This window comes from Goekera deserti, from assembly GCF_010685995.1.
In the GTDB taxonomy this organism is placed as follows: Bacteria; Actinomycetota; Actinomycetes; order Mycobacteriales; family Geodermatophilaceae; genus Goekera; species Goekera deserti.
Genome location: NZ_JAAGWK010000038.1, coordinates 1 through 57,671, shown reverse-complemented (window position 1 = coordinate 57,671; position 57,671 = coordinate 1). Strand labels below are relative to the sequence as shown.

Genomic DNA, 57,671 nt, shown 5'->3' with positions numbered 1-57,671 from the left:
CCGGCCGGGCTCAGCACCGGGATCTGCAGCACCGGGACGGGCAGGCCCAAGCGGTGCACGAGGACGCGGCTGCGACTCTCCCCGACGCTCTCGCTCCGGTCGTCGGCGAAGGCGAGCACCCGGGCGGCACGGCGCGAGCCCGGGACCGGGCCCATGCGCTCCAGGCAGGCCACCAGTTCCGCCGTGGTGGTCGCACCCCGGGCGAGCGCCGCGTCCGCAGTGACGACGGCCGACTCGAACGGCACGGACCGGGCCAGGTCCACCACCGTGCGGGTGACCGTGGTGACGGCGATGCCGGCCAGCGCGACGACCTCGGCCTGCGGGAGGCGAGCCACGTGCAGGTGCACCCGAGCGCTGCCACTGCCCGCGGCCTGGGGGCGCCGGACGAGGTGCACGCGCTCCAGCGGGATCGCGTACACGGGCAACCCGTGCAGCACCGCGGCCGACACATGGCCCACCGCACCCGGCAGGCGCAGTCCCGCCACCGTCGCCAGGACCGCAGACCGATGGCGCAGTTCCGCCGTCGCCGGCTCGGTGGCGAGGTACGCCCCGCGCTGCAGTCGGACGAGCGCGCCCCGGCGCACCGCCGCAGCCAGCTCGAGGTCGGAGAACCCGTACTCCAGGGCTCGGGCGCGGGTCAGCAGGCCGTCGGGCAGCGGGTCGATCGTCATCGCCGCAGTCCAACCGACGTCAGGGCCCGCCTGCGTCCCGGCCCTCGAGCTGTGGACGACGAGGCCCGCTGTGGACGCCGGCGAGCACTCCGCCCGCCGGCGTGTTCTCCCGCGGCGACGAGCACCGCGGCGACGAGCATCCCCGGCGGAGGCCGGCACGGTCCGGCACGCGGCTCTTGCGGTGTCGTCATCGCTCTTACGGTGCTGCACTGCCGCAGGAGCGGGGACAACTCCGCAAGAGCGAGAGCCGCACGAGCACGCGCGACGGGGCGCGGGCGCCTCGGCGCCCGGGCTCAGCTGCCGCGGTAAGTGCTGTAGCCGTAGGGGGCGAGCAGCAGCGGCACGTGGTGGTGGGCGTCGGGCTCGGCGACGGTGAAGGTCAGGACCACCTCCGGGTAGAAGGTGTCCCGGCCGGCCGCGGCGGTCCAGGGGCCGGTGCCGAACACCAGCCGGTGCGTGCCGGCGCCGGTCGGACCCTCGGCCAGCCGGCAGCGGCCGTCGGCGTCGGTGCTGCCCTCGGCGAGCAGCCGGTCACCGGCGTACAGCGCCACCACCATCCCGGTGGCCGGCCGGCCGGTCACCGAGTCGAGCACGTGCGTCGACACGCTCACGAGTCCCCCGTCCCCGTCCGCGGCGGCGCCGCGGAACCGCGCGCCGCACCTCCGCCCGCGCTCACGGCGTCACCAGCCCGCGCACCCGCAGGGCGGTGATCTGGGCCAGCTGCTCGACCACCTCGGCGCGTTCCGCCTCGGGGGAGTTGCTCAGCCGGCGCTCCAGCTCCGCGAGCATCTCGGCGGGTGTCCGGCCGGCGGCCCGGATGAGGAAGACGGTGTCGAAGCGCTGCTCGTAGGCCTGGTTGCCGGCCACGATGGCGGCACGCACCTGTGCGTCGGCGTCGCCCATCGCCGCCTGCTCGGCCCGGGAGGAGACGGCCTCTGCCGAGTCGCCCTCCACCCGTGCCCCGATCCGGGGGTGCCCGGCCAGAGCCTCGGACACCTCCGCCCAGGACAGTGACCGGCTCACCCGCCCGGCCTGCTCGACCAGCGCGTCCACCGAGGGGTAGGGCCGGCCGGCCACCAGTTCGGCGGCGAACCGGGGCGCCGCGTTACACGCCCGCAGCGCCTGCTCGGCCCGCTCGGCCGGCTCGGTGTTGAGGCGGTCGAGCGGGGAGTCGGTCTCGGGCCGGGGCACGGCTGAGAGGATGCCAGCCCGCCGTCCGTCCGGGCGAGCAGCCGCCCGCCGGCACAGGAGACCGAGGTGCGCCGATGAGCCACGACCAGGTGGTCGACGAGGAGCTGCTCGCCGAGCTGGACCGGCGGCTGGCCCCGGTGGACGCCGCCCGGCTGGCCGCGTGGCCGGGGGAGTCCCCGGCCCGTCAGCCGGTGCACACCTGCTACGTCCCGGCCGACGCCGTCGTCCCCGGGCTGGCCGGGGTGTGGGGCGCCACCGCGCTGGCCGCGCTGGACGAGCACGGCCTGCCCGACCTCGGCCTCGACCCGGAGCTCGTCGAGCAGCTGCTGCCCCGGGTGCGCGCCAAGCTCGGCTCCGAGCCGGTCGAGGACCTGCGGGTCGACGCCGAGGACGGCTACCGAGGCTCCCCCGACCAGGAGGACGACGACGTCCGGCGCGCCGCCCAGGTCATGGCCGACGACGTGCGCGCGGGGCGTGCGCCGGGTGGGTTGGGCATCCGGGCGAAGTCCCTGGAGGAGCCGACCCGGCGCCGGGGCGTGCGGTCGCTCGACCTGTTCCTCGGCGGCCTGGCCGGCAGCGGCCGCGAGCGGCTGACGGTGACGCTGCCCAAGGTCACCGCCGTCGAGCAGGTGTCGGCGTTCCTGCCCGTGCTGGACGCGCTGGAACGGCACGGCACCCCGCTGGACCTGGAGCTGCAGGTCGAGACGCCGCAGGCGGTGCTCGGCGCCGACGGCACCACCACGCTGGCCCGGATGCTGCACGCCGCCGGCGGGCGCTGCACCGGCCTGCACTACGGCACCTACGACTACAGCGCCTCGGTCGGCATCGCCGCGGCGCACCAGGCCTCCGACCACCCGGCCGCCGACCACGCCAAGCAGGCCATGCAGGTCGCCGTCGCGGGCACCGGGGCGCGGGCGGTCGACGGGTCCACCAACGTGCTCCCGCTGGGCGACCGCGACCAGGTGCACGCCGGCTGGGTGCTGCACGCCGGGCTGGTGCGCCGGGCCCTGGAGCGCGGCTTCTACCAGGGCTGGGACCTGCACCCGGCGCAGCTGGTCACCCGCTACGTGGCCACCTACGCGTTCTTCCGCGACGCACTGCCCGCCGCCGGGGCCCGGCTGGCGGCCTACGTCTCCCGGGTCGACGGCGGCGTGCTGGACGAGCCGGCGACGGCGCGGGCGCTGGCCACCGTGGTGCTGCGCGGCCTGGACTGCGGCGCCCTGGACGTGGCCGAGGTGGAGTCGGCGGCCGGGCTGGACCGGCCCACCCTCGACCGGCTGGCCGGGCGCAGCCGCCCGGCCCGGTGAGCACCCCGCGCCGGGCGCCCGGACACCGGGCGTCGTCCCCTGCGGTGAGCGCCCTGCGCCACGCGTCCGGACGCCGGGCGCCGTCCGGAGCCGGACCGGGCCGACGGGCGCGCCCGGTGTGGCGACACGCACACCAGCCGGGCACCGTCGTCCGGTCGGTCCGGGAGTGTGCAGCTCAGCGCCGCGCCCCCGCGGCAGGCGAGGGACACGGGGACGCAGGTGCGCGCGGACCCGGCGTGGTGGCCCACAATCCGTCCAGCGGCCGGTGCCCGACCGGCCCCGGCGCGTGTGGGGGGCGAGTGTCCGACAGGGACCGGGTCGACCGTCGGCAGGGCCACTCTCGGCAGGGCCACTGTCGGCAGGTTCGTCGTCGCCCGGGGGCAGGCGCGTGACGGGGCAGCCGGCCGGGCACGGTGCCGCCGCCGGGGGTCGCGCCCTGACCGAGCACGACCTCGCCGTCCCCGACTCCGTCGAGGAGCTGCTGGCCGTGGCGGTGCCCTACCTGCGGGAGGGCCTGGCGGCCGGTGACCTGACCCAGGTCTACGTCCCGGCGTCGCTGGCCGTGGACCTGCGGGCCGCGGCACCGGGCATCGAGGTGGTGTCGCTGGACGACTTCCGGGCGATGCGGAAGCCGGACGCGATCATCATGCGGCGCCGGCTGCTGGAGGAGGCGGGTGGACTGCCGTCCGGGCGGCTGCGGGTGCTGTTCACCGTGTGCGAGCCCTACCCGCGGGCCTGGCAGGAGCGGGAGCGCTCCGAGGCGGTGCACAACGCGGTGTATGCCGACGCCCCCACCTCGACGCTGTGCGTGTACGAGCGGGCCACCACCCCGCCGGAGGCCCTGGAGGCGGCGCTGCACACCCACCCGCACCTGCGCACCGCGCACGGTCGGGTGCCGAACCGGCACTACCGGGAGCCGCGCGCGCACCTCGCCTCGCTGCCCTTCCCCGACGAGCCGCTGGAGCGCACCGAGCCGGTGCTCGCGTTCGACGACGCCCCCTCGCTGGGTCAGCTGCGCCGCGCCCTCGCCCGGGCGCTGCGTGGACGCGGCGGCACCCAGGACGCCGAGGAGGACTTCCACCTGGCCTGCAGCGAGATCGCCGCGAACGCCTTCCGGCACGGTGGCCGCCCCGTGTCGGCCCGGCTGTGGGCGGGGCCCGACCGGCTGGTCTGCTCGATCACCGACGGCGGCCGTGCGCAGATCGACCCGCTGGCCGGGTACGAGCCCGCACACGGCGAGGACCTCTCGAACGGCGGCATGGGCCTGTGGCTGGCCCGCAAGCTGTGCGACCACGTCGACCTCGACCGCGCCGTCACCGGGCTGACCGTGCGGCTGGCGACCGCCGTCCGCCCGGCCACCTGACGGGCCGGGCTCAGCGCTGCAGGTCGCGCACGACGCGGGCCGGGTTGCCCACGGCCAGGACGCCGGGGGGCAGGTCCCGGGTGACCACCGCACCCGCCCCGACGACGGTGTCCGCGCCGATGGTCACCCCGGGCAGCACGATCACCCCGCCGCCGAGCCACACGTTGTCGCCCAGGGTGATCGGCGCCGAGCCCTCCCAGCCCTCCCGCCGCGGCCCGGCCTCCAGCGGGTGGGTGGCGGTGAGCAGCTGGACGTTCGGGCCGATCTGCACGTGGTCGCCGAGGGTGATCCGGCCGACGTCGAGGAAGACCCCGCCCCAGTTGACGAAGCAGTACGCGCCGATGCTGATCTGGTAGCCGTAGTCGCAGCGGAACTCCGACCGGACGGTGGTGCCGCCGCCGACCGAGCCCAGCAGCTCGATCAGCAGGTCCCGGCGCACCGCCCGGTCGAGTTCGGCGTTGTAGCGCGCGGTCAGCTCCGCGGCCCGCGCGCTGTCCGCGGCGAGGTCCGGGTCGTCCGCCCGGTAGGACTCGCCGGCCAGCATCCTGTCCTTCATCTCGCCCATGTCCGCACCCAACCAGGTCGTGGTCCCCGACACGCCCCGGGCCCGGCTTGACCCGCACCTGCCCCGGTGTTGAGGTGCTCGGGTGATCGTGGTGACGGCAGCTGCCGGCAAGACCGGCACGGCCGTCGTCCGCGCGCTGCGGGCCCGCGGGGAGGACGTCCGGGCGGTCGTCGCGGGACGCCGTCCCCGCCCGGAACTGACCGCGCTCGGCGCCGAGGTCGTGCACACCGACCTGTCGGTGCCGGCCGGTTGGGAGACGGTGCTCGACGGCGCCGACGCCTTCCACCTGATCTGGCCCAACTTCGACGCCGAGGAGCAGGACGGCGCGCCGGCGCTGTTCGCCCAGGCCCGGCGGGCCGGGGTGCCGCGCGTGGTCTACCACTCGGTCCTGCGACCGCAGCTGCGCGCCATGCCGCACCACGCCGCGAAGGACGCCGTGGAGGAGGCGCTGGACGGCTCGGGTGTGCGCTGGCGGGTGCTGCAGCCGTGCGCCTACGCCGACAACCTGGACGACCAGCTGCCCGAGGTCGAGCGCACCGGCGAGCTGCGCAGCCACTGGGGCCTGCTCACCGGCCAGTCCCTGGTCGATCTGCGCGACGTCGCCGACGCCGCGGTCGCCCTGCTCACCGAGGACGGCCTGGACGGCGGCACGTTCGAGGCGGTCGGCCCCCAGGCACTGACCGCCGAGCAGATCGCCGACGAGATGGGCCGGCAGCTGGGGCGCGAGGTCACCGCGGTCGACGTCGTCCCGCAGGGGCCGGTGCCGCAGGGCTACGTGTCCCGGTGCGCCCGCACCATGTACGACCACTACCGGTACCACGGCTTCACCGGCAGCCCCCGGGTGCTCACCGACCTGCTCGGTCGCCCGCCGCGCACCTACGCCGAGCACCTGGCCGACGTGCTGGGTGCCCGCGCGGTCCAGGTGCTGCCCGACGAGCCGGACGACCCCGTCGAGCGCACCCTGACCCGGCTGCGGGACGCCCGCGCGGCCGGCCGGGGCTGACAGCGCGGCCCGACCGCGACCAGCACGCCCTGAGGTGACCACCGCCACATCGAGGCGGGGATATCTGCATCAACCCGGTGGACGAGGACAGGTTAAGGTCTGCCCATGCCCCCGCTGCCCCTCCTCGTGGCCTGCCGCCACCTGGACCAGGGTCGGCTGAGCAGCAGCCTCTGTACGACGGCCTGACCGTCGCCCCCACCACCACCCGGGAGCGCGGCACACCTGCGCGCGCCCCGCCGCCGGTCGTCGTCGTGCCCTGCCCTGACCAGAAGGCACCATGACCTCCCTCTCGCTGCCCGGCCCCCGGCTGTCCCGCCGTCGGGCCCTCGCCGTGCTCGCCACCGTGCCGCTCACCCTCGGCCTCGCGGCCTGCGGCTCTGACGACGCCGCCGACGCTGCCGCCTCCGGTGGCGTCGCCGACGAGGTGCGCCTCGGCTACTTCGCCAACGTCACGCACGCAGCCGCCCTGATCGGCGTCCAGCAGGACCTGTTCACCGCCGAGCTGGGCGACACCACCCTCACCACCCAGGTGTTCAACGCCGGCCCGGACGAGGTCGAGGCGCTGTTCGCCGGCGGCCTGGACGCCGCCTACATCGGGCCCAGCCCCACGATCAACGCCTACGGCCAGAGCGACGGCGACGCGATCCGGATCATCTCCGGCGCCGCCTCCGGTGGCGCCTCCCTCGTCGTCCAGCCGGGCATCACCTCCCCGGCCGACCTGGAGGGCACGACGCTGGCCAGCCCCCAGCTGGGCAACACCCAGGACGTCGCCCTGCGCACCTGGCTCACCGACCAGGGCCTGGAGAACAGCGTGGACGGCGGCGGCGACGTCACCATCACGCCGACGAAGAACAGCGACATCGTCAACCTGTTCCGCTCCGGTGACCTCGACGGCGCCTGGGTGCCCGAGCCCTTCGCCTCCCAGCTGGTGCTCGACGCCGGCGGGAAGGTCCTGGTCGACGAGCGCGACCTGTGGCCCGAGGGCCTGTTCGTGACGACGCACCTCATCGTGCGCACCGAGTTCCTGCAGCAGTACCCGGAGACGGTCGCGGCGCTGCTGCGCGGCAACGTCGCCGCCGTCGAGCTGGCCGGGAGCGACCCGGTTGCCGCCAAGGCCGCGGTCAACGCGGGGCTGGAGGCCGCCGGTGGCTCGCCGCTGGACGCGCCGGTGCTCGACCGGGCCTGGGAGCAGCTGTCGGTCACCTACGACCCGGTCGCCAGCGCCCTGGAGCTGTCCGCGGAGCACGCGGTCACCGCCGGCACCGCCGAGGAGCAGGTCGACCTCGACGGCATCTACGACCTCGGCCCGCTGAACACCGTCCTCACCGAGCAGGGGCTGCCCACGGTCACTGCCGGCGGCCTCGGCAAGGAGTGACATGACCCAGGTCCGCGAGCAGGCACCGACCCGCAACACCGTCGCCCCGCCGCCGGCGCCGGCGGCCGTCCGGGTCGACGGCGTCACCCAGGTCTTCGAGCGCGGCCGCCCGCCGGTGCTGGAGGGCGTCGACCTGACGGTGGCGGCGGGGGAGTTCGTCTGCCTGCTCGGCGCCTCCGGGTGCGGCAAGTCCACGCTGCTCAACCTGGTGGCCGGGCTGGCCACGCCCACCGCGGGCCGGGTCGAGGTGAGCGCCGAGCGCCCGGCGCTGATGTTCCAGGAGCCGGCCCTGCTGCCCTGGCTGACGGCCCGCGGCAACGTCGAGCTGGCCCTCAAGGCGCGGGGGGTGGCGCGCGGCGCGCGGCGCACCGAGGCCGAGCGGCTGCTGGAGCTGGTCAACCTGGGCAGCCACGGTGCCAAGCGGGTGCACGAGCTCTCCGGTGGCATGCGGCAGCGCGTGGCGCTGGCCCGGGCGCTGGCGCAGGACAGCTCGGTGCTGCTCATGGACGAGCCGTTCGCCGCCCTCGACGCGATCACCCGCGACGTGCTGCACGAGGAGCTGACCCGGGTCTGGACCGAGCAGCAGCTGTCGGTCGTCTTCGTCACGCACAACGTGCGCGAGGCGGTGCGGCTGGGTCAGCGCGTGGTGCTGATGAGCTCGCGACCGGGCCGGATCGTGCGCGAGTGGCAGGTCGACATCCCGCACCCGCGCGCCATCGAGTCGCCGGCCGTCGGCGCGCTCGCCAGCGAGATCACCGCCGAGCTGCACCGGGAGATCAGCCGTCATGGCCGCTGACCAGCTCGCCCCCGAGCGGGACACCCGCGCCGTCGAGGCAGGTCTCGACGCCCTGGACGGCGGTGGCGAGCTGCTGCCACCGCGCCCGGGCCCGTGGCAGGTGTTCGTCCGCTCGGTGCTGCCGCCGGTCGTCTTCATGGCCGCGCTGGTGGGCGTCTGGCAGCTGGCCTACGTCGCCGAGCTCAAGCCGTCCTACGCGCTGCCCGGCCCGGCCGACGTCTGGCAGACGTTCTGGGGCACGGTGCAGGACGGACGCGCCGTCGAGGCGGTGTGGGTCAGCGTCAGCCGCGGCGGCATCGGGTTCGCGATGTCGCTGGTCATCGGCACCCTGCTCGGCCTGGCCATGTGGGGCAGCCGGTGGCTGCGGGCCGCCGTCGGGCCGATCGTCAGCGGGCTGCAGAGCCTGCCGTCGGTGGCCTGGGTGCCCGCCGCCATCATCTGGTTCCAGCTCACCGACGCCGCCATCTACACCGTCGTGCTGCTCGGCGCCGTGCCGTCGATCGCCAACGGCCTGCTCACCGGGTTCAAGCAGGTGCCGCCGCTGTTCGACCGGGTCGGCCGTGTGCTGGGCCTGTCCACCCTCGGCCGGGTCCGGTACGTGCTGCTGCCGGCCGCGCTGCCCGGCTACGTCGGTGGCCTCCGGCAGGGCTGGGCGTTCGCCTGGCGCTCGCTGATGGCCGCCGAGCTGATCACCTACTCGCCGTCGCTCGGCCTGGGGCTGGGTCAGCTGCTCAGCATCGGCCGCGACCTCTCCTCGATGTCGCTGGTGATCACCTCGATCGCCCTGATCCTGCTGGTCGGCGTGGCCATCGAGCTGCTGCTCTTCGCCCCGCTCGAGCGCCGCGTGCTGCGCACCCGGGGCCTCACCACCGACCGCTGACCCCGCTCCACGGCACTTTCTGTACAGAAAGTGCCGGGAGATGGTGGGTCAGACGAAGACGGGCTGGCCGGTGGCCTCGAGGACCGACAGCCACAGGTCGCCCTTGGAGTCGACCTGGTTGCGGCTGGCGGTGACCAGCGGGATCGGCAGGTGCACGAAGCGGCCGTGCCAGCGGCCGGCCACGATCGAGGTGCGCCCGGCCATGGCCGCGTGCACCGCGGCCTGGGCCAGCCGGGTGCAGTACACGCTGTCGTGCGCGTTGGCCGGCACGCTGCGGATGGCGTAGCCCGGGTCCACGTACCGCAGCGAGAACTCCCGCCCGCTGGCCGCCAGGTGCGCGGTCACCCGGTCGCGCAACAGGGCACCGATGTCGTGCAGCTTGGCGTTGCCCGAGGCGTCGGCAGCGGTGGACGCCGCGAACAGGTCCTGCCCGGCGCCCTCGGCCACCACCACCACGGCGTGGCCCTGGGTGTCCAGCACCCGCTCGATGTGCGCCAGCACCCCGCGCTCGCCCTCCAGCGGCATCGCCACCTCCGGGATGAGCACCAGGTCGGCGTCGTCGCTGGCCAGGGTGGCGTAGCAGGCGATGAACCCGGAGTGCCGGCCCATCAGCTTGATCAGCCCGACGCCGTTACGGGTCGAGCGGGCCTCGGTGTGCGCCGACCGGATCGACTCCGCCGCCCGGCCGAACGCGGTCTGGAAACCGAAGCTGCGGTCGATCCACGGGATGTCGTTGTCGATCGTCTTCGGCACGCCGACCACCGCCAGCGGCAGACCGCGGGCCTCCGCCTCGTCGGCGATCGCCTGGGCGCCGCGCAGCGAGCCGTCCCCGCCGATCACGAACAGCACGTCGATCCGCCGCAGCCGCAGGGTCTCGACCATCACGGCCGGGTCCTGGCTGCCACGGGAGGTGCCGAGCACGGTGCCGCCCTGGCTGTTGATCCACTGCACCGAGGTCGGGGTGAGCACCTCGGGCTCCTCGCCGTCGGCGGTCAGCCCGTGGTAGCCGTTGCGGAACCCCAGCACGTACCGGACGCCGTAGTGCTCGTACAGCTCCACCACCAGGCCGCGGATCACGTTGTTCAGGCCCGGGCACAGGCCCCCGCAGGTCACGATGCCCACCCGGGTGCGCGCCGGGTCGAAGAACAGCGTGCGGCGCGGGCCGCCCGGCTCGAAGGACGGCAGCTGCTCCACCGGGACGCCGCGGCGCACCGCCCTGCTCAGGCTGGAGTCGACGAGCACCCGGTCGTCCTCGGTGACGTAGTGCAGGCTCTCCCCGCGCTCCAGCAGGCCGCCGTCCAGGGGTGAGGGGAACGACCGCTCGCCGAGCGTGCGCACCACCAGGTCGTCCTGGGTGAGGGTCGGCAGTCCACCCGTGTCCATGCCCAGAATCATGCGGGATCGGTGTTCCCGTCCTGTGACGCCCCCGCCGGTCGACGCCCCCGGAGGCCCCGGCCGTGGTGGCCGCGACCTCGTGCAGCCGGAGTGCTGTGGGCGGCGTGGTCGCACCGGGCCGCCCGCTGCCGCGGCCCGGCCCGGCCCGGCCGGCGCTCCGGAACAGCCGGTCCGGGCGGGCCGTTGACGCTCCACGTGGAACACCGCCGGCTCACCCTCGCCGTGCTGGGCGACTCGATCGCGTTCGGCACCGGCGCCACCCACCCCGGCGACGCGCTGGGCCCGCGCCTGGTCCGGGTGCTGGCCGACGCCGGCATCGACTGCGAGCTCGCGGTGCACGCCGTGCCCGGGGCCGTCTCGGCCGACCTGGACGCCCAGGTGCGGCGCGCCGGGTCGCCGGACCTCGCCCTGGTCGTGATCGGCGCCAACGACCTCTCCCGCCTGGTGCCGCCGTCGTCCGCGGCGGCCCAGCTCGGCACCGCGGTCCGCCGGCTGCGCGAGCGCGGCGCCGACGTGCTGGTCGTCCCCGCGCCGGACATGTCGTCGATCCCCTGGGTGCCCCAGCAGTTCCGTGCCCTGGTGCGGGTGGCCAGCGACGAGCTGCACCGGCGCCAGACGGCGGCCGTGCAGGCGGCCGGCGGCGTCGTGGCACCGATCGCCGGCGAGCTGGCCAGCCGGTTCTCCGCCCAACCCACCCTGTTCGGGACGGACCGGTTCCACCCGTCGTCCTCGGGCTACGCGCTCATCGCCGAGGCGCTCACCCCGATCGTGCTGTCCATCGCCCGCACCCGCGCCGCCGCCTGACCCGCCCAGCCCCGCCCCGCCCCGCCTCCCCCGAGCCCACCCGGCGGGGATCATGGACCTGCGTGAGCGACACGCCGGCGCGCCGCTCACGCAGCTCCATGATCACCGAGGAGAGGGCGGGTGAGGGGCGGGCTCAGAGGTGGTCGAACTGGTTGTGGGTGGCGCCGCCGGAGAGCTGGGCGTAGCCGGGGCCGCGGTCGAAGAACGGCTCGTCGCCGGTGCGGGCCGATCTCATCTGCTCGCGCAGCGCGTCCGTGGCGCCCAGGTCGGCGTCGCCGTCGTCGTTGATCACGACGCCGTAGTCCCGCCGGGCGCCGGCCACGCTGACCTTGCGCCAGGCGACGTCCTGGAGCACCTCCTCCACCGGGCGCTCCAGCGGGTCGCCCCAGCCCCCGCCGCCGGTGGTGCGCACCCGCACCACGGTGCCGGCGCGCAGCGGCTCGGCGTCGGCCAGGGCGTCGACCTCGTGCTCTCCCGCGCCACCGGGGTCCACCGTGATCTGGAACGGCCGCCCGGCTCGGCCGCCGTTCACGCCCCAGCAGGCCAGGATCGAGCGGTCGGCGATGGACATGAAGTGCGCGTCGCGCAGCACCCGGATGTGCTTCTCGTAGCCGCAGCCCCCGCGGTACCGGCCCGGCCCACCGGAGTCCAGCGCCAGCCCCAGCCGCTCGATCCGCAGCGGGAAGCGGCCCTCGGTGAACTCGGTGGGCAGGTTCCGCGAGTCCGGGACGACGTGGATGGTGTCCTCCCCATCGGCGTAGTACCGCCCGCCCGAGCCGCCGCCCAGCACCTCGCGCATCAGGTAGGGCTCGCCGTCGGAGTCGGTGCCGTAGACGCCGGTGTAGCGGATCGTCTCCTGGTCGGCCGGCATGCGCCCGCCGGTGGCCTTGGCCAGCACCCCGGCCAGCACGCCCAGCAGCCGCAGGATCACGAACGTGCGGGCGTTGGTGGGGGCGGGGAACACCGGGGTGAGCAGCGTGCCCTTCTCCGGGAACACCATCCGGATCAGGGGGACGACGCCCTCGTTGACGTCCAGCTCGGCCATCCGCTCCGGCGTCTCGGCCAGGTTGCGCAGCACCGGGGCCAGCCACTTCTTCAGGAAGTTGCCGTCGGAGTAGTCGCCGCAGTGGTTGATCGGGCCCTTGGCCTGCGGGCCGGTGCCGGTGAAGTCGATGGTCAGCGGCACGTCGGCGGCCGAGTCCATGGTCAGCGTGATCCGCTGCCGGTGCAGCATCGGCGGGTCGACGCCGTCGTGCTCGGCGTAGTCCTCCCACACGTAGCTGCCGTCCGGGATCTGCGACAGGATCTCCCGCCGGTACACCTCGGTGGAGTTGGCCAGGATCGCGTCGAAGCACGCCTCCACGGCCGCCACCCCGTACCGCTCGAACAGCTCACCGAGCCGCCGCGCGCCGGCCAGGCATGCCGAGCACTCGGCGTCCAGGTCCGCGGCCAGCGAGTCGGGCATCCGCGAGTTGCGGGTCATGATCGTCAGCGCGGCCTGGTTGGGCACGCCGCGGTCCCACAGCTTGATCGGCGGGACCATCAGCCCCTCCTGGAACATCGACGTCGCCCCGCTGGGCATCGAGCCGGGGACGGCGCCGCCGATGTCGTCGTGGTGGCCGAACGCCTGGACGAAGGCGACCACCTGGCCGTCCGCGAACACCGGGACCGTCACGCACAGGTCGGGCAGGTGCCCGATGCCGCCCTCGGACAGGTAGACGTCGTTGTGGAAGAACACGTCGCCGACGTTCATGGTGTCGATCGGGTGGTCGCGCACCACGGGCTGCACCAGCGCGGAGTACGAGCGGCCGGTGAGCTTGCGCAGGTGCCGGTCGTGGATGCCGGCCCGGAAGTCGTGCGCGTCCCGGATCATCGGCGAGCGCGAGGTGCGCCCGATCGACGTCTCCACCTCCTTCTCGATCGCCGCCAGCGTGCCCGCCACGATCTCCACCAGCACCGGGTCCGCGTTCATGCCGGCACCCCCGCCCGCACCAGGACCGGTACGGGCAGCACCAGAACCGACACGAACAGCCCGCCAAGATGGCCATCTTGGCGGGTGCGGGTGCGGGTGGGGATGCGTGTGCGGGAGGGGGTCATGCGGACTCCTCGGGCCGGGTCTCGGTGCGGGTGAGCAGCAGGTTGCCGAAGCCGTCGACGGCGGCGGCGAAGCCGGGGTGCACCGGCACCGTGGAGCCGAACTCCTCGATCACGGCCGGACCGGTGACCACGTCGCCGGGGGCCAGGTGCGGGCGCCAGTACACCGGCGTGTCCGCCCAGGCGTCGAAGAACACCGGCCGGCTGCCGGTGCGGGCCCGCGACACGTCGCCGTCGCCGGGCTCGAGCTGCACCAGGTCCGGACGGCGGATCGGGCCGATGCCGCTGACCCGCAGGTTCACCCATTCCACGGCCTGGCGCGGGTCGGTGGCGAAGTCGTAGCCGTAGAGCTGGCGGTGGGCGGCGTGGAAGGCGGTGGCGACGTCCTCGACCGCCGCCCGGTCCAGGTCGCCGGCCGCCACCGGGACGCGTACCTCGAATGCCTGGCCCACGTAGCGGAGGTCGGCGGTGCGCTGCATGCGCTGCTCGCCCGGTGCGAACCCCTCGCCGTCCAGGGCGCGGCGGGCCTGCCCCTCCAGGTCGCCGACGACCGTCGTGAGCAGCGCGAGGTCCAGGTCGGCGTGCCGGGCGACGACGGTCTGCACGTAGTCGTTGCGCACGTCCACGGTGAGCAGCCCGAAGGCGCTGACGTTGCCCGGGTTCGGCGGCACGAGGGTGCGGGGCAGGCCCAGGACGTCCATCAGCCGGCAGGCCAGCAGCGATCCGGAGCCCCCGAAGGTGGTCAGGGTGAAGTCGCGGACGTCCAGCCCCCGGGCCACCGTCACCTGGCGCAGCGCGTTGGCCTGGTTCCAGGCGGAGATCTCCAGGATGCCGGTGGCCGCCCGCTCCAGTGACAGGCCGAGCTGCGCGCCGAGCGCCTCCAGCCCGGCGGTGGCCAGCGGGACCGACAGCGGGATCTCCCCGCCGAGCAGGTGCGGCGGGATCCGGCCCAGGACGACGTGCGCGTCGGTGACCGTGGGTTCGGTGCCGCCGGTGCCGTAGCAGATCGGGCCGGGGTCGGCGCCGGCCGAGCGCGGGCCGACCTTCAGCGTGCCCTCGGGCGACAGCCAGGCGACCGAACCGCCGCCCGCGCCCACGGTGACGACGTCGATCATCGGGATCTTCGAGGGGTAGGAGCCCACGGTGCCCTCGGTGGTGAGCGAGGGCTCGCCGTCGACGACCACGGTGACGTCGGTCGACGTCCCGCCGCCGTCGCAGGTCAGGATCCGGTCGAAGCCCGCGGCCGAGGCGATCAGCGCCGCTCCCAGTGCGCCGGCGGCCGGGCCGGACAGCATCGTGGTGATCGGCTGGTGCACGACCTCCTCGGCCGACAGCACCCCGCCGTTGCTCTTCATCACGTAGAACGGCACGCCGGGGGCCAGGGAGTCCAGCCGGCGGCGGATGCTGGTGACGTACGCGCCGACCTTCGGCTTCACCGCGGCGTCCACCAGGGTGGTGACCGACCGCTCGTACTCCCGGTACTCGCGCAGCACCTGACTCGAGATGCTCACCACGGCGTCCGGGTGCTCGGCGCGCAGCACCTCGAGCATCGCCTGCTCGTGGCCGTCGTCGGCGTAGGAGTGCAGCAGGCAGACGCCGATGGTGGTGACCCCGGCGTCCCGGAAGAAGTGCGCGGCGGCCACCGCGTCCTCGTGGGAGAACGGCCGGACCTCGGCACCCCGGTGGTCCAGCCGGCCACCGACCGCGCGCACCAGGTCCGCGGGCACGATCCGCGGCGGCTTGACCCAGAAGTAGCTGTTGCCGTAGCCGTCCGGCACCGACTGGCGGGCGATCTCCAGCACCGACTCGTAGCCCTCGGTGGTGATGAAGCCGATCCGGTCCAGCTCGCCCTGCAGCAGCTGGTTGGTGGCCACCGTCGTCCCGTGGCTCACCGCGGTGACGGCAGAGCCGGGCAGGTCCAGCAGCGCGAGCACCTTCGTCACACCGGCCAGGAAGCCGTCGGCCGGGTCGGCCGGGGTGGACGGCGTCTTGGTGGTCGTCGTCGCACCCGTCTCCTCGTCCACCGCGACGACGTCGGTGAAGGTGCCGCCGGTGTCGATGCCGATGCGGACCCGTCGGGGCGGTGCCGGTGCACTCATGACCACAACGTAGGGCGGCCACCGGCCGGCGGGTGACCCGGTCCGCGTCTCCGTGTCGACAGCCGGGATGCGGTCGCTCGACGAATCGCAGCCGGCACACGTCCACGTCCCGCAACCCGCGCACCAGTGGTCCCAGAGTCGTCCCGCCGGCCCTGGTCACGGGGCTCCGGGACTGGAGGTGGACGCGATGGGCACAGGACCCCGGAGCCGCGCGCTGCGGATCGTCGGCCTGCTGCTCGCCGCTGCCCTCACGGTCCTGACGGCCGGGGCGCTCACGCTGTGGGCGGAACCGGCCCGGGCCGTGCAGAGCCCCACCTCGTGCGCCGCCACCACGCTGGTCAACGGCGACTTCGAGCAGCCGGTCATGACCGTCCGGAACGGCGAGCAGCAGTACGCCAACGGCAACGTGCCGGGGTGGCGGACGACCGCCGTGTTCCAGCGCTACCTGGAGCTGCACAACTACGACTACAACCGCTACTCCGGCGAGCAGTACCTCAAGCTCAACGCCGCCCAGGGCACCACCGCCTACCAGGACATCGCCACGACGCCGGGGCAGCTGCTGCGCTGGGAGCTGGCGCACCGCGGCCGGTTCGGCACGGACACGATGGCCGTGGACATCGGTGCCCCGACCGGCACCCTGGCGCGGCAGGCGACGTTGACCGACTCGACGACCTGGACCAGGTACTCCGGGCTCTACACGGTCCCGCCCGGGCAGACGACGACCCGGCTGGGCCTGACCGGGCTGTCCACGGCGACCGCCCAGGCCCTCGGCAACCTGGTGGACGCCGTCTCCTTCGGGTCCGTGCCCTGCGTGGTGGCCACCGCGCAGGTGACGCCGAGCGGTGCGGTGAACGTGGGCGACCTGCTGACCTACACGGTCACCGCGACCAACGCGGGCGGCAGCGCAGGCACCGACACGGTCGTCGCCGACGTCCTGCCGGCGGGGGTGACCTACGTGCCCGGCTCGATCAGGTCGGTGAACGGGACGACGACCACGGTCGCCTCCGACCCGGCCGGCGACGACACCGGCGAGTACGACGCGGCGAACCGGGTGGTACGGGTCCGGCTGGGCTCCGGGGCCGGGTCGACCGCCGGTGGGTCGCTCCCGCCGGGCGGCGTCCGCAGCGTCCGGTACCAGGTCCGGGTCGACCGGGCGAGCGCGGCCGGCACGATCACCGACGACGCGGTGGTCACCTACACCGACCCGCTCACCTCCAGCGGCCGGACGTCGACGACGAACACCGTGTCCACCCCGGTGGCCGACGCGGCGGACCTCACCGCCTCCCTGACCCAGCAGACGGCGACGCTGGTGGCCGGCGCGCCGGTGACCTACCGCGCGGGCGTGCGGTCGTCCGGGCCGGGTGCCTCCCCGGGCACCACGCTGACCGTCGCGCTGCCGTCCGGGCTCACCGCGATCACCGCCACGCCGTCCAGCGGCTCGTGCGCGGCTGTCCCGCCCGGCTCCACCACGGTCACCTGCACCGTGGGCACCGTCGCGTCGGGCGCCTCCGCGTCCGTCGACGTCACCGGGACGGTGCCGGCCGGCGCCACCCCCGGTGTGCAGTACACGGCCACCGCGGTGGCCGGCGGAGCCCTCTACGACCCGGCGTCGGCCGACAACGCTGCCTCCGTCACCTCCACGGTGACCGCGTCGGCGGACCTCAGGCTCGGCCTGACCTACGCACCGATGCCCCCGACCGCGGGATCGGACGTCACCTACACCGCCACGATCAGCAACCTCGGGCCGTCCGTGGCCCGGTCGATCGTGCTGTCCGACCCGGTGCCCGCCGGGTCGACGAACCCGCGGGCGACGGTGCCGGGCGGCACCTGCACCGTGACCGCCGCGGACACCGTCGAGTGCCAGGTGCCCGACCTCGCCGTCGGCGCGTCGACCACGGTCACCGTGACGATGACGCTCAGCCCGGGCGGCGGTGGCGAGGTCGGCAACGCCATGGCCGTCGTCGCGGCGACGCCGGACCCCCAGCCGGCCGACAACACCGCCGCGGTGACCTCCGGCGGGAACGCTCGGGCCGACCTCGTCGCGACCCTGGTCGTTGCCCCGAGCACGGCACGCCCCGGTGGCTCCATGCCCTACACGCTCACCGTCCGCAACGACGGCCCGTCGACGGCCCGCAACGTGTCGTTCAGCACCAGCCTGCCGCCGGGGCTGACGCTCGTCCTGCCGGCCAGCCCCCTCTGCACGCCCACCGGGTGCACCATCCCCAGCCTGGACCCCTACGACGCGGGCACCACACCCCCCACCGGCGTCGTCCAGTTCACCGGAACGGTGCAGGTCGACCCGGACGCGGAGGAGGGACCGGGCCAGGCCAGCGTCACGGTCATCTCCACGACCGAGGACCCGGACCCGGCCGACAACACCGGGGTCGCGGCCGTCGAGGTGGTGCTGGAGGCCGACCTCGCCGTCAGCCAGTCGTTCGAGGACCCGGCGACCGGGCGCACCGACCGGGTCGTCGCCGGCGGGCCGGTCCGGTCGACGGCGGTGGTCGGCAACGCCGGGCCGACCCGGGCCGAGGGCGTCGTGCTGCGCCAGGCCATCCCGGCCGGGCAGCCGCTGCCGGTGGTCACGCCCTCCTCGGGCTCGTGCACGTTCGAGGGCCAGGTCGCCGCCGGCGTCTCGGTCGACGGCGGCTCCTACGTGTGCACGCTGGCCACGCTGGCTGCCGGCGCGACCTGGCCGGTGCGGTTCGACACGCAGCTGCCGGCGTCGTTCGCGGGGAGCACGTTCAGCCGCACCCGCACGGTCGGTGCCGCGTCCCCCGACCCGGACGCCACCGACGACACGGTGACCGGCAGCATCCCGGTGGTCCGCGTCGCCGACCTCGCGCTGACCCAGACCACGAGCACCCCCACCCCGGTGCAGACCGACCCGATCGCCTTCCGGGTGACGCTCACCAACACCGGACCCTCCGACGCCGTGGACGTGCTGGTGCGGCAGACCTGGCCGGCGGGCCTGACCGTCACCGCCGGCACCCCGGGCGCCGGCAGCTACGACGCCGCCACGGGGGAGTGGCGGCTGCCCACCTTGGCTGCCGGCGCCTCGACCGTGCTGGACCTGACCGGCACCGCCGTGGACAGCGGACTGTCGAGCGTCACCGCCACCGTGCTCGGGGCCGGCAGCACGGACCCCGACCCGGCCGACGACGCCGCCTCGGCATCGGTGACCGTCGCCCCCGCGTCCCGGTCCATGACGATCACCTCGAACGCGACCGTCACCCCGGCGGCGAACCAGCAGGCCGCACGGCTGGGCGACACCATCGCCTACAGCTACGTGGTCACCAACGTCGGCAACGTGGCCACGATCGGCATCTCGGTCACCGACACCACCTTCGGCCTGCCGGTCAGCTGCCCGCAGACCCGGCTGGAGGCGGGCGTCGCGATGACCTGCACGACGACCGGCTCGCACAGCGTGACGCAGGGCGAGGTGGACGCCGGTGGCGACGTCGTGGCGACGGCGCTGGTGACCGGCCTGGATGCCGGCGCGGGCGCCCCGCAGACGTTCGGTCCGGCGTCCGTGGCCGTGCCGGTGGCGCCGGTGGCGTCAGGCATCGTGGCGACCCAGAGCGCGCTCTGGACCGACGCCGACGCCGACGGCGCCCTGGACGTCGGGGAGGCCATCACCTGGTCGGTGACCGTCACCGACACCGGTGGGACGACGCTGCCCGACCTGGTCGTCACCGCCCCGGGAGCGCCGGCCTTCGTGTGCGGCCGCACCCGGCTGGACCCCGCGCCCGCGCCCGTCGCGGACCGCTCCACCACGTGCGTGTCCTCCGGGTACACCGTCACCGCCGCCGACGTGGCCGCCGGTCAGCGCACGTCGGTGGCCACGGCGTCGGCGGCCGACGTGCGGTCGGCCGGCCGGGTCACCAGCCTGCCGGCGACCGCCGGCGCCCCGGCCGTGGCCCGGCCCGCGCTGGCGCTGACCGTCTCCGGCGTCGTCGACCCGCCGGCGCACCAGGCCGCGGCCGAGCTGGGCGACGGCATCACCTGGCAGTACGTGGTGCGCAACTCCGGGAACGTCCGGGTCACCGGCGTCGCCGTCGACGCCCCCGGGACGACGTGCACCGACACCAGCCTGGACGCCGGGCAGAGCACGACCTGCACCGGCCCGGCCGGGCAGCTGGTCACCCAGGCCGACGTGCTCGCCGGGACGGTCGGCCACACCACCACGGCCACCGGCATCGACGTGGTCGGCGGCGGCCGGATCCGCTCCCCGATGACCACCGCCACCCTGGCCACCGCAGCGGTCCGCCCCGCGCTGGCCGTGACCCCGGTCGCCACCGTCACCCCGGCGGCCCGGCAGAACGCCGCCGAGGTGCGCGACCTGATCGAGTACCGGTACTCGGTGCGCAACTACGGCAACGTCACCGTCGACGGCGTCGGGGTGACCGGCACCCGGGGTGGGACGGCGACCTGCGCGGTCAGCACCCTCGCCCCGGGCGCGTCCACCGACTGCACCACCGGGCGCTCGCACCGGGTGACCCAGGCCCAGGTCGACGCCGGCGTCCCGATCTCCGACGTCGCCGTGGCCACCGGCCTGCCCGCGGGTTCGACGGTCCCGGTCTCGTCGCCGCCGGCAGCCGCCCCGGTGCCCGTCGCGGCGTCGTCGCCGGCGCTGCAGCTGCTGCCGTCGGTCGACCGGGACGACCCGGACAGCACCCGGGCACTCGTCGTCGGCGAGCGGATCCGGTACAGCGTGGGCGTGGTCAACTCCGGCAACGTCACGCTGACCGGTCTGGTCACCGCGCACCCGGGCGACCCCACCGAGCCCGACCTCAGCTGCGCCCAGACCGAGCTCGCCCCGGACACCGCGACCGTCTGCCGGGTCACCTACACGGTCACCCAGGACGACGTGGACGCCGGGTCCCGCGCGTTCCAGCCCACCGTGTCCGTCGTCGAGCCCCGCGGCGGCACCACCGTCGACTGGGTGGCGGCGCGCGCGACGGCGCCGTCCGCCGCCGCCCCCCGGCTGGGCATCGTCGCCGAGCCGCGGGTGTCCACCCCGGCCCGCCGGGACGCCGTGCTGCCCGGGGACACGGTGACCTGGTCGTACCGGGTGACCAACGTGGGCAACACGCGGATCACCGCGGTCCAGGTGACGGACCCGTCCGCCCGGGTGCTGCCCTGCGCCCAGCCGGCCCTCGAGCCGGGGCAGTCCACCACGTGCACCGGCCTGCTGGCGTACACGGTGACCGAGGACGACCTGCTCGGCGCCGGGGTCACCGACCTGGGCACCGTCACCGGTACGCCGGTCGCCGGCACCCTGCCCGCCCTGGCGCCGTCCGCCCGGGGGCTCGTCGCCGTCGCGCCCGTGGTGCGGGCGCTGACCCTCGCCGCCACGGCGACCTCCTCCACGGGCAGCGCACCCGCCGGGATCGGGGCGACCGTCTCCCACGCCTACACGCTGCGCAACGCCGGCAACCTCACGATGAGCGCGCTCGCGGTGACCGACCCGGTGGCCGGCCCGGTGGACTGCCTGGCGACCAGCCTGGCCCCCGGTGCCTCGACGACGTGCACCGGCCGGACCGGACACGTGGTCGACCAGGACGACATGGACGCCGGACCCGTGCTGCTCGGCAGGGCACTGGTCAGCGGCGTGCCGTACGGGTCGACCGACGCCCAGGACTTCGGGCCGGCCACGTCGGGCGTCCCGCTCGCGGCTGCGCTGTCCGGGTTGACCCTGGTGGTCACGCCGACGTGGGCCGACACCGGCGTGCCCGGCGCACTCGACGTCGGCGAGCAGGTCACGGCCGGCGCGGTGGTCACCAACACCGGGCAGCTGACGGTGCGCGACCTGCGGGTCGCCTTCCCGAACCGGACGATGAGCTGCGACCGCACCGTCCTCCGGCCGGGGGAGCAGGCGACCTGTGCCGACCCGCCGTTCCTGGTCACGGCCGCCAGCGTGGCCCTGGGCCAGATCGGCTCCACGATCACCGCCGGCGGCGCGACTGCCCGCGACGGTGCACCGGTGAACGCGCCCAGCGGGCGCTTCCTGGTGCCCCCGTCGGTCAGCACCGGGTTGCAGCTGACCCTCACCGGCGTGGTGACCCCCGCCGCGCGGCAGGCGGCCGCGGCTCCGGGGGACATCGTCACGTGGCAGTACGTCGTCCGGAACTCCGGCACCGTGCGGGTCGTCGGCCTCGGGCTCGACGTGCCCGGCGGTGGCGCGGTCACCTGCCCGGTCACCCAGCTGGACGCCGGTGCGCAGACCACCTGCACGAGTGCGGTGCCGCAGACGGTGACCGAGGACGACGTGCTGGCCGGCTCGATCACCCACCGCGCCGCGGCCGTGGGCACCGGCGTGCTCGCCGCGGCGGCCGCCCGCTCGGCCGACGCCACCGGGACCGTCGGCGTGGTGCTGCCGCGCTCGTCGCTGACGGTGATCGCCACCTCGACCGTGAACCCGCCGTCCCACCAGGCCGGCGCAGAGGTGCACGACTCGATCGACATCACGTACGTCGTCCGCAACGACGGCAACGTCACGCTGCGCGACGTCCGGGTCGAGGACGCGCTGGCCGGTCCGGCCCCCTGCGTCCTGAGCACGCTGCCGCCGGGGCAGTCCACGACCTGCGCCGGCGGCACCAGCCACCGGGTCACCCAGGCCGAGGTGGACGCCGGCGGGCCGATCTCCCAGCCGGCGACCGCCGTCGGCACGGCACCGCGGGAGACCACCCCGACGGTGTCGGCCGTGGTGTCGGACCCGCAGCCGGTCGTCGCCGCCGCGCCCGCGCTGGTCGCCACCACGATCGCCCGCTGGGACGACACCGGAGCACCCGGTGTCGTGGAGCCGGGCGAGCGCGTCACCTGGGTCGTGGAGGTGGTCAACACGGGGAACGTGACGCTGCGGGGCATCACGGTCGTCTCGCCGGTCGGCGGTGCCCTGGTGTGCCAGGCGGCCGTGCTCGCCCCCGGCGTCGCCACGCTGTGCACGTCGACCCAGCACACGATCACGGCTGCCGAGGCGGGCACGGTGCTCACCCTGCCGGCCGCGGTCAGCGGGATCGAGCCCCGCACCACCAGCACGGTCGTCGGGGTGGTGACCGCGGTGTCCGCGCTGGTGCCGCCGGCGCCGGTGCTCGGCCTGACCCCGGCCGGCCGGGTCCTGCCCGGTGGCGGCAGCGACGGCGCGCGACCGGGCGACAGCATCGAGTGGCGGTTCCGGGTCACCAACCTGGGCAACGTCCCGGTCAGCGGCCTGGTGGTCAGCGACCCGGTGAACAGCCCGTTCAGCTGCGCCCGGAGCGTGCTGCAGCCCGGCGGGTCCACCCTGTGCACCAGCGCCCAGCTCCGGCTGGTCGACCAGGACGACCTGCTCGCCGGGTCGGTGGTCAGCCCCGCCGCCTCGGTCACGGGGACGCCGGACGCCGGTGCGCCCACGGTCACGGCCGGACCGGTGTCCGCCGTGATCGGCGCGATCGCGGCCCGGCGGACCGTCGCGTTCACCGCCACCCCGGTGCTGCAGCGTGCCGGTGCGCCGGTGGCCGGGCCCGCGCAGGTCGGCGACCAGCTGGCCTGGACCTACCGGGTGACCAACGACGGCACCACGACCATCACCGACGTGCAGGTCGCCGACCTGCTCGCCGGCAGCGTGATCTGCCCGGCGGGGGACCTCGACCCGGGCGATGCCGTGACGTGCACGGCGGCGGCCCCCCGCACGGTCTCGCAGGCGGACCTGGACGCCGGGTCCTCGATCATCGGCCGGGCGACCGTGTCGGGCCTGCCCCGCGGCTCTCTCGCGTCGCTGCTCGCCGGGTCGGTCGGCACCGTGGTCGCCCTGCAGCCGGCCGCGCCGCTGCTGTCGGTCACCCAGACCGACGCCTGGGCCGACGCCGGGCGTGTGGGCGTGCTGGACGTCGGCGAGCAGATCGACTGGACGGTCACGGTGACCAACGCCGGTCTGCTGACGCTGCGCGACCTGGTCATCGCCGACCCGGTCAGCGGCCGGATGACCTGCCAGGCCACGGTGCTGGCACCGCTGGCCCGCACGACGTGCACCGGTCCGGCCCACGTGGTCACCGCCGCGGACGTGTCGGCCGGGCGCGTGGCGCACACGGTGGTCGCCTCGGCGGCCGAGCCCCGCACGGGTGCCCGGGTCAGCAGCGTGCCGCACACGGCCAGCGTGCCCCGCCCGGCCCAGCAGGTCGGCGCGCTGTCGGTGACGGTGGCGGGCGCGGTCGCCGACACCGGGCGCGACCGCGGCGCCGATCTCGGCGACACGGTGCGCTGGACCTCCGTCGTCACCAACGTGGGCACCGCCACCCTGGTCGCCGTCGACGTGGACCAGGCCGGGGGCGCCACCTGCCTGCTTGCCGTCCTGCTGCCCGGCCAGTCGACGCCGTGCACCGCCGACCGGACGCAGGAGGTGCTGGAGACCGACGTCCTCGCCGGCCGGGCCGGCACCGCAGTCACCGCGACCGGCCTCGGCCTCGGCACGCTGCAGCCGGTGCGCAGCGCCCCGGTGACCGCCACGGTGGGCACGGTGCCGCCCCGACCGGAGATCACCCTGACGGTGACGTTCGCGCGTGTCCCGACCGGCGACCGACCGCTGCCCACACCGGTCGCCCGCCCGGTGTTCGTCCCGGTGGGCGACCGCGGTGCGCTCCTCGCCGCGAGCGGCCCGGCGGGCACGCCGCCGGCGGGTTCCGTGCTCGCCGTGGTGGTGGGCGACCTGGTCCAGGTCCGGTACACCGCCCGCAACACCGGCAACGTCACGTTGAGCGGCATCGCGGTCCTCGACCCGGCCTTCGGCGAGGTGACCTGCGAGCGCGGCGTCCTGGCACCGCGAGAGGCGATGGGGTGCGCGGCCGACCGGCTGCACACGATCACCGCCGCCGACCTGGACCGCGGGAGCCTGGGCAACCGGGCCGTCGTCCGGGCGGACGCCCCACCCGGCGTGGGCACGGCCTCGGTCACCGGCGTCGCCTCGATCCAGGTGGACCTGGTGCCCCCGGTCGTCGCCGGTCCGGGCGACCCGACCGGGACGACCGGCCGGCCTCCGGGCACCCCGCCGCCGACCCCGCCGCCGACCGGGTCGACGACCGGGTCGACGACCGGGTCCACGGACGGGTCCACCGGCGGGTCCACGGCCGGCAGGACGCCGACGGGTGACCGGGCCGGGTCGGGCCCACCGACGGTGGACGGCGGTGGCCCGGGCACGACCGACGGGCTGCCCCCGGTCCCCGGCGACCCGCGCGCACCGACCGGGTCGACCTCGCCGGGGGGTGCGTCCCCGGGTGCCTCGGCGGGTGCCGCGGGCACCGACGCGGAGCCGGCGCGGCCTGCCGGGTCCCCGGGCGGGTGGTGGGCGGCCGGGCCGGTCGCCACCGGTGCACGGGCGCTCGGACTGCTCGTCGCCGGTGTGCTGACCGCCGGCGGCGTGACGCTGCTGGCGGTGCGCCGGCGCCGTCGGGACCAGGTCACCGACGAGGTCCCCGGTCGCTGAGCGAGGTGACCGGGAGCCGGTGACGCGCCCGTCCGGTCGCCGTGTCGACACCGCTGAGGAGGTCGCTCCGCTTTCTCCCGGACACGCGCGACACGTAGGGAGACGATCAGCAGATCGTGGTTGATTGAGTGCAGCGAGTGGCCGAAGTGGCCCATGTGACGGGGGAGGTGACGTGGTGGTGTCGAGTCGACGGCGCACTGCGGGACGGGCCGGGCAGGCGCTCAGACGGATCGCTGCGGCCACCGGCGTGGCGGCGGTGGTCGGGGCGCTGCTGGTGACCGGGCCCGTCCCGCAGGCCGCGGCCGTGCAGAGCCCGGCCGCCTGCAACTCCACCGTCGCCCTGCGCACGGGCGGGTTCGAGCTGCCGGTGCTGAAGGACAACAGCTACTCCTTCGTGCCCGAGGCGCAGGTGCCGGGCTGGTCGACCACGGCCAGCGACAAGCGGATCGAGATCTGGCGCGCGCCCTTCCAGGGCGTGCCCGCCGCGTCCGGCAGCCAGTTCGCCGAGCTCAACGCCACCCAGACCTCGACCCTGTTCCAGGACGTCGCCACCACCCCGGGTCAGTCGCTGCGCTGGGAGCTGCAGCACCGCGGCCGGGCGGGCACCGACGTCATGGCCGTGCACATCGCCGCCCCGACCGCGGCGCTCGCCCCGACCAACCAGCAGGGCCCGCTGATCAGCGACGGCAAGAACGCCTGGGGCACCTACTCCGGGCTGTACACCGTGCCCAGCGGGCAGACCACGACCCGGTTCTCCTTCAAGGCGGTCTCCACCGCCACCGGCGACCCCACCGTCGGCAACTTCCTCGACTCCATCTCCTTCGGCACCGGTGCGTGCCTGATGTCGACGACGACCGTCACGACCCGCTCCGGCGCCGCCGGCGCCAACGTGGGCGAGATCCTCACGTACTCGGTGGCCACGGCCAACGGCGGCGGGAACCCGGCCAAGAACACGGTCGTGGTCGACACCCTGCCGGCCGGTGTGGAGTTCGTGCCCGGCTCGATCCGGGCGATCACCGCCTCGGCCACCCAGGCGCGCACGGACGCGGCCGGCGACGACCAGGGCGAGTACGACGCGGCCACCCGCACGGTCCGGGTCCGGGTGGGCCTGAACGCGACCGCGACGTCCGGGGGCGTCGTCCGGCCGGAGGACGCCCGCAGCATCTCCTACCAGGTCCGGGTCACCGAGGCGCTGTCCGCCACGACGGTGCGCAACGACGCCCGCGTCGAGTACACCGACGACCTGGCGGGCGGGGCCGCGACGTCGGTGTCCACCGAGGTCGCGACACCGATCGCGGCAGCGGCCGACCTCGCCGTGACCGTGGCCCGCACGACGGCGCCGCCGGTCGCCGGCCGCCCGGTCGAGTACACCGCGACCATCCGGAACAGGGGCCCCTCCCCGGAGCCGGCCGCCCGGCTGGTGATCGACCTGCCCCGGTGGGCGGACGGCACGACACCCGGCCTGACCGGGGTCACGGCCGCCACGACCGGTGGGGGCAGCTGCACGGTCGCCACGCTGACGGTGACCTGCGACCACGGCGCCCTCGCACCCGGCGACCAGGCCACCGTGACGGTCGGCGGCGAGGTGCGCCCGGACACCCTCCCGGCCACCCCGTACCGCTTCCTCGCGGCGGCGTCCGGCACGGCCTACGACCACGTCCCGGACGACAACGCGATGTCCGTGGCCGACGCCGTCACCACCTCCGCCGACCTCGCCGTGGACCTCCTCGCGGACCGGACCGCCGGCACCGCGGGTGGTCCGGTCACCTACACCGCCACGGTCACCAACGCCGGGCCCTCCACGGCCCGCGAGGTGGTCCTCACCGACCCGCTGGGCGACGGGGTCACGGTCACGAGTGCCACCGTGACCAGCGGCAGCGGGAGCTGCACCACCGACGCGTCGACCACCACGGTCCGCTGCGCCCTCGGTGACCTGGCGCGCGGCGCCTCGGCGACCGTCGAGGTCCGGGTCACGCTGAGCTCGTCCGGCTCGGGCGCGATCGGCAACAGCGTCAGCGTCACCTCGGCGACCCCCGACCCGGTGGGCGCCGACAACCAGGACGAGGTCACCGGCACCGGCGAGGTGCTCGCGGACCTCGCGGTCGACCTGGTCATCCCCGTCACCGAGGCCTACCCCGGCGACACCGTCCCCTTCACCGTGCACATCGACAACCTGGGCACCTCCGACGCGGTCAACGTGTCCCTGCAGACCGTGCTGCCCCCGGGCTTCCGGGTCACCGCGCTGACCGGCATCACGTGCACCGCGCAGGCCGGCTGCCGCATCGCCCGCATCCCCGGTGGCGGCCGGGCGACGATCACCGGGCAGGCCCTGGTCCTCGCCGACGCCCCGGCGGGCACCACCATGGTCCGGGCCCGGGTCGTCTCCCCGACGCCGGACGGCACCGCCGGCAACGACGTCGACGAGTTCGCCTTCACCGTCCGGCTGGAGGCGGACCTGTCCGTCACCCAGACCATCGTCAACCCCGACGACGTCGGCGGTCCCGTCGTCGCCGGCGGCAAGGTGCACGCGGTGTTCACCGTGTCGAACCCCGGGCGCACCCGCGCCGAGGGCGTCGTCGTCCGGCAGACCATCCCGGCCGGGCAGCTGATGCCGGTGCTGACGCCGCAGGCCGGGCGGTGCGACGTCGAGGGCGACACCGTCGCCACGGCGCTCGGCCCGCAGTCGGTCGACGGCGCGGTCGTGGTCTGCTCGCTGGACGTGCTGGCCCGGGGCGCCACGTGGTCGGTCGAGTTCGACAGCGTGCTGCGCACCTCGTTCAAGGACGACACCTGGTCGCGCACCCGGCTGCTCACCTCGAGCACCGCCGACCCGGTCACGGGGAACAACATCGACACCGCGAGCATCCCGGCGGTGCGGCGCTCCGACGTCCAGGTGACGAAGACGACGTCCACGCCGATGGTGGTGCAGACCGACCCGGTGCGCTTCCAGGTCCAGGTGACCAACGCCGGCCCGTCGGACTCCCGGGACGTGCTGGTGCGGGAGACGCCCCGGCCCGGTGTGCTGATCGACTCGGCCACCCCGAGCGAGGGCGTCTACGCACCGGCCAACGGTGCCTGGCGGATCCCCTACCTCGCCGTCGGCCGCACCGTCACCCTCGACGTCGTCGGCACGGCCCAGTCCAGCACGGACGTCGTCAACGACGCGGTCTTCCTCAGCGCCGAGGACACCGGCCTGGACCCGGCCAACGACACCGGCAGCAGCACGGTCGACGTCACGCCGGCAGACCGGTCGCTGGCCATCACGGCGACCGCCACCGTCACCCCGGCCGCCCACCAGGACGCCGTCCGGGTCACCGACGCCATCGCGTTCACCTACCTGGTCATCAACACCGGCAACGTGGCCATGAGCGACGTCGCCGTGCGCGGCACGCTCGCCACCGGTGGGGTGACCTGCCCGTCCACCACCCTCGCGGCCGGCGCCAGCATGACCTGCGCGGGCAACGGCTCCTACCGCGTCACCCAGAGCGACGTCGACGACGGTCAGGCCGTCGAGGGCGCCGCATTCGCGTCCGGCGTCCCGCAGGGCTCGACCGCGCCGCTGGAGTTCGGCCCGGCCTCCGACCCGGTGCCGATCGACCCGCTCGCCGCCGGCCGGCTGGCCACCGTGCAGCTCGCCGACTGGGACGACGCCGACGGCGACGACGCCCTGGACGCCGGGGAGACGATCGTCTGGACGGTCGTGGTCACCAACACCGGTGAGCTGACCCTGCGCGACCTCACCGTGGACCTGCCGGAGGCCGCCGGCATCACCTGCGCGGCCACCGAGCTGGCGCCCGGCGCGCAGACCACCTGCACCGCGGCCACGTACACCGTCACCGCCGCCGACGTGCTCGCCGGCCAGCGGACCGCGGGCTCCACCGCGGCCGCCCGGGACCCGCGCGGGGGCCCGGTGGTGCGCAGCGCGGCTGCCTCCTCCATGTCCCCGGGGTCGCCGGTGCCGGCGCTCGGCGTCGTCGTCGACGGGCGGGTGGACCCCGCCTCCCGGCAGGACGCCGCCCTGCCCGGGGACACCCTGCACTGGGAGTACACCGTCACCAACCTCGGCAACGTCCGGGTGACCGGCATCAGCGTCGACGACCCCGAGGGCGGTGCCGTGACCTGCGACGACCTCGCGATCGACCCCGGCGCGGTGACCCGCTGCGTCGGCGCGGCGAGGCACCCGGTGACCGAGGACGACCTGCTCACCGGCGCGGTGACCAACGAGGCGGCCGCGACCGGCACCTCCGTCGTCGGTGGCGCGCTGGTGCGCTCGGCCCCCGGCCGGGACGCGGTCGGCATGGCGGCCCTGGTGCGGGCGCTCACCCTCACCACCACGGCGACCGTCACCCCGGCGGCGAACCAGGGCGGGGTGCGGGTGGGTGACTCCGTCCGGCACGCCTACGAGGTGACCAACACCGGCAACGTGACGATGCGGGACGTCGGGGTCGCCGACGTCCTGGTCGCCGGGCAGCCGGCCGAGCACGCCACCTGCTCCCGGGCGGTGCTCGCACCGGGGGACACGGCCAGCTGCACGGCCGGTGCGACCCGGCGGGTGACCCAGGCCGACGTGGACGCCGGCCAGCCGGTGACCCACTCCGCCACGGTGTCCGGCATCCCGGCGGGTTCCACGACCCCGGGCACCTTCGGTCCCGTCGCCGCCCCGGTCCCGCTCGCGGCCGCCAGCGGTGCGCTGCTGGCCAAGAAGGTGGCCAACTGGACCGACACCGGTGTCCCCGGTGCCCTCGACGCGGGGGAGACGATCGTCTGGAGCGTGGTGGTGACCAACACCGGCGAGCTGACGGTGGACGACCTGCTGGTCGACGACGTGACGGCCCCCGCGATGACCTGCCTCCAGCGGACCCTGCTGCCCACCGAGGCCACCACCTGCACGGCCGGCGGGTACACGGTCACCGGCGGGGACGTCGGCGGCACGAAGACCAACACCGCCACCGTGCGGGGCACGGACCGGCGCGGGGCAGTGGTCACCAGCAACGCCTCGACGACCGAGACGCCGTCGGTCTCCTCGCCCGAGCTCGCCGTCACCGTCGCCGGGGTGGTCGACCCCGTCGCCCGGCAGAGCGCCGCGGCGCCGGGTGACACCGTGCAGTGGACGTACCGGGTGACCAACGTGGGCAACGTCCGGGTCACCGGCGTGGGCGTGGACGACCCCGACGCCGGGGTGGTCACCTGCTCGGCCCCCGACCTCGACCCCGGGGCGTCGGCGACGTGCACGGGTGGCACGCCGCGCACCGTCTCCGAGGCCGACCTGTTCGCCGGCTCGGTGACCAACGCGGCGCTCGCCACCGGCACCGGACCGGGAGCCGTCCCGCTGTCCTCGCCCTCGGCGTCCGCGCGGGTCGGGGTGGCCGCGGTGGTCCGCGAGCTCACCATCGCCACGACCGCGACGGCCACCCGCGCCGGCGCCCCGGTGACCGGCGGCGTCCGGGTGGGCGACCACGTCGCCTACACGCACCTGGTGACCAACGCCGGCAACGTGGCGATGGGCGACCTGGAGGTGGACGACGTGCGCGGTGGCGCGGTGAGCTGCCCGTCCGGTCCGCTGGCCGTCGGCAGCACGGTCACCTGCAGCGTCGCGGCGGCCTACGTCGTCACCCAGCTCGACTTCGACCTGGGCGTCCCGGTCACGGACTCGGCGACCGTGTCCGGGACCACCGCCGCCGGCCCGGAGCGCACGTCCTTCGGCCCGTCGAGCGCGCCGGTGCCGGTGGCCGCCGGGACGACCGGCCTGACCGCGGTGAAGACCGCGGCCCGGACCGGCACGCCCGCCGGGGCGGCGCTGGCCGCGGGCCAGACGATCCGGTGGTCGGTGCTGGTCACCAACACCGGGGACCTGACGCTCTCCGACGTGTACGTCAGCGACCCGCTGGCGCTGTCGATGACCTGCGACACCACCACCGTGCTCCCGGGCGGGACGGCGCGGTGCGCGGCACCGGACTACCTGGTGACCGCCGACGACCGCGCCCGCGGGGTCAAGCAGAACACCGCGGTCGCCTCGGCGGTCGGCCCGCGCGACGCCGTGCGCGTGTCCGCCGCGCCGTCCTCGACGACCACGCCGTCCGCGCCGTCCGGCGCGCTCGCGCTGGAGGTCACCGGCACCGTCGTCGCCACCGGCCTGCCGGACGGCGCGGACGTCGGCGACGCGATCCGGTGGACCTACGCCGTGGTCAACACCGGCAACGTCCCGGTCTCCCGGATCGGGGTGGACGACCCGGACGCCGGGACGGTCACCTGCCGCGCGACCCTGCTGGAGCCGGGGGCGGCGACGTCGTGCACCGGTGCCGCCAGCACGTACGTCACCGAGGGCGACGTGCTCACCGGCCGGGTGGTCAACGCGGCGGCCGCGGGCGGCACCGCCGTCGCCGGCGGCGCGCCGGTGGCCGTGGCGACCGACAGCGCGACGGTCGTGACCGCCGCCGCGCGGCCGCGGATCACGGTGCGGACCCGGTTCGAGCTGGCGACGTCCGCCGCGGCGGTCCTCCCGCCCGCGCCGGTGCCGGCCGCCCCGGGTGCACCGCAGCTGGCTGCCGGCCAGGCATTGAGCAGCGTGCAGGTCGGCGACCGGGTGCGGGTCCTCTACCGCGTGGTCAACGACGGGAACGTGACCCTGACCGGCGTGCGGATCGACGACCTCTACGGCCCGGTGACCTGCGCCGGCACGGTGCTGGCACCCGGTGCGGCGACCGAGTGCCAGGCCGACCAGGTGCACGTCGTGACACCCGAGGACCTCGCGGCCGGCGGGCTGGTCAACGCCGCCACCGCCTACGGCGCGCCCCCGTCGGTGCTCGCCCGCCCGGTGGTCTCGTCCGCGGACTCGGCGACCCTGACGGTCGCCCGGCGCACGTCCGTGGACGACCCGGGTGGGTCCGGCGACCCGACGTCACCGACGCCCGTCGGTGGTCCGCCGCCCCCCGGTGGCCCGGGTGCCGGACCGGGCGCCGGTGGCCCGGCATCGCGTCCCGGGTCGGTGACCGCGTCGGGCGGCAGCGGGCTGACGGAGGGCCTGGCCCGGACCGGCGCCGAGCTGCTCGGCGGCACCGCGGTGGCGGCGCTGCTGCTGGTGGGCGGGGCGCTGCTGTGGCGGGCGGGCCGGCGACGGGGGGTCCGGACCGACTGACCGGGAGCCGGCGGGCTCAGCCGGTGCGCGGCGCGCCGTCGTGCTGCGCGGGGGAGCCGTGCCCGCCGGCACCGGGGACGCGGCTGCTGGAGCCGGTGTGCCGTGCCGGTCGGCCGGCGGCCGCGTCGAGCACGTCCAGGCGCGCGTGCAGCTCGTGCAGCAGCCGGGTCTGCTCGTCGGAGTCGTCGAGCAGCTCCACCTGCTCCTCGTGCGTGAAGTCGTCGTGGGTGCGGATGACCACCGCGGCGATCCGGCCCACGATGACGCCGATGGCCACGATGCCGGCGAACATGGTCAGCACCGCCACCACCCGGCCGCCGCCGGTGACCGGGGAGAAGTCGCCGTAGCCGGTGGTCGTCGTGGTGGTGAACGCCCACCAGACCGCGTCCCCGAACGACCAGCCCTCGAACAGTGCGATCGCCCAGGCGGCGGCCAGCACGGTGGCCAGGTAGGCGGCGACCGCGGCGGGGGTGCGGTTGGCGGCGTGCACCAGCCCCCCGTGCACGCGGCGGAGGGCGCGGGTGGGCAGGGTGTCGGGCGTCCGCTCGTGGGCGCGCCGGTCGGCGGGCATGACGCTCCTCGGGGTCGACGGCGGGGGGCCCATCCTGTCCGACCGGCGCCCGGCGGCGCACCGGGGTGCACCCGTCCGGGTACCCGGACGCGACGACGTGACCCACGTCGCACGGCGGTCCGTGACGGAATGTGTGCCCCGGGGGCCGGGTTCCGCCGACGACAGCGCTGCCGCGCGGGCTCCGGCCCTGCGGCGCCCCGCACCCCGGAAGGCATCATGGACCTCTTCGCACCGCTGACCCTCGGGGACATCGAGCTCGCCAACCGCGTCGTCATGGCGCCGCTGACCCGCACCCGCTCCGGGCAGGCCGGCGTGCCCGGCGACCTCGTCGTCGAGCACTACGCCCAGCGCGCCGGCATGGGCATGATCATCACCGAGGGCACCTACCCGACCGCCGAGGGCCGCTCCTACGACGGGCAGCCCGGCATCGTCACCGACGAGCAGGCCGCCGGATGGGCCCGCGTCGCCGACGCGGTGCACGAGCGCGGCGGCCGGGTCGTCATGCAGGTCATGCACGGTGGCCGCGTCTCGCACACCGCTGTCAACGGCGCGGCCCGGATCGTGGCCCCCAGCGCGATCGCCGTCTCCGGCGAGGTGCGCACCGCCGCCCGCGGCAAGCTGCCCTACGAGGTGCCGCACGCCCTCACCACCCAGGAGGCCCGCGCCGTCCTCGCCGACGTCGTGGCCGCCTCACGGCGCGCCGTGGCGGCCGGGATGGACGGCGTCGAGCTGCACTCGGCCAACGGCTACCTGCTGCACGAGTTCCTCTCCCCGGCGTCCAACCGCCGGGACGACGAGTACGGCGGCAGCCCGCAGGCCCGGGCCCGGTTCGTCGTCGAGGTCGCGACCGCGGTCGCCGAGGCGGTCGGGGCCGGACGTGTGGGCATCCGGATCTCCCCGGCGCACGGCATCCAGGACGTCGTGGAGGACGACCCGGCCGACGTGCTGGCCACCTACGGCGCGCTCGTCGACGGTCTGGCGCCGCTGGGGCTCGCCTACCTCAGCGTGCTGCACCGCGAGCCGGCCGGTGAGCTGGTGCAGGAGCTGCGGCGCCGGTTCGGCGGGCCGCTGGTCGCCAACAGCGGCTTCGCCGTCCCGATGACCCGGGAGTCCGCGCTGGAGCTGGTCGGCACCGGTGCGGCCGACGCCGTCGCGGTCGGCCGGCTGGCCATCGCCAACCCGGACCTGGTCGCGCGCTGGCAGGGTGGGCACGCGGAGAACGAGCCGGACCCGGCCACGTTCTACGGCTCGGGCGCCGCCGGCTACACCGACTACCCGACGCTGGCGCTCAGCCCGAGCTGACCCACGGGCTCAGCCGCAGCGGCACGACCGGGGACGTCGACGGCGCCCGCCACCTGCACACCCGACCGGACAGAACTGACACGAACCGCCCGCCAAGATGGCCATCATGGCCCGGGGTACGTCGCAGGTACCAGGGCGGCGGTCGGCCGGGGGCCCGTCGGGGAGGTGCCGGTCGGCGCGGTGGCCGCGGCCGGGTCGGCCAGCAGGGCGTGCGCCCGTGCCAGCGGCACCGGCCGGGACCACAGGTACCCCTGGCCGTAGTCGCAGCCGGCGGCGGTGAGCCAGGCCGCCTGACCGGCGTGCTCGACGCCCTCGGCCACGGTGGACAGGCGCAGCGACCGGCTCATCGCGATGATCGCCTCGGCCAGCGAGGCCCCCTGCTCGTCGCCGACGACGTGGTCGACGAAGGACTTGTCGACCTTGAGCACGTCCACCGGCAGGTCACGCAGGTAGGACAGCGAGCTGTAGCCGGTGCCGAAGTCGTCGATGGCGATGCGCACCCCGGTGTCCCGAAGCGCCGCCAGCACCGGGGCCACGACCGCCGCGTCGGCCAGCATCGCGGTCTCGGTGATCTCCAGGACCAGCGACCGGGTGTCGAACCCGGCCGCGGCCACGGCTCCGGCGACCAGGTCGGCGAAGTCAGGCCGGGTCAGCTGCTGCACCGACACGTTGACCGCCATCGACACCGGGCGCTCGCCCGGACGCTGCAGCGCCGCACCCGCCCGGCAGGCCTCCTGGAGCACCCAGGTGCCCAGCGGCACGATCAGCTCGTACTGCTCGGCCAGCGGGATGAACTCCACCGGCGGCACCATGCCGCGCACCGGGTGGTGCCAGCGCACCAGCGCCTCGAAGCTGGCGATCCGCGACGCGGCCAGGTCGACGGTCGGCTGGAAGTACAGCTCCAGCTGTCCGACGTCGAGGGCGCGCTGCAGGTCGGCCCGCAGCTGCAGCCGCTCCAGGGCCACCGAGTGCAGGGCCGGCTCGTAGGTGGCGGTGCCGTGCTTGCCGCCGTCCTTGGCCACGTGCACCGCGACGTCGGCGTTGCGCACCAGGTCCTGGGCGGTGATCCCGGTGTCCGGGGCGTGCGCGATGCCGATGCTCAGCGCCAGGTCGATCGTGCGGTCGCCGACGTGCACCGGGCCGGTGAGCCGGGCGTGCACGCGCGCGGCGATGGCCTGCGCCTCCGGCTCGGCGATGTCCTCGAGCAGCAGCGCGAACTCGTCACCGCCCAGCCGGGCCACGGTGTCGCCCTCCCGGGCCACCGCCACCAGCCGCCGGCCCACCTCGGCCAGCAGCAGGTCGCCGGTGTCCTGGCCGAACCGGTCGTTGACGAAGGCGAAGTCGTCCAGGTCGCAGAACAGCACGGTGAGCCCGTTGGTGTGCGAACCGCGCCGCCGCAGGCTGTGGGCGAGGCGGTCGAGGAACAGCCGGCGGTTGGACAGCCCGGTCAGCGGGTCGTGCAGAGCCTGGTGGGTGAGCTGCTCCTCGAGGGCGACGCGCGCGCTGACGTCGCGTGCGGTGATCACCAGCCCCTGGACGCCGGGGTCGGCCAGCAGGTTGGACAGCACGCCCTCGACGTGGCGCACGCGACCGTCCGGCTGGGGGAACTCCAGCTGCAGGGCGGTCTCGCCCTCCCGCGGACTGGCGAGCTGGGCGATGATCGCGGACCGGTGCGCGGGGAGCACGTGGTCGAGCAGCACGCTGTCCTGCAGCACCGCGGCCGGCACGCCGAAGACGGCCTCGGCCGAGTCGCTGGCGTACTGCACGATGCCCTCGGCGGTCAGCACGACGATGGCGTCGGAGCTGGTGCGCACCAGGCTCGCCAGCCGGCCCTCGCTGGCGGCGCGGGCCTGCTGCTCGGTGACCTCGGCCTGCAGGGCCCGGTGCCGGGCCACGAGCCGGCGGAACCACAGCATCCAGCCCACCGACGCGACGACGAGCATCGCGGCGTAGACGGCGGCGGCCTGCACGTCCAGCGACCGGCTGTGCTCGGCGAGCCGCTCGCCCAGGGCGTCGGCCGCCGCCCGCGCCTCCGCGGGCGTCCCGGCGGCCGCGGCGCGCAGGCGGTCGACGTCGTCGCCGTCCAGGCCGGCGTCGGACAGGTCGTCGGCCGCGCGGGTGACCAGGTCGGTCACGGGCGGGCCGCCGGCGGTGCCGGTCAGGTCGCCGGCGAGCCGGGCGACGACGACGCGCTGCGTCTCCACCGGCGCGGCCCGGTGGTAGACCCCGTAGAGCAGCAGGAACTCGACGCCGATGACCAGCAGCGTGCCGAGCACGGTGAGCGCTGCCCGGCCGGCTGCTGTCCTGACGGGGGCATCAGCCCCCGTGCTGCTCGATGCCATGTGCCGTCCCTGTGCTCGTCCTCGTGGTGCCGTGGTCGCGGCGGTCCCCCTCTCATCGACAGGTGGGCGCCGGTCCTGCAGTCCTCGGGTCAGGACTCCTCCCTCGGAGGGGAGTTCCGGGCACGACCTGGGTCTCCCTGTCGGCCGCCCGGCGCCCCCGGGTGGCGTGAGGGGGGATGCTCGGGGTCGTGCCCGCCTCGACCGCCGACCTCCAGCTGCCCGACGACGTCCGGTCCGGTGGTGGGCGCCGCTGGCCGGCCCCGCTCGCCGGGGTGGTGGCCAGCGCGGCCGGGCTGGGTGCGGCCGAGCTGGTGGGCGGCCTGGTGGACCGGGCGCCGTCGCTGGTGACCGCGGTCGGGGACACGGTGGTCGACCACGTCCCCCTGTGGCTGGAGCGCGCGGCGATCTCCCTGTTCGGCACGCACGACAAGCAGGTGCTGCTGGCCGGCGTCCTGCTGGTCGCCCTGGCGCTGGGCGCGGGGCTCGGGGTGCTCGCCCAGCGCCGGCCGGCGCTCGGCGCCGCCGGGTTCGCCGTCGCCGGTGCGCTGGCTGCCTGGGCGGCGCTGGGCGACCCGCGCCGGTCGGCGCCGTGGACGCTGGCGGTCGCGGTGCTCGCCGTGGTCGTCGGGGTGGCCGTCCTGCGGGCGCTGCTGGGCCGGGCCGCGCTGCTGGCCGTGCCGGCGTCGACCGCGGGACAGGAGCTGGCCCGGCGCAGCTTCCTGGTGGCTGCCGGTGGTACCGCGGCGCTGGCCGTGCTTGCCGGCGTGGGTGGCTGGCTGCTGTCCGGCCGGGACCGGGTCGAGCAGCTGCGCGAGGCGATCCGGCTGCCGCGGCCCGCGCAGCCGGCCGCCGCGCCCGGTACCGGACTGGACGTGCCGGGCCTGTCCCCGCTGTACACGCCCAACGACTCCTTCTACCGGATCGACACCGCGCTGCGGGTGCCAGGAGTCGACACCGCCGACTGGAGCCTGCGGGTGACCGGCATGGTCGACCGGCCGTTCTCGCTGAGCTACGCCGACCTCATGGCGATGCCGCAGGTCGAGGCGGACGTGACCCTGTCCTGCGTGTCCAACGAGGTCGGGGGCGACCTGGTGGGCACCGCCCGCTGGCAGGGCGTGCGGCTGCGCACCCTGCTGGACCGGGCCGGCGTGCAGGCCGGGGCGGAGCAGGTGCTCGGACGCTCGGTGGACGGCTTCACCGCCGGGTTCCCCGTCCAGGTGGCCCTGGACGTCGAGAACGCGCTGGTGGCGGTGGGCATGAACGGGCAGCCGCTGCCGATCGACCACGGCTTCCCGGCCCGGCTGGTCGTACCCGGGCTCTACGGCTACGTGTCGGCCACCAAGTGGCTCACCGAGATCGAGCTGACCACCTGGGGCGTGCAGGGCTACTGGGTCCCGCGCGGCTGGTCGCGGGAGGGCCCGGTCAAGACGCAGAGCCGTATCGACGTGCCGCGGGCCGGCAGCTCGGTGCCCGCCGGTCGGCAGGCCGTGGCCGGCGTGGCCTGGGCGCCCACCCGCGGCGTGCAGCGGGTGCAGGTGCAGGTCGACGACGGGCCGTGGACCGACGCCCGGCTCGCGCCGTCGATCGGCGACGACTGCTGGCGGCAGTGGTCGCTGGCCTGGGACGCGACACCCGGGGAGCACCGGATCACCGTGCGGGCCACCGACGGCACCGGTGAGGTGCAGACCGACCGGCGCACCCAGGTGGCCCCGGACGGCGCCTCCGGGTACCCGGTCGTCGAGGTGACCGTCGACGGCTGAGGCGTGGCAGCGCTCGTCCGGGTACAGCGTTGTAAAGAACTCGCTGTGAAGGCTTGATCTACTGGCTGTGCTGGTGTTGTGTGACTCCTGTCACCCACGTGGCATGGCGTCGTCCGGCTCTGCAGACGGCTGGCGCACCGCCCCGATCCTCCCTCTCCCGTGAGCCGTCCTCACCCGCGGTGCCGGACGCCCCTGTGGCGCCCGGCCCCCGGTCGGTGCCGGCTGTCCCGACCACGCCCTGGAGCAGCCCGTGACCCGTCGCAGACTCATCCGCATCTGGTCAGCCGTCGCCCTCAGCCTGGGTCTCGTGCTGACCGGCGCCTCCCCGGCCCACGCCCTGACCGGCGACTTCCGCGCCCACGACCCCACGATCGTCCAGTCCGGCAGCTGCTGGTACGCCTTCTCCACCGGCGACGAGTACGGCTACCGCAACGGCAACGTGCAGATCCGGCGTTCCTGCGGCGGCCTCACGGGCAGCTGGTCGCTGATCGGCTCGGTGTTCCCCACCGTCCCGGGCTGGATCACCAGCTACCTGGGGGCCACCCCGCCGAACCTCTGGGCGCCGGACGTCAACCTGGTCAACGGGGTGTGGCACCTCTACTACTCCGGCTCGAAGTTCGGCACGAACAGCTCGGTCATCGGCCTGGCCACCGCCACGAACATCGAGGGTCCCTGGACCGACCGCGGTGAGGTGCTGCGCTCCGGCTCGGGGAACAACTACAACGCCATCGACCCGGAGATCGCCTACACGATCTCCAACGGCGCCCGCACCGCGGAGTGGATGGTGTTCGGGTCCTTCTGGGACGGCATCAAGATGCGCCGGGTGGACACCGCCACCGGCAAGCTGTCCGGCGCGGACACCCGCACGTACTCCCTGGCCTCCCGGGGCGGCGGCGCGATCGAGGCGGGGTCGATCGCCTGGCGCAACGGGTTCTACTACCTCTTCGTGTCCTTCGACCGCTGCTGCGCCGGCTCGGACAGCACCTACCGCACCATGGTCGGCCGGTCGACCAGCATCACCGGCCCCTACGTGGACCGCAACGGCGTGGCCATGATGAGCGGCGGCGGTACCCAGCTGCTGTCGAGCTCGGGCAACGTCCGCGGGCCGGGCGGGGGTGACGTGACCCTCGACGGCACCACGTACCGGCTGGCGCACCACTACTACGACACGAACCTGGGTGGCGACTGGCGCATGCAGATCCGCGACCTCAGCTGGAGCAGCGACGGGTGGCCCACGGCCGGCGCCTCGCGCTGAGCCACCTGCCGCAGCGGCGCCGGGCCACCGTGGTCCGGCGCCGCTGCCGGGTGCCACGACCGCCGGTGCTCAGCCGGGGAGCGGGGTGCCGTCGGCGGCCACCCGGGTGACCGAGTCGATGACGCCGCTGTCCCAGAACTCCCACCGGTTGGGCGGCATCATCGCCGCCGCGTACACCGTGCCCGCGGTCAGGTCCACGGCCAGCGTCACGTGGATGGCGGCCGGCTTGACGATCCAGTGCACGAGCACCAGTCCTGGCCGGAGCTCCCGCGCGCGGTAGTCGAGCACCGGGGCGGGCAGCCCACCGGGTGCGGCGTCCAGCTCGGCGAAGGTGACGTGGCCGTCGTGGTCGAAGCTCAGCCGGTACCGCGTGCCCCGGGTGTACCGGTACTCCAGGACGGCGCCGGCGAGCGCGGTGGACGACGGGCCGTCCACGTGGTCCTCCTGCGGCGGCAGGCTCGCCGTCGGGTGCGGTGCTGCGTCGGGGCTGGTCATGCCGTCCTCCCGGGGTGGTGTCCGGTCACCGTGCCAGGCCCTGGGTGCGCCCGGAACAGGTCGATCGCTGATCCGGTGATCACCGCCGTGGATCCCGGTGTCGCGCGCGCCGGATGCCCGCGCGCCTACCGGCGGCCGAGCACCCAGCCGACCCAGACCGCCAGCAGGGTGAGCAGGCTGCCGCCGGCGGCAGCGAGCAGGGTCGGCGCCACGCCGGGGGACGACGGGCCCCGGGCCGGTCCGGACGCCGGGACCAGGCTGCCGGCCACCGCGGTGTCGTGCCCGGCTGCCACCGTCGGTGGGACGTCGGCGGCCGCTGCCGGCGCGGTGCCGGTCAGCTCGGCGTCGATGGCGCCGAAGAACTGGCCGGCCAGCCGCTTGGCGACACCGGCGATCATCCGCTGGCCGACGCCGGCCACCGCACCGGCGACGACGGCGTCCGCGCCGTAGGTCAGCCGGGTGCCACCGTCGACGGCCTCCAGCGAGATCGGCACCGTGGCCCGCACCGAACCCGGGCCACCGGCGCCGGAGGCGTGCATGACGTAGGAACGGGGGTGCTGCTTGTCGGCCAGCGAGACCTGCCCGGCGTACGTCCCGCGGACGGCCCCGACGCCGACGGAGACGACCATCGCGTAGCTGTCCTCGCCGGTGCGTTCCAGCGACTGGCAGCCGGGGATGGTCCGCGCCAGCACGGCCGGGTCGGTGATCACCGCCCACACCTGCTCCGGGGTGCCCTGCAGCATCGCGGTCCCGTCCAGTCTCACGCCATGGCTCCGGTCCGTCGGGGGGCGACGCGCCCGGCGGCGTCGTCGCGCACCAGGTCGTACAGCTCGGTGGGGGAGATGGGCATCGCCGCGATCCGCCGTCCGGTGGCGTCCTCGATGGCCGAGGCGATCGCCGCGGTCCCGGGGATGACGCCGGCCTCACCGGCGCCCTTGAGCCCCAGGGGGTTCAGCGGGCTGGGCGTCTGCTGGTGGTCGATGTCGATGTCGGGCACCTCGGAGGCGTAGGGCATGAGGAAGTCCATGAAGGAGGCGTTCTGCAGCTGCCCGTCGGCGTCGTAGGCCATCCGCTCGTACAGCGCCCCGCCCACGCCCTGGGCGACGCCGCCGTGCACCTGGCCCTCGACGATCATCGGGTTCACGATGGTGCCGCAGTCGTGCACCACCGCGTACTGCACCACGTCGATCTCCCAGGTCAGCGTGTCGATCTCCACCACCGCGGCGTGCGCACCGCTGGCGAACGTCGACCGCACGGGGGAGTAGTAGTCGACGTGCTCCAGGCCCGGGGCGTCGCCGGCCGCCACCGGTGGCTTCGAGTCGTCGCCTGGCCCGGCGAACTGGGTGGCCTGCTTCGCCGCCTCGTCGAAGGCGTAGCGCAGCGGGTTGGAGAGCACCGCGACCGTGCGCAGCGGGATGCTGATCCCGGGTGTGCCCTTGACCTGCACCAGGCCCTCGTCGATCTCCAGGTCGCTCGGGTCGACCTCCAGCGCCTCGCCGGCGATCCGCAGCGCCTTCTCCTTCACCCCGCGCGCGGCCAGCGCGATGGCGTTGCCGCTCATCACCGCGGCCCGGGAGGCGAACGTGCCCACGGCATAGCCGAAGCGCCGGGTGTCGCCGGTGGTCACCTCGACGTCCTCGATCGGGACGCCGAGCTCGTGCGCCACAATCTGCGCGAACGCCGTCTCGTGGCCCTGGCCCTGGCTGGTCAGGCCGGTGGACACGAGCACCTTTCCGCTGCCCAGCACCTGCACGTGCCCGCCCTCGTAGGGCCCGGGGCCGGTGCCCTCGACGTACATCGCCATGCCGATGCCGAGCAGCTTGCCCCGGGCGGTGGCCTCCGCCCGGCGTTCCTCGACGCCCGACCAGCCGACCAGCGCGGTGAGCTTGTCCAGCAGGCCCGGGTAGTCGCCGGAGTCGTAGATGACCGGCCGGCCGTCCTGGAACGTCAGGTGGTGGTCGTAGGGGAACTGGTCGGGCTGGATGAGGTTGCGGGCGCGCACCTCGGCCCGGTCCAGGCCGCGTTCCTGCGCGATCCGGTCCATCGTGCGTTCCATCGCGTAGCAGCCCTGCGGCCGCCCGGCCCCGCGGTACGGGGTCACGATGACGGTGTTGGTGTAGACGCTGTCCACCCGCACCCGGTAGGTCGGCACGACGTACGGGCCGACCAGCTGGGTCGCCGTCACGATCGGCACGATGATCCCGTAGGGCGTGTACGCGCCGTTGTCGTGCCAGATCCGGACGTCGAGCGCGGTCAGCCGCCCGTCGTCGTCGTAGCCGACCCGGATCTCCTGGCGCTGCTGCCGCTCGTGCGCCGAGGAGATGAAGTGCTCGCGGCGGTCCTCGGTCCACTTCACCGGTCGCTGCAGCGCGATCGCGGCCATCGGCACCAGCAGCTCCTCCGGCCACGGGTGCACGATCTTCACGCCGAACCCACCGCCGACGTCCGGCGCGACGACCTCGACCTTCTCCAGGGACAGCTGCAGCTTGGCCGCGATCGCCGCGCGCACCGACGTCGAGGCCTGGGTGGAGGTGTAGACCCGCAGGCTGCTGTCGGCGGGGTCCCAGGCGGCGTGCACGCCCTTGCCCTCCATCGGCATGCAGGCGCTGCGCTCGATGTACTGCGTGAAGGCCAGCGTGTGCGCGCTGGCGGCCAGCGCCGCCTCGACGTCCCCGGTCTCCTGGTGGTGCCGGGCCGCCACGTTGTCCGGGACGTCCTCGTGCACCGCGTGGCGTGCCTCCCGCGCCGCGTCGACCCCGACGACGACGGGCAGCTGCTCGTAGCTGACCGTGATCCGGTCGCAGGCGTCCTCGGCGACGTACCGGTCGGTGGCCACGACCATGACCACGGCCTCACCCATGTGGTGCACCACGTCCCGGACCAGCGGGTACCCGGTGCGTGGCGCGGTCAGCTGCGGGTGCGGGATGAGCACCGGCAGCGGCTCGGCCATCGGGCCGAGCAGGTCCTCGTAGGTGTAGACCGCCACCAGGCCTTCGACGTCGAGCGCGGCGTCCACGTCGATGTCGGTGACCCGGGCGTGCGCGTGCGGGCTGCGCACGAACGCCACCGCCAGCGCGTCGTGCCCGATGTCGTCCAGGTAGCGCCCCCGGCCGGTGATCAGCCGCCCGTCCTCCCGCCGGCGCACCGGCTCCCCGAACAGCTTCGTCGTCACCGCCGCCCCCCGACTCCCACTTTCTGTACAGAAAGCGCTGCGCATTCTGTACAGAATGTGTGGGTCTGGGCGCTCGCGCCGGTCATCGGGTGGCCTCGCGGATGGTGGCGGCGGCGTGGTGCACGGCCTTCTTGATGTTGGCGTAGCCGGTGCAGCGGCAGAGGTTGCCGCCGACCATGTCCTCGACCTCGTCGTCGGTCACCGGCTGCGCCGGGTCCCGCGCCTCCAGCCCGGCGGCGATGGTCATCAGGAAGCCGGGCGTGCAGAAGCCGCACTGCAGCGCGTGGCACTCCCGGAAGGCCTCCTGGACCGGGTGCAGCACCTCCCCGCCCTGGTGGTCCGACCGGGCCAGCCCCTCCACGGTGGTCACCGCCGCGCCCTGCACCTGGACGGCGAGCACCAGGCAGGACCGCACCGGGACGCCGTCGAGCAGGACCGTGCAGGCGCCGCAGACGCCGTGCTCGCAGCCCACGTGCGTGCCGGTGAGCCCCAGGTCGTGCCGCAGCGCGTCGGACAGCAGCCGGCGCGCGGGCACGGTGAACTCCCGCGGCGTGCCGTTCACGACCGCCGAGACGGTTCGCTCCTGGTCGACCTGGCCCATGGCTCTGTTCCGCACTCGCTCCGCTCCTCGGTCGCTGTCCCCCGCAAGCGGGAGGTGCCCCCAGCTCCCATCCCCGATGCTCACTCGCGCGTCACCTTCGCGTTCACGGTGTCCTCCCGGTTGCTTCGAGGGCGGCGGCGGCCAGGGTCCGCTCGGTGAGCACGCCCACCAGCAGCCGGCGGTAGTCGGCGCTGGCGTGCAGGTCGGTGTCCGGGTCGACCAGCGTGCGGGCCAGTGCACCGGCGGCGGCCCAGTCCACGGTGTCGACGGGGCGGCCGGCCACCGCCTCGGTCAGGTCGTGCACCTGCGGAACCAGACCCACCGAGATGTAGGCGGTGCGGGCCGCGCTGACCCGGCGGTCGGCGTCCAGCGTGACGACGGCGCCGGCGCCGCACACGGCGTAGTCGCCGCGGCGGCGGGACAGCTCGGCGAACGCGGTGCCCGAGCGCTGGGCGAGCGCGGGGAAGAAGGCGTCCACGACGACAGCCGGGCCGTGCACCGAGGTCTCCAGCGGGCCGACGAAGAAGTCCTGCCAGCCCACGGCCGAGCGGCCGGCCGGGGTGGCCACGGTGACCGACCCACCGGTCAGCGCCAGCACCGCGGTCATCTCCCCCGACGGGTCGGCGTGGGCGATCGAGCCGACGGTGGTGCCCCGGTTGCGGATCGCCGGGTGGGCGACGCTCGCCGTGGCCCGGGCCAGCAGCGGCTGCACGCCGGCGGCCGCGGCGTCGTCGAGCAGCCGGGCGTGCCGGACCAGGGCGCCCACCCGGACGCCGTCCGGCCCGGACTCGATCGAGTCCAGGCCGGCGACGCGGTTGATGTCCACCAGCGTGGTCGGTGCGGCGAGCCGCATCGACAGCAGCGGGAGGAGCGACTGCCCCCCGGCCAGCACCTTCGCGCCCTCGCCCTCGCGGCCGAGCACCTCGAGGGCCTCGGCGAGCGTGCGCGGGTCGGCGTAGCCGAACGGGGCGGGCTTCACCGGGTGTGCGGTCCCTCCGACGGAGCGGACGACGAGGAGCCACCGACGGTACGTCCGTCCCGGCCGTCGAGCGAGGACGGGTCGGACCCGCCCCGACCGTCCGCGGCCGGGGCCCCGTGACTGCCGGTGCTGCCCAGTGCCGGGCCGGTGCCGCCGACGTAGCGCCCCTCGTCCCGGAGGGCGGCCCGCATCTCGGCCGGAGCCAGGACCCGGGCCAGGTGCCAGCCGGCGACGGCGACGATCGTGCCCAGCGAGATGCCGGACAGCGAGAACGTGTCGGTGATCTGCAGGGCGACGTCGCCGATCCCGATGATGATCCCGGCGGCCAGCGGCACCAGGTGGACCGGGTTGGCGAAGTCGACCCGGTTCTCCTTCCAGATCTTGGCGCCGAGCAGGCCGATCATCCCGTAGAGCACGACGGTGATCCCGCCGAGCACGCCACCCGGGGTGGCGTTGACGATCGCGCCGAACTTCGGCACCAGCCCGAGCAGGATCGCGACCACGGCCGCCACGTAGTACGCCGCGGTCGAGTAGACCCGGGTGGCGGCCATGACCCCGATGTTCTCCGCGTACGTGGTGGTGGGCGAGCCGCCGACGGAGCTGGCGACCACGGTGGCGACGCCGTCGGCGAAGACGGCGCGGCCCAGCACCGGGTCCAGGTCGCGCTTGGTCATCTCCCCGACTGCCTTGACGTGGCCGGCGTTCTCGGCGACCAGCGCAATCACGGCCGGCAGCACGAGCAGGGTGAAGTTCACCGAGAAGCTCGGGCCGGTGAGGGTGGGCAACCCGAGCCAGTCGGCCTGGCCCACGGCGTCCAGGTTCACGCGGTCGTGCGGGAAGGCCGTGGCCGCGCAGTAGGGCCCCGGGGCGGCGCACGGGTTCCCGTCGGCGTCGGTGAGGTTCTGGCCCGGCAGCACCGAGGTGAGCTGACCCGACGTGGCGTCGAGCAGCAGCGACAGCAGGTAGCCGAAGACCAGGCCCAGCAGGATGGAGATGCGGGCCCAGAAGCCGCGCAGCGCCAGCGAGACCACGATGACGAAGGTCATCGTGGCCAGTGCCACCCACTGGTCCTGCGGCCAGTACGTCTTCGCCGCGACCGGGGCCAGGTTGAACCCGATCAGCATGACCACCGCACCGGTGACCGCGGGCGGCAGCACCGCGTTGATCAGCCGCGGCCCGGCGACCTGGATGGCCAGCCCCACCAGCGCCAGGACGACGCCGGCGACCAGGATCGAGCCGACGACGTCGCTGCTGTCCCCGCCCTGGCTGCGGATCGCGAGCACGCCGCCGACGAAGGCCGCGCTGGTGCCGAGGTAGCTGGGCACCTTCCCCTGCACGATGAGCAGGAACAGGATCGTGGCGATCCCGCTCATCATGATCGCCAGGTTGGCGTCCAGGCCCATGAGCAGCGGGAAGACGAAGGTCGCCCCGAACATGGCGACGACGTGCTGGGCACCGATGCCCGCCGTCAGCGGCCAGGAGAGCCGCTCCTCCGGGGCCACCGACTCACCGGGGGGTGGGGTCCTGCCGTCGCCGTAGAGCTTCCACCCGAACGCCATCGCCGAACTCCTCGTACCGCTGCACGGACACTGTGGGGGACCCGACGCCGGTGCGGCGGGGGTGGTGCCCGGAGGGGTGCCGGGCCTCCGGCGGGAGCTGCTCGCCACCGGAGGCGTCACTGTGGCACCCGCGCCGACGTCGGCGGAAGTACCCCGGTGTCACATCTGTGCGTCGGCTGATCACGATCCGAACACGGAGTCCCTGAACCGGGACTCGCCTACCGCGCACTCCCTTGCGGTCCGGGTGCCGCCCCGCCGGACGATCTCCGGCCCGCCGACCACCCACCGCCGGGATGGCGACTCCGGTAGCGTCCCGCCGGGTGAGCGCCCCCACGACCACCCCGGACATCTCGGACGGTGTCCGGCACGTGTCGCTGCGCAGCGGCGTCTACGCCGACTCGGTCCGGCTGATGCAGGTGAGCCGGGACGCCGGCTCGGGCGACGGCGTCACGGCGGTGCTGGTCGCCATGGCCACCCCGCTGAACCTCGAGCTGGCCGCCTCGATGGGCCTCGCCCCCGACGGCGACGCCTCGCCCGAGCAGCTGCTGATCGCCGTCCGCGCCCGGGACGACGAGGCCCTCGCCGCCGCGCTGGCCGCCGTCGAGGCGGCCCTCGCCCACCGGGAACGGTCCACCGGCACGGCCGGCGCCGTGCCGGTGCGGACGGTCGGCGCCGCGCTCGACGACGCCGCCCCGGACGCCTCGGTGCTCGCCGTCGTCAGCGTGCCCGGGCCGTACGCGGTGGCCGAGGCCCTGGACGCGGTCGCCGCCGGCCGCAGCGTGCTGGTCTTCTCCGACGGGGTGCCGGTCGAGCACGAGGTCGGCCTCAAGCAGGCGGCCCGCCGGGCGGGCGTGCTGGTCATGGGCCCGGACTGCGGCACCGCGATCGTCTCCGGGGTGGCCCTCGGCTTCGCCAACGTGGTGCGTCCCGGGCCGGTGGGCCTGGTGGCCGCCTCGGGCACCGGCGCCCAGCAGGTCAGCTGCCTGCTCGACGCCGCCGGCGTCGGGGTCTCCCACGTGCTCGGCGTCGGCGGGCGCGACCTGTCCGCCGCGGTGGGCGGCCTGGCCACCCTGGACGCGCTGGCCGCCCTGGACGCCGACCCGGCCACCGAGCGGGTGCTGCTGGTCTCCAAGCCGCCGGCCCCGTCGGTCGCTGAGGCCGTCGCCGAGGCCGCCGCCGGCCTGGCCACCCCGGTCCGGTCCGCGGTGCTGTCGGCGGACAGCCCGGACCTCACGGCCGCCGTCGAGGCGCTGCTGGGCGACCTGGGCGTCGACGTGCCGGCCTGGCCGTCCCGGCCGGGGCAGGGCACGGCCGCGCCGGGTGCGGTGCTCAAGGGCTTCTACTCCGGCGGCACCCTGGCCGACGAGGCCATGCTGCTGGCGGCGGCGACGCTCGGCGACGTCCGGTCGAACACGCCGCTGCGGCCCGAGCTCGACCCCGCCCTGGACTGGGGCACCGACCACGCCGCGCGCGGCCACGTCGTCGTCGACTTCGGCGACGACGCCCTCACGGTCGGCCGGGCGCACCCGATGATCGACCCCGCCCTGCGGCTGGAGGCGGTCGCCGGGCTGGCCGCCTCCGGGGAGCCGGCGGTGCTGCTGCTGGACGTGGTGCTCGGTCACGGCGCCGACCCGGACCCCTCCGTCACGCTCGTCCCGGTGCTGTCCGGGGCACCCTTCCCGGTCGTCGTCGCGCTGGTCGGCACCGAGGCCGACCCGCAGTGCTGGTCCCGCCAGGCCGACGCCCTGGCCGGTGCCGGCGCGGCCGTCTTCGCCTCCAACGCCGCGGCCACCCGGCACGCGCTCACCCTGCTGGGAGCCGCCTCGTGACCCCCGTGACCGGGCCGCTCGGCGGCCTGCTGGCCGCACCGCCGCAGGTGGTGGCGGCCGGCGTCGGGGTCTTCTCCGACGCCCTGCGCACCCAGGGGGTGTCCGTCACCGACGTCGAGTGGCGGCCGCCCACCCTCGGGGACGCCGACGACCTGACCGTGCTCGCCCTGGACCCCCGCCGGGCCACCGCCAACCGGACGGCGGTGGAGCGCGTGCTCGCCGCGGGGTCGGTGCTCACCGACGTGCTCCCCGCGCGCGAGGTGCTCGACCTGCCCGAGCGCACCCTGCTGCACTCCGGCCCGCCGCTGAGCTGGGAGACCGCGTCCGGACCGATGCGCGGGGCGTTCATCGGCGCCTGCCTCTTCGAGGGCTGGGCCGATGACGCCGCGGCGGCCGAGCGGATGCTGGCAGCCGGCGAGGTCGCCTTCGACCCGTGCCACCACCACCGGACGGTGGGCCCGATGGCCGGGGTGGTCAGCCCGTCGATGTGGATGTGGTGCCTGGAGGACCCGGTGCACGGCGGCCGGGCCTTCAGCTCGCTGAACGAGGGCCTGGGCAAGGTGCTGCGGATGGGCGCCTACTCCGCCGAGGTCGTCGACCGGCTGCACTGGATGACCCGCACGCTCGGGCCGGTGCTGCAGCGCGCGGTGCGGAGCCGGGCCGAGGACCCGCTCGACGTGAAGGGCGTGCTCGCCCAGATGCTGCAGATGGGCGACGAGGGCCACAACCGCAACCGGGCCGGCTCGCTGATGACCCTGCGCGAGCTGTCCCCGGCGATCGTCGAGGTCGACGCCCCGGCGTCCGACATCGGTGCCGTGCTGCGCTTCATCGGCGGCAACGAGCACTTCTTCCTCAACCTCGGCATGCCCACGGCCAAGCTCGCGATGGACGCCGCCCGCGACGTCCCCGGGTCGACGATGGTCACCGTGCTGGCCCGCAACGGCACCGAGTTCGGCATCCAGACCGCCGGCACCGGCGGCCGGTGGTTCACCGGCCCCGCCCAGACCCCGGTGGGGCTGTTCCTCGGCGACTACGGCCCCGACGACGCCAACCCCGACATCGGCGACTCGGCGATCATGGAGACCTACGGCGTCGGCGGCTTCTCGATGGCCGCGGCGCCGGCGATCGTGCGCTTCGTCGGCGGAACCGTGCCCGACGCGCTGGCCACGACCGAGCGGATGTACCAGATCACGCTGGCCGAGAACCCGGCCATGGCGATCCCGGTGCTCGGCTTCCGTGGCGCGCCGACCGGCATCGACGTCGTCGCGGTGGCACGCACGGGCTGGCTGCCGCAGATCAACACCGGCATGGCCGGTCGCGTCGCCGGCACGGGGCAGGTGGGGGCCGGTCTCGTGCAGCCGCCGCCGGAGTGCTTCACCGGCGCACTGGCGGCTCTCGCGGCCGCGGCGCGCGCCGCGGCCGTCTGAGGCGGGCGGCGGTGGACGGCCGGCTGGACGAGCTGGTCGTCGGTCCGGGGCGGACCGACGTCCAGCGACTGGTCCTCGGGCACGACTGGTCCGGCACGCCGCTGGGCGCCGAGGAGCACTGGTCGCCGCTGCTGCGCACCACCGTCGGCACGATGCTGAACAGCCGCTTCGGGATGCTGCTGATGTGGGGCCCCGAGCTGGTCATGGTCTACAACGACGGGTACGCGCCGATGCTCGGCGGCCGGCACCCCGCCGCGCTGGGCGGCCGGGTGCCCGAGGTGTGGCCCGACATCTGGCCGGACATCTCCGGGATGGTCGCCCGGGTCTTCGCCGGCGGCGTCGTCGCGATGGACGACCTGCCGCTGGTGATGACCCGGCACGGCCACCCGGAGGAGGCGTACTTCACCTTCTGCTACAGCCCGGTCATGGGGCCGGGTGGGCAGGTCGCCGCCCTGCTCACCACCATCGTCGAGACGACGCCGAGGGTGCTCGCCGCCCGGCGCCTCGCCGTCCTGCACCACCTCGGTGGGATGCCGCGGTCGGGCCACGGCAGCGAGGCCCAGGCGTGCGCCTCGCTGCTGCGGGTGCTGGCCGAGGCCCGCACCGACTGCCCGTTCGCCCTGGTGTACCTCGCCGAGGAGGGCGTCGTCGACGCCGGCGGTGCGGCGACCGTGCGGCTCGTCGCCTCCCAGGGCATCGGGCACGCGGACGCGCTGTCGGCCAGCACGCTGCCCGACCTGGTGGACGACGTCGTGCGCACCGGCGTGGCCCGCACGGCGACCGGACTCGCCGAGACGGTCCCCGGGCTGTCGCTGGCCGGGGCCAGCCCGGCCGGGGACGCCGACGTCGACGACGCCGTGGTGCTGCCGCTGGTGCTGGCCGGGCACGCCCGGCCGGTCGGCGCTGTCGTGCTCGGTGCCAGCCCGCACCTGCGCCTGGACGAGGAGTACCGCACCTTCCTGGGCCTGGTGGCCGGGCAGGTGGCCGCGACGGTCGCCGACGCGCGAGCCGTCGAGCGCGAGCGGCGGCTCGCCCGGGACCGGGCGGCGGCGGAGTCCGAGCGCGCCCGGTTCTTCGCCGACGTCGCAGTCACGCTGCAGCGGTCGTTCCTGGGGCCGACCGCGCTGCCGGCCGGTTTCGCCGTCCACTACGCACCGGCCACGGGCACGTTGGAGGTGGGTGGCGACTGGTACGACGTCGTGGACCTGCCGGGCGGGCTGTACGGCGTCGTCGTCGGGGACGTGGTGGGGCGGGGCCTGGACGCGGCCGCCGTCATGGGGCAGCTGCGCAGCGCCGCCCGGGCGCTGCTGCTGGAGAGCCGCTCGCCGCACCAGGTGCTGAGCGCGCTCGACCGGTTCGCCGCGCTGGTGCCCGGTGCCGTCTGCAGCACCGTGTTCGTGGCCGTGGTCGACCCGCAGACCGGGTCCCTGCGGTACAGCAGCGCGGGTCACCTGCCCGCGCTGCTCACCGACGGGTACGCCGTGCAGCACCTGGACCGGGCGCAGGGCCTGCCGCTGGCCGTGGCGCCGGACCGGGAGCGGCCGGAGGCCACCCTGACGACGCCGGGTGGTTCGGCGCTGCTGCTGTACACCGACGGTCTGGTCGAGCGCCGCGGCGAGGACCTGGACGCCGGCATCGCCCGGGCCGTGACCGAGCTCGCCGGTGGACGCGGCCTGCCGGCCGACGAGCTGGCGCGGCTGCTCACCCAGCGCCTGCTCGTCGACGACCTGGACGACGACGTCGCCTTCCTGGTCTACCGCGTGGGGGACAGGCCCCCGGGGGTCGGGCCGCGCGGGGACCGTCCCCGCCCGTGAGCGGCCCGCCACCCCCACCCGGGCAGTGGCGGGCCGCTCCGCTCAGGCCCGGACGATGGCGGCGACCGGGCCACCGCCGGACGGGCCCTGGTGCACGGCCGCGACCGAGACGAAGACCGCGGGGTCGCCGGTCACCGACGCCGCGACGCCGCCGACGGTGGCCTTGATCTGCCGGTGCCAGAACACGTCGGAGTCGTCGAGCATCGCGTTGCGCCGGCCGCGCACGTAACCGGTCGGGTCGGCCTCGCACTTGAGGAACACGTTGACCAGCCGGTCGCCCAGGTCGGAGGTGTGCGGCCGCTCGGGCAGCTCGAGGCCGGCGTCCCGGATGGCGTTCCAGATGCCGTCGGTGTCCAGGGCGTCGGTCATCACCGAGTGCCCGATCCGGTAGGCGCCGCCGTGCCCGCGCGCGTTGCCGACCACCACGATCTGCGCCCGGTCCAGCTCCACGCCGGACGAGCAGGACGCGACCGCGCTGAACAGGGAGAAGTCCCGCATGACCTGCTTCTGCTCGGGCAGCTCGATCTCGCCCAGGGCCAGCGCGATGCCCAGCGCCGTCGTCCCGTTGGAGAGGTCCATCGAGCCGTGCGGCTCCTCGTAGTACGTCTCCGCGCCGCGCGACTTGGCCTCGCGGATCGTCTCGATCGTCAGCAGCGGCGTCTTGGTCTGCACGTAGTGCACGTCCGCAGGGTCGGTGATCCCGGCCTCGGCCATCGCCCGGCGCACGCCCTCGGCGACCTTCTCCACCATGGTGATCCGGCCGATGTCCTCCGGCAGCAGCACCTCGCTCATCGCGAAGCCCACGGTGAGCCGCGGCTCGTCGGTCTTCTGCACCGCGTCCTCGGGCAGCGTCGCGAAGATCGTGGCGTGCGGGCTGATCACGCCGTCGGTGCCGCCGGACCAGACGATCGGGATCTCCCCGACCTGCTCCTTGGTGCGGGTGCCCTTCTCCATGAGCACCTCGCGGAAGGCGCGGTCGGCGATGATCCGCGTGTAGTCGTTGACCCCGCCGTTGCCCTCGGTCTTGCCGATCACGGCGACGACGCGGTCGGCGTCCATCACGCCGGAGTCGATGAGCTCCGCGAGCTCGGAGGCGTCACTGACGTTGTGCAGCGGGACCTTGCGGACCTCGATCGGTGCGGGCATGCGCGTCACTCTTCTCTGCTAGACGGTGGGGTCCTGACGGAGGTGCCGACGTCGGCGGCCGCCACCGCGTCGGCGATGTGCTCCAGCGAGGTGATCACGGCGCGGTTGCGCCGTCCGCCCGCGGCCGGGCCCTCGACGAAGCGCAGCGCCGCCTCGACCTTGGGGCCCATGCTGCCGCGGGCGAACTGGCCCCGGGCCGCATGCCGGCGCAGCTCGTCGGGGGTGACCGCGCCCAGCGGGCGGGCCTCCGGGGTGTCGAAGTCGACCATCACGTGGGGCACGTCGGTGGCGATGACCAGCACGCCGGCGTCCAGCTGACGGGCGAGCACCGCGGCCGTGAGGTCCTTGTCCACCACCGCCTCCACCCCGCGCAGCACGTCGCCGTCCTGCCCGTCGTCCACCACCGGGATGCCGCCGCCCCCGGCGCAGACGACGACGAAGCCGGCGTCGGCGAGCGCCCGCACGGCCGGGACGTCGAGGACCTCCTGCGGCTCGGGTGAGGCCACGACGCGTCGCCAGCCCCGGGGGCCGCGGTCCTCCCAGGTCTGCCCGAGGGCCACGAGCCGCTCGGCGTCCGCGCGGGGCAGGTGCCGGCCCACCGGCTTGGTGGGCTCGGTGAAGCCGGGGTCGTCGGCGAGCACGAGCGTGCGGGTGACCAGCGTGGCCGTGCGCTGCGGCAGCCCGCGTGCCTCGAGGGCGGCGTCCAGCTCGTCGGTGACGGTGAACCCGATGGTGGCCTGGGTCTGGGCGACGCACCAGTCCAGCGGCACCGGCGGCACCTCGTGCGCGGCGAGCTCGTTCTTGACCAGCAGGTTGCCCACCTGCGGGCCGTTGCCGTGGGTCAGCACCACCTGGACGCCGCTGGCCACCACGGCGGCGACGTGCTGCGCCGCGGCGGCGATCGCCTCCCGCTGGGCCCCCGGGGTCGCCGAGCCGTCGGGCCCGGTCATGGCGTTGCCGCCCAGCGCTATGACGACACGCTCCGGGATGGCCACCCCGGAGACCCTAGCGGCGCGCACCTCCGCGCCGGGGGGTCGGCGACGACGGGCCCGGGCCCCTCAGCGGCGCCAGAAGTCGAACCGGTCCCTGCCGGGCCGGAAGCCGGCTGCCTCCACGACGGCCACGGCCAGGTCGAACCGCTGCCCGACCGTCCCGGGCACGTGGGAGTCGCTGCCGAAGCTCACCGCCGACCCGCCCTCCTCGCGGAACCACCGCACCTGGTCGACCGAGGCGAGCGGGCTGGTGGTGTTGACCTCGAACGCGCGGTCGCCGGCGGCCAGGGCCCGGAAGACCGCGCGGTACTCCTCCTCGAAGTCCGACTCGGTGTACCGGCCGGCGCCCGAGGGCCAGGAGCGCCGCGGGTAGTCCACGTGGGCGAGCACCTGGAAGACGTCGCTGCTCTCCACCATGTGCACCAGCTCGGCCAGGTAGCGGCGCATCGTGTCCTTGGCGCCGGTGGCGGTGAGCATCCGGTTCACCCCGACCAGCCGGCCGTCCAGCTCCAGGGAGTGCAGGGAGCCGAGCACCCGGTCGACCGGAGCTGCCCGCAGGTGGGCCGCGACGCTGGCGGCGAACAGGTGGGGCTCCCCGGTCTCGACGCCGGACAGCACCCGCAGGTCGGGGAAGCGGCCGCGGCACTCGGCGATGCTCGCGGCGTAGCCCTCGACGTCGATGGGCTGGTGGTAGTCCGGCCGGCGACCGGTCAGCCCCAGGGCGGTGGCGGGGTCGTCAGGCGCCCACACCGTGTAGTCGAGGTGCTCGGTGAACGCCACCGAGGGCAGCCCGATGGCGACGGCCCGCTCGCAGGTGGCCAGCATGGACGCGCGTGGTCCGGTGTCCCAGGACCACTGGGAGTGCACGTGGTTGTCGGCGGGGAGCATCGGCGGTCATCCTCTCCCGCCGTCCACAGGCGGTGCACGGCGGGACACGGCTGTCGGTGCCGGTGCCTACTGTCGGGTCCATGAGCAGCGCCATGGCCCCTGACGTGCCGGCCGGGCTGCAGGCCCCTGACGTGCCGGCCGCGCCGGTGTCCGCCGACGAGGCGCTCGGTGTCCTGCGGGAGCTCACCGGCCGCCCCGACGCCGTCTTCCGGGAGGGCCAGGACGCCGCGGTCGCCGCGCTCGTCGACCGGCACCAGCGGGCCCTGGTCGTGCAGCGCACGGGGTGGGGCAAGTCGGCGGTCTACTTCGTGTCCACGGCGCTGCTGCGCCGCCGCGGCGCGGGGCCGACCCTGCTGGTCAGCCCGCTGCTGGCCCTCATGCGCGACCAGGTGGCCGCCGCCGCGCGCGCCGGCATCAAGGCCGTGGAGATCTCCAGCGCCAACGCCACCGAGTGGGACGACATCGCCGCCCGGCTGGCTGCCGACGACGTCGACGTCCTGCTCGTCTCCCCGGAGCGGCTGACCAACCCGCGCTTCCGCGACGAGCAGCTGCCCGCGCTGGTCAGCCGGTGCGGGTTGCTGGTGGTCGACGAGGCGCACTGCGTGTCCGACTGGGGCCACGACTTCCGGCCCGACTACCGCCGCATCCGGGAGCTGCTCACCCAGCTGCCGTCGGGCACCCCGGTGCTTGCCACGACCGCCACCGCCAACGAGCGGGTGGTGGCCGACGTCGCCGAGCAGCTCGGTGCAGGCGGCACCGAGGTGACCACGGTGCGCGGCCCGCTGGCGCGTGACTCGCTGCGCCTGGGCGTGCTGCGCCTGGACACCGACCGGGCCCGGCTCGCGTGGCTCGCCGCCCACCTGGAGGACCTGCCGGGCAGCGGCATCGTCTACACGCTGACGGTCGCCGCGGCGGAGGAGACCGCCGCGCTGCTGCGCGACTCCGGCCACGAGGTCCGCGCCTACACCGGCCGGCTGGACGACGCCGACCGGAAGGACGCCGAGGAGGCGCTGCGGGAGAACCGGGTCAAGGCCCTGGTCGCCACGTCCGCCCTGGGCATGGGCTTCGACAAGCCCGACCTCGGCTTCGTGGTGCACCTGGGGGCACCGTCCTCGCCGGTCAGCTACTACCAGCAGGTCGGTCGTGCCGGCCGCGCGGTCGACCACGCCGACGTGTTGCTGCTGCCCGGCCCGGAGGACATGGCGATCTGGCAGTGGTTCGCGACGTCGTCCATGCCCCGGGAGGACCACGCCGCCGCGGTGCTCACCGCGATGGCCGACGGCCGGGCCTGGTCGGTGGCCCGGCTGGAGACGGTCGCCGACGTGCGCCGCTCCCGCCTGGAGCTGCTGCTCAAGGTGCTCGCCGTGGACGGCGCGGTCGAGCGGGTGCAGGGCGGCTGGCGGTCCACCGGCGTGCCCTGGGTCTACGACGCCGACCGCTACGCCCGGGTGGCCCGCACCCGCGAGGCGGAGCAGCGCTCGATGCTCGCGTACGCGCGGCCGCTGGACTCCGCGGAGTGCCGGATGGCCTTCCTGCAGGAGGCCCTGGACGACCCGACGGCCGCACCGTGCGGGCGGTGCGACGTGTGCGCCGGCGCTTGGTACCCCAGCGACATCCCGGCCGGGGCGTCGGCGGCGGCGTCCGCACGGCTGGACCGGCCCGGTGTCGAGCTCGCCCCGCGGGCGCAGTGGCCCACCGGCGCCGACCGGCTGGGCGTGGAGGTCAAGGGCAAGATCGCGGCGTCGGACCTGCTGCTGCCCGGCCGGGCGGTCGCCCGGCTGACCGACCTGGGCTGGGGGCAGCGCCTGCGCACCCTGCTCGGCGACGACGGCGTGGGCGGGGTCGTGGACCTGGAGGCGCCTCCCTTGGAGGAGGACCCGGACGCCGCCTTCGACCACCCGGACCCCGCGGCCCCGCAGGCGCACCGCGCGTCCCTCCGGCGAGGTGACGCACCGCCGGACGAGGAGCTGGTGAATGCCTGTGCGCGGGTGCTCGGCGCCTGGGACTGGGCGCAGCGCCCGGGAGCGGTGGTCGCCGTGCCGTCCCGCCGCCGGCCCGCCCTGGTCACCGGGGTGGCCCAGGGGCTGGCCCGGCTCGGTCGCCTGCCCTACCTGGGCGAGATGTCCCTGGCGCACGGTGGCCCGACCGGCCAGCCCGGCGGCAACAGCGCCTTCCGGCTGGCCGGTGTCTGGCAGCGCATCGTCGTGGGCGACGAGCTGCGGGAGCGACTGGCCGAGGCCGGTGACGCCCCCGTGCTGCTCGTCGACGACCTGGCCGACTCGCGCTGGACGATCACGGTGGCCGGCCGGGAGCTGCGCCGCGCGGGAGCCGCCGGGGTGCTGCCGTTCGTGCTGGCACTGTCCGCCTGACGACGGTCCCCTGCTCCCGACCACGTGCGCGTGGCGGCCCTGCGGGAGAGCCGACGGAGTGGGCGGGCGCCGCCCGTCCACAGGTTTTCGAACAGCTGTGCGAAACGCGGGTTAGCGTGGCGGCATGGTGCTCGCTCATCAGCCATCGATGTGGGACGTGCTCGGCGAACCGTCGGTGCGGCCGCTGGCCGGATCCGTGGTCCGGCACGCACTGGGCCACGGCGCGTGGGTCGACCACCTCCCCGGCTGGGTCCAGGGCTCGGACGCCGTGCTGGACGTCCTGCTGGGCGACATCGGCTGGCGGGCGGACCGGCGGCAGATGTACGACCGCGAGGTGGCCGTCCCCCGGTTGCTCCGCTGGTTCGGACCGCGCGAGGCGCTCCCGCACCCGCTGCTGGCCGACGCGCGGTCGGCGCTGGACGCGTACTACGCGCCGGAACTGGGCGAGCCGTTCGTGTCCGCCGGCATGTGCCTGTACCGGGACGGCCGGGACAGCGTCGCGTGGCACGGCGACCGGGTCGGGCGGGGGTCCTCGCAGGACACCGTGGTGGCCATCGTGTCCTTCGGTTCGCCGCGCGCACTGCTGCTGCGCCCTGCGGGAGGCGGTCGCGCCCTCCGGTTCCCGCTGGGGCACGGGGACCTGCTCGTGATGGGCGGTTCCTGCCAGCGCACGTGGGAGCACGCCGTCCCCAAGGCTGCCCAGGCGGTGGGCCCGAGGGTGAGCGTCCAGTTCCGGCCCCGGGGCGTCGCCTGAGCGGTCGGCCGCGGGCGCTGCGCGTCCGTGGAGGAGGTCCCCGGGAGGGGCCTGGAGGACCCTGCGGGACCCCCGTGCACGACCCCCCAGAAGGCGTGTATGGTTCTCCATGCACCGAGCGACACCGACACGGGAAACCGGCCGGGACGCGGATAGGGACCCCCGGGTCTGACTGCCGCGGAGCTCGATGTAATGTAGGAAAAGCCGCTTCGGACGATGGCCTTCGGGTCGGGTTTCGTGTGCGTCCGCTCTTTGAGAACTCAACAGCGTGCCGAAAG

General features: G+C 75.2%; 36 protein-coding genes (1 of these 36 running past the window's edge). 17 read left to right on the top strand and 19 right to left on the bottom strand.

Annotation, left to right across the window (positions count from 1 at the left end):
• The 3 genes from G1H19_RS21925 to uraD form a co-directional block, all read right to left on the bottom strand.
• Positions 1–671, bottom strand: partial view of a hypothetical protein gene (locus G1H19_RS21925; protein ID WP_152731481.1) — the 5' portion only. 259 nt of this gene lie to the left of the window's left edge; only the first 671 of its 930 coding nucleotides appear in the window; it begins with the start codon at positions 669–671; its stop codon lies off the left edge, out of view.
• 293 nt (positions 672–964) lie between these two features.
• A complete protein-coding gene (gene uraH / locus G1H19_RS21920; protein ID WP_162393339.1) occupies positions 965–1,282 on the bottom strand; it encodes a hydroxyisourate hydrolase in 318 nt (105 codons plus the stop codon).
• Positions 1,283–1,343: 61 nt separating this feature from the next.
• Positions 1,344–1,862 carry a 2-oxo-4-hydroxy-4-carboxy-5-ureidoimidazoline decarboxylase gene (uraD, locus tag G1H19_RS21915; RefSeq protein ID WP_162393338.1) on the bottom strand — a complete coding sequence of 173 codons (519 nt, stop codon included), beginning with the start codon at positions 1,860–1,862 and terminating at the stop codon, positions 1,344–1,346.
• A 74-nt stretch (positions 1,863–1,936) separates the two neighbouring features.
• On the opposite strand from uraD, the gene G1H19_RS21910 reads away from it, so the two are divergent.
• Positions 1,937–3,169, top strand: coding sequence for a DUF6986 family protein (locus tag G1H19_RS21910; RefSeq protein WP_152731479.1), 1,233 nt, complete (start codon positions 1,937–1,939; stop codon positions 3,167–3,169).
• A 388-nt stretch (positions 3,170–3,557) separates the two neighbouring features.
• Complete coding sequence (locus G1H19_RS21905; RefSeq protein ID WP_162393337.1) at positions 3,558–4,532, top strand: anti-sigma factor RsbA family regulatory protein; 975 nt, start codon at positions 3,558–3,560, stop codon at positions 4,530–4,532.
• Between the two features lie 10 nt (positions 4,533–4,542).
• On the opposite strand, the gene G1H19_RS21900 is transcribed toward G1H19_RS21905, so the two are convergent.
• Positions 4,543–5,097 (bottom strand): sugar O-acetyltransferase, encoded by a 555-nt coding sequence (locus tag G1H19_RS21900; protein WP_152731477.1) that lies wholly within the window; start codon positions 5,095–5,097, stop codon positions 4,543–4,545.
• 82 nt (positions 5,098–5,179) lie between these two features.
• On the opposite strand from G1H19_RS21900, the gene G1H19_RS21895 reads away from it, so the two are divergent.
• The 4 genes from G1H19_RS21895 (at position 5,180) to G1H19_RS21880 (ending at position 9,151) form a co-directional block, all read left to right on the top strand.
• Positions 5,180–6,100, top strand: coding sequence for an SDR family oxidoreductase (locus G1H19_RS21895; protein WP_162393336.1), 921 nt, complete (start codon positions 5,180–5,182; stop codon positions 6,098–6,100).
• A gap of 277 nt (positions 6,101–6,377) precedes the next feature.
• Complete coding sequence (locus tag G1H19_RS21890; protein WP_152731476.1) at positions 6,378–7,475, top strand: ABC transporter substrate-binding protein; 1,098 nt, start codon at positions 6,378–6,380, stop codon at positions 7,473–7,475.
• Between the two features lies 1 nt (position 7,476).
• Positions 7,477–8,271 carry an ABC transporter ATP-binding protein gene (locus G1H19_RS21885; RefSeq protein ID WP_152731475.1) on the top strand — a complete coding sequence of 265 codons (795 nt, stop codon included), beginning with the start codon at positions 7,477–7,479 and terminating at the stop codon, positions 8,269–8,271.
• Positions 8,261–9,151 (top strand): ABC transporter permease, encoded by an 891-nt coding sequence (locus G1H19_RS21880; protein ID WP_152731474.1) that lies wholly within the window; start codon positions 8,261–8,263, stop codon positions 9,149–9,151. The genes G1H19_RS21885 and G1H19_RS21880 overlap by 11 nt, the downstream gene beginning before the upstream one ends.
• Positions 9,152–9,199: 48 nt before the next feature.
• Here the strand turns inward: G1H19_RS21880 and G1H19_RS21875 are convergent, their stop codons facing one another.
• The gene (locus G1H19_RS21875; RefSeq protein WP_152731473.1) at positions 9,200–10,534 is read right to left on the bottom strand and encodes an ATP-dependent 6-phosphofructokinase; all 1,335 of its coding nucleotides are present in this window, start codon (positions 10,532–10,534) and stop codon (positions 9,200–9,202) included.
• A 207-nt stretch (positions 10,535–10,741) separates the two neighbouring features.
• Between G1H19_RS21875 and G1H19_RS21870 the strand changes: the two genes are divergently transcribed.
• Positions 10,742–11,350 carry an SGNH/GDSL hydrolase family protein gene (locus G1H19_RS21870; RefSeq protein ID WP_162393335.1) on the top strand — a complete coding sequence of 203 codons (609 nt, stop codon included), beginning with the start codon at positions 10,742–10,744 and terminating at the stop codon, positions 11,348–11,350.
• Positions 11,351–11,483: 133 nt separating this feature from the next.
• Here G1H19_RS21870 and G1H19_RS21865 read toward each other — a convergent pair whose 3' ends face one another.
• Genes G1H19_RS21865 through G1H19_RS21860 form a run of 3 tightly spaced genes read right to left on the bottom strand, consistent with a single transcriptional unit; the run spans position 11,484 to position 15,543 of the window.
• Positions 11,484–13,322, bottom strand: coding sequence for a hydantoinase B/oxoprolinase family protein (locus G1H19_RS21865; RefSeq protein WP_152731471.1), 1,839 nt, complete (start codon positions 13,320–13,322; stop codon positions 11,484–11,486).
• Positions 13,319–13,447 (bottom strand): hypothetical protein, encoded by a 129-nt coding sequence (locus tag G1H19_RS24260; protein WP_268895484.1) that lies wholly within the window; start codon positions 13,445–13,447, stop codon positions 13,319–13,321. The genes G1H19_RS21865 and G1H19_RS24260 overlap by 4 nt, the downstream gene beginning before the upstream one ends.
• Complete coding sequence (locus tag G1H19_RS21860; RefSeq protein ID WP_152731470.1) at positions 13,444–15,543, bottom strand: hydantoinase/oxoprolinase family protein; 2,100 nt, start codon at positions 15,541–15,543, stop codon at positions 13,444–13,446. Before G1H19_RS21860 ends, G1H19_RS24260 begins: the two co-directional genes overlap by 4 nt.
• 187 nt (positions 15,544–15,730) lie before the next feature.
• Here G1H19_RS21860 and G1H19_RS21855 point away from each other — a divergent pair, with 187 nt between their 5' ends.
• Both G1H19_RS21855 and G1H19_RS21850 read left to right on the top strand, forming a co-directional pair.
• Complete coding sequence (locus tag G1H19_RS21855) at positions 15,731–25,003, top strand: DUF7507 domain-containing protein (protein WP_162393334.1); 9,273 nt, start codon at positions 15,731–15,733, stop codon at positions 25,001–25,003.
• Between the two features lie 175 nt (positions 25,004–25,178).
• Positions 25,179–32,138, top strand: a complete 6,960-nt coding sequence (locus G1H19_RS21850) for a DUF7507 domain-containing protein (RefSeq protein ID WP_152731468.1) — start codon at positions 25,179–25,181, stop codon at positions 32,136–32,138.
• Between the two features lie 16 nt (positions 32,139–32,154).
• Here G1H19_RS21850 and G1H19_RS21845 read toward each other — a convergent pair whose 3' ends face one another.
• On the bottom strand, positions 32,155–32,709 hold the full coding sequence (locus G1H19_RS21845; RefSeq protein ID WP_202925984.1) for a potassium channel family protein: 555 nt from the start codon (positions 32,707–32,709) through the stop codon (positions 32,155–32,157).
• Positions 32,710–32,925: 216 nt separating this feature from the next.
• On the opposite strand from G1H19_RS21845, the gene G1H19_RS21840 reads away from it, so the two are divergent.
• Positions 32,926–34,011, top strand: a complete 1,086-nt coding sequence (locus G1H19_RS21840; RefSeq protein ID WP_152731466.1) for an alkene reductase — start codon at positions 32,926–32,928, stop codon at positions 34,009–34,011.
• A gap of 104 nt (positions 34,012–34,115) precedes the next feature.
• Here G1H19_RS21840 and G1H19_RS21835 read toward each other — a convergent pair whose 3' ends face one another.
• Positions 34,116–36,353: a putative bifunctional diguanylate cyclase/phosphodiesterase gene (locus tag G1H19_RS21835; RefSeq protein ID WP_152731465.1), complete on the bottom strand. Its 2,238-nt coding sequence runs from the start codon at positions 36,351–36,353 to the stop codon at positions 34,116–34,118.
• A 188-nt stretch (positions 36,354–36,541) separates the two neighbouring features.
• Between G1H19_RS21835 and G1H19_RS24255 the strand changes: the two genes are divergently transcribed.
• Complete coding sequence (locus G1H19_RS24255; RefSeq protein ID WP_202925983.1) at positions 36,542–38,113, top strand: molybdopterin-dependent oxidoreductase; 1,572 nt, start codon at positions 36,542–36,544, stop codon at positions 38,111–38,113.
• A 250-nt stretch (positions 38,114–38,363) separates the two neighbouring features.
• On the top strand, positions 38,364–39,368 hold the full coding sequence (locus G1H19_RS21825; RefSeq protein ID WP_162393332.1) for an arabinan endo-1,5-alpha-L-arabinosidase: 1,005 nt from the start codon (positions 38,364–38,366) through the stop codon (positions 39,366–39,368).
• A 69-nt stretch (positions 39,369–39,437) separates the two neighbouring features.
• Here the strand turns inward: G1H19_RS21825 and G1H19_RS21820 are convergent, their stop codons facing one another.
• The 6 genes from G1H19_RS21820 to G1H19_RS21795 all read right to left on the bottom strand — a co-directional run bounded on the left by G1H19_RS21820 (position 39,438) and on the right by G1H19_RS21795 (position 46,174).
• On the bottom strand, positions 39,438–39,863 hold the full coding sequence (locus G1H19_RS21820) for a MoaF-related domain-containing protein (RefSeq protein ID WP_152731462.1): 426 nt from the start codon (positions 39,861–39,863) through the stop codon (positions 39,438–39,440).
• A 125-nt stretch (positions 39,864–39,988) separates the two neighbouring features.
• On the bottom strand, positions 39,989–40,627 hold the full coding sequence (locus G1H19_RS21815) for an SRPBCC family protein (protein WP_162393331.1): 639 nt from the start codon (positions 40,625–40,627) through the stop codon (positions 39,989–39,991).
• Entirely contained in the window at positions 40,624–43,080 is a 2,457-nt protein-coding gene (cutA, locus tag G1H19_RS21810) for an aerobic carbon-monoxide dehydrogenase large subunit (protein WP_152731461.1), read from the bottom strand. The genes G1H19_RS21815 and cutA overlap by 4 nt, the downstream gene beginning before the upstream one ends.
• 37 nt (positions 43,081–43,117) lie before the next feature.
• Entirely contained in the window at positions 43,118–43,651 is a 534-nt protein-coding gene (locus G1H19_RS21805; RefSeq protein ID WP_235928238.1) for a (2Fe-2S)-binding protein, read from the bottom strand.
• Between the two features lie 88 nt (positions 43,652–43,739).
• Positions 43,740–44,615 (bottom strand): FAD binding domain-containing protein, encoded by an 876-nt coding sequence (locus G1H19_RS24785; protein ID WP_162393330.1) that lies wholly within the window; start codon positions 44,613–44,615, stop codon positions 43,740–43,742.
• Positions 44,612–46,174 (bottom strand): uracil-xanthine permease family protein, encoded by a 1,563-nt coding sequence (locus G1H19_RS21795; protein ID WP_152731460.1) that lies wholly within the window; start codon positions 46,172–46,174, stop codon positions 44,612–44,614. Before G1H19_RS21795 ends, G1H19_RS24785 begins: the two co-directional genes overlap by 4 nt.
• 320 nt (positions 46,175–46,494) lie before the next feature.
• Between G1H19_RS21795 and G1H19_RS21790 the strand changes: the two genes are divergently transcribed.
• The 3 genes from G1H19_RS21790 to G1H19_RS22780 are packed head-to-tail and all read left to right on the top strand — an operon-like array spanning position 46,495 to position 51,244.
• Positions 46,495–48,003 (top strand): FdrA family protein, encoded by a 1,509-nt coding sequence (locus G1H19_RS21790; RefSeq protein WP_235928237.1) that lies wholly within the window; start codon positions 46,495–46,497, stop codon positions 48,001–48,003.
• A complete protein-coding gene (locus G1H19_RS21785; protein ID WP_235928236.1) occupies positions 48,000–49,430 on the top strand; it encodes a YlbE family protein in 1,431 nt (476 codons plus the stop codon). The genes G1H19_RS21790 and G1H19_RS21785 overlap by 4 nt, the downstream gene beginning before the upstream one ends.
• Before the next feature lie 11 nt (positions 49,431–49,441).
• On the top strand, positions 49,442–51,244 hold the full coding sequence (locus G1H19_RS22780; protein ID WP_152731458.1) for a SpoIIE family protein phosphatase: 1,803 nt from the start codon (positions 49,442–49,444) through the stop codon (positions 51,242–51,244).
• Between the two features lie 42 nt (positions 51,245–51,286).
• Here G1H19_RS22780 and bar read toward each other — a convergent pair whose 3' ends face one another.
• The 3 genes from bar to G1H19_RS21765 all read right to left on the bottom strand — a co-directional run bounded on the left by bar (position 51,287) and on the right by G1H19_RS21765 (position 54,270).
• A complete protein-coding gene (gene bar, locus G1H19_RS21775; protein ID WP_152731457.1) occupies positions 51,287–52,390 on the bottom strand; it encodes a barbiturase in 1,104 nt (367 codons plus the stop codon).
• Between the two features lie 5 nt (positions 52,391–52,395).
• Complete coding sequence (locus tag G1H19_RS21770) at positions 52,396–53,385, bottom strand: carbamate kinase (RefSeq protein ID WP_162393329.1); 990 nt, start codon at positions 53,383–53,385, stop codon at positions 52,396–52,398.
• Positions 53,386–53,448: 63 nt separating this feature from the next.
• On the bottom strand, positions 53,449–54,270 hold the full coding sequence (locus G1H19_RS21765) for a PHP domain-containing protein (protein ID WP_152731456.1): 822 nt from the start codon (positions 54,268–54,270) through the stop codon (positions 53,449–53,451).
• An 80-nt stretch (positions 54,271–54,350) separates the two neighbouring features.
• On the opposite strand from G1H19_RS21765, the gene G1H19_RS21760 reads away from it, so the two are divergent.
• Positions 54,351–56,639, top strand: a complete 2,289-nt coding sequence (locus G1H19_RS21760; protein ID WP_235910164.1) for a DEAD/DEAH box helicase — start codon at positions 54,351–54,353, stop codon at positions 56,637–56,639.
• A gap of 124 nt (positions 56,640–56,763) precedes the next feature.
• The gene (locus tag G1H19_RS21755; protein WP_152731455.1) at positions 56,764–57,393 is read left to right on the top strand and encodes an alpha-ketoglutarate-dependent dioxygenase AlkB; all 630 of its coding nucleotides are present in this window, start codon (positions 56,764–56,766) and stop codon (positions 57,391–57,393) included.
• The last annotated feature ends 278 nt before the right edge of the window (positions 57,394–57,671 follow it).

Excerpts from the sequence above, each read along its gene's own strand:
- G1H19_RS21820 (WP_152731462.1), bottom strand. The coding sequence starts at position 39,863 with ATGACCAGCCCCGACGCAGCACCGCACCCGACGGCGAGCCTGCCGCCG.
- G1H19_RS21885 (WP_152731475.1), top strand. The coding sequence starts at position 7,477 with ATGACCCAGGTCCGCGAGCAGGCACCGACCCGCAACACCGTCGCCCCG.
- G1H19_RS21900 (WP_152731477.1), bottom strand. The coding sequence starts at position 5,097 with ATGGGCGAGATGAAGGACAGGATGCTGGCCGGCGAGTCCTACCGGGCG.
- G1H19_RS21795 (WP_152731460.1), bottom strand. The coding sequence starts at position 46,174 with ATGGCGTTCGGGTGGAAGCTCTACGGCGACGGCAGGACCCCACCCCCC.
- G1H19_RS21880 (WP_152731474.1), top strand. The coding sequence starts at position 8,261 with ATGGCCGCTGACCAGCTCGCCCCCGAGCGGGACACCCGCGCCGTCGAG.
- G1H19_RS21865 (WP_152731471.1), bottom strand. The coding sequence starts at position 13,322 with ATGAACGCGGACCCGGTGCTGGTGGAGATCGTGGCGGGCACGCTGGCG.
- G1H19_RS21835 (WP_152731465.1), bottom strand. The coding sequence starts at position 36,353 with ATGGCATCGAGCAGCACGGGGGCTGATGCCCCCGTCAGGACAGCAGCC.
- bar (WP_152731457.1), bottom strand. The coding sequence starts at position 52,390 with ATGCCCGCACCGATCGAGGTCCGCAAGGTCCCGCTGCACAACGTCAGT.
- G1H19_RS21760 (WP_235910164.1), top strand. The coding sequence starts at position 54,351 with ATGAGCAGCGCCATGGCCCCTGACGTGCCGGCCGGGCTGCAGGCCCCT.
- G1H19_RS21855 (WP_162393334.1), top strand. The coding sequence starts at position 15,731 with ATGGGCACAGGACCCCGGAGCCGCGCGCTGCGGATCGTCGGCCTGCTG.
- G1H19_RS21860 (WP_152731470.1), bottom strand. The coding sequence starts at position 15,543 with ATGAGTGCACCGGCACCGCCCCGACGGGTCCGCATCGGCATCGACACC.
- cutA (WP_152731461.1), bottom strand. The coding sequence starts at position 43,080 with ATGCGCAGCGCTTTCTGTACAGAAAGTGGGAGTCGGGGGGCGGCGGTG.
- G1H19_RS21765 (WP_152731456.1), bottom strand. The coding sequence starts at position 54,270 with ATGCTCCCCGCCGACAACCACGTGCACTCCCAGTGGTCCTGGGACACC.
- G1H19_RS21875 (WP_152731473.1), bottom strand. The coding sequence starts at position 10,534 with ATGGACACGGGTGGACTGCCGACCCTCACCCAGGACGACCTGGTGGTG.
- G1H19_RS24260 (WP_268895484.1), bottom strand. The coding sequence starts at position 13,447 with ATGACCCCCTCCCGCACACGCATCCCCACCCGCACCCGCACCCGCCAA.
- G1H19_RS21845 (WP_202925984.1), bottom strand. The coding sequence starts at position 32,709 with ATGCCCGCCGACCGGCGCGCCCACGAGCGGACGCCCGACACCCTGCCC.
- G1H19_RS21840 (WP_152731466.1), top strand. The coding sequence starts at position 32,926 with ATGGACCTCTTCGCACCGCTGACCCTCGGGGACATCGAGCTCGCCAAC.
- G1H19_RS21755 (WP_152731455.1), top strand. The coding sequence starts at position 56,764 with ATGGTGCTCGCTCATCAGCCATCGATGTGGGACGTGCTCGGCGAACCG.
- G1H19_RS21910 (WP_152731479.1), top strand. The coding sequence starts at position 1,937 with ATGAGCCACGACCAGGTGGTCGACGAGGAGCTGCTCGCCGAGCTGGAC.
- G1H19_RS21890 (WP_152731476.1), top strand. The coding sequence starts at position 6,378 with ATGACCTCCCTCTCGCTGCCCGGCCCCCGGCTGTCCCGCCGTCGGGCC.